The sequence below is a fragment of the Endozoicomonas sp. ALB115 genome, from assembly GCF_049310245.1.
Lineage (GTDB): Bacteria > Pseudomonadota > Gammaproteobacteria > Pseudomonadales > Endozoicomonadaceae > Endozoicomonas.
The window spans coordinates 1-46836 of sequence record NZ_JBLYZG010000043.1 but is presented as its reverse complement, the minus strand read 5'-3'; the positions used below and the strand labels follow the sequence as shown (position 1 = coordinate 46836).

Genomic DNA, 46836 nt, shown 5'->3' with positions numbered 1-46836 from the left:
ATAGCTACGGCTATGCTCCCTACGTTGCGCCTTGCATAGCAACTGCCCACTTAGCCAGAAATATACGATTCCATTTGGCCAACTACTTAGACTTCATCTGACCAACCTTCACAGAGCTGACGTTTCCATAGCATCGGCACCTGCCATGGCTGCATCTTTAATCTGGTGTTCCATCAGGACAATTTCATCCATGGAATAAAAGAAGCCACCAGCTACATGGCGAATCAATGCCAACAGTCCGGGACGATCCATGAACGCATGCCTTGCCACATCAACAGAAAGCACGCCTGCTTTTGCATAATGGTTAAATCGCATAAATTAAAAATCACTCAAAGATTATTTGCAAAATTATATAACGATTCGCAGAAAAACCATTTATTAACCACAAGATAAAAACCATAGTACTAATTAAAAACAACCTGACAAGAAATATAACAACTACTGCTTTATATATATTGATTATGAAAACCCCCTTATATGAAAAAAAAACATTTATCTATTTTTTTATATAGCCATACCATTTTGCGGAAATAAAATATTACTCTAGAATCCCTTTTAGTATCTCTCCATGCAGTAAGCGAGTTCCATTACCGAGCTTAAATTAATAAACAGTCATGAAATATTTCAAAAAAATATATTTAAAGCTAGGAATAATAAGGCTCGCTTACTGTCCAACCGTTCGGTTCTGATCTTTATTTAGAGAGAACCGTTTTTCTTAATTAAAAACAGCCATCCGGATAAGGGGTTAGCATGTTTAGAGGAAAGTGTTTATTCATCGTTTTATTGTTATCAATCACATCGGCAACATGGGGAGCCCCTTCCGATACCAGAGTCGGGGTTGAGGATGGGTATTCAGGCGGGAGTTCTTTGTCAGCCATTCTCAGTAGCGGTACTTTCTCTTTCCTTGAACTGGCTGCTCATGCGACCATTCTTATAGGTGGCGGAAACTATGCTCCGGAAAGCCCCTTTACAAAAGTATTGTCATACATCCCGCAAAAGGTTTATGACTTCGGTGCTACCAACGTTCTTTCCAACCGTGTTGCCCACAACGTCTTCCTGAGCCAGCTATTAAGATTACTGCCCGTTGCCAACGACTACGTCTGTGGCATGATGACACTGACGACCGAGGATGGCTATTATATCGACAGCGTTCTGGTAAATCAGGGATCAATACAGAACGACTCACAATTTGAGCATATTGGCGACAATCTTTTTGTGCCAAAAAACAGAGGTATCACCAACCTGTTATTAGTTAAGCAGATGACCGGGTGGTCAACGGCAGGAAGCGCATACATCACTGAAAACCCAATTGACTTATTCGTCACTGTTTCTGATGGTCGACAAACGTCTACTATCAATGTCCAGAAAAGCTCATGCACATTGTACAGTTATGGAAAAGCTCAAGCCTCTATCATAAAGGGTGATGATGTATCTTTCTGTCTGACAAATTCTGGAACCGACTCAAAAGTATCAACGATTACTGCACTAACATCTGCCTACGGCAAACCAGCTCTTATGCGTATTCCCGGGGAAGCCTGCGAAAGCTATTAGTCCGCGATATTCTAAATGATTAATGTTAATCTCTGACAATATTCAAACAGCACCACCCTCTGAGTAAAACAGGGTGGTTTTTACCTGAACAAATTATACCGGATAATAGCGACTGTCCGTTGCAATACCAGACATGTCTATATCCCAATGTTCTACAGGGATCGATTCAACTTTCTGACACTCATGGGCCAGACCAATAAGTATCGGCTTTTTCGCAGTCCGGGTAAAAGCAAACGTTCTGTCATAGAAGCCTCCTCCCATGCCTAGCCTTCTGCCAGCTTCATCAAAACCGGTTAAAGGTACAAGGACAACATCCAGCTTTTCCGGTGAAATCGGTTCTACCTCCTGCAAGGAAGGCTCAGGGATTCCAAAACGATTCAAAACCAGATGAGTGTTGGGCAGGTATTCAATAAACAGAAGGTTGTTATTGCTCCCAATCACTGGCAGATAACATTGTTTGCCAGAACTCCAGAGAAAATCACGGAGAACGTCCGGATTTATTTCGCCATCACTGGCTATATAAATTGCAATGTGCTGGCTATCTGCAAGCTCAGGCCGGGCACTGAGAATATCACACAACATTACACCAGCGCTGACCTGCTGGTCAGCGCTTAATGCCCGGCGGCGTTCGCGGAGAGAGGTTCTTAACTCAGAACGGGATATCATCATCAAAATCGTCAAAACCACCAGCGGGCTGTGGCTGGGGAGTTGATTGCGGTTGCTGCGACTGCGCTGGTTGATGCTGTTGCTGTTGTTGTGGTGGTGATCCGTATTGCTGAGGCTGCTGCGGAGCATAAGACTGCTGCTGTTGCGGTGCCTGCTGCTGGTAGCCACCTCCCATCGGAGCACCCATAGCGCCTTCCTGGCGGCCATCCAGCATCTGCAGCTGGCCACTGAATCCATCAACAACAATCTCGGTAGTATACCGATCCTGACCGTCCTGACCCTGCCACTTGCGTGTCTGCAGCTTACCTTCGATATAGACTTTTGATCCCTTACGAAGGTACTGCTGGGCGATCTCAGCCAGCTTGCCGAAAATAACCACCCGGTGCCACTCCGTTTTCTCCTGTTGCTGACCGGTATTACGATCTTTCCAGGACTCACTGGTTGCCAGACTCAGGTTGGCAACGGCACTGCCATTGGGAGTAAAACGTACATCCGGATCGTTACCCAGATTACCAATCAGTATTACTTTATTAACGCCTCGAGCCATTTAGCTTCTCCGCCATATTCACTCAAACTCAAACAGCCTCCAAGAACAGAGTCCATTCATTGAAGACACCATGGAGTGACCTTACAGGACCACTCCATATTAAAAATTCTCTATTAAAACAAAGGCCCTGTATCTGGTTCCCCGTTTTTATTCTGTATCAACCCGCAGGTTTAATATCTGAACCTAGGAGGCTGACCGAGAATAGACTGCCCTACTGCGGTGGCAGCAAATTGGTCTAAAAAGTCGGAAATTTTTAGCAAATAGAACCACTATTCACTAAAAATTTCCGACTTTTTATCCTCAATTTTCTGCCATCCTCGCTACGGGCGCTATTCTTGGTCAGCCTCCTAGCACTGCCCAAACTGCCTTAACTCGGACCAGTTCAGTACCTGCTTATCAACTTTCAGATAAGCTGTTTTCTCAGCGGCAAGCACAGTCACTTCCTGAACACCGTCAATACCAGCAAGCCGCTCTCCCACCGAACTGACATCACCAAGCTCAGGATTCAGGGCCATTACCATAGTACTCACATAAGGTGGTTGCTTCATAGTAACAGACAACCAGCACCACAGGGCAGTGGGAATTGTACAAAGCATTATGACAGCGGGAACACCGCCATACTCCATGGCAACGCCCCCAAGGCTGCCGCCCAGGGCAGCCCCCAGAAACTGACTGGTTGAGTAGCCTCCCATGACAGTGCCACGGGTTCCCACAGGTGCGAGTTTGCTGACCAGGGATGGCAGCGTGGCTTCCAGAAAATTAAAACCAAAAAAGAAAATCAATAAGCCAGCCAACAACATCGTGGCACTGAGCATGCCTTGATAAAGCAGCGCAAAAGCCACGAACAGAATGACAATGCTGAAGCTGTAGCACTGCTTGAGCAGTCGCTGACGCTCACTGAAAATAATAAGGGGGATCATCATAACAAATGACAGGCCCAGGACGGCCAGATAAATACCGCCATGGGCAGAGCGATCAAAATCTTTGCTCAACAGCTCGGGAATAAAAATAAATAAAGCCATCAGCACAAAATGGAGAGTAAAAATGCCAATGATGTGCCTCAGCAGCTCCGGGTTAGTGAAGACCTGATGCAACACCTGACGATCAACAGAACTGTTTAAGTCCCGCCGTTTAATGACCGGCGTTGGCACCAGCAGGATAATCACCAGCATCGCTGCCACCGCCATCAGGGCATTAGCGATAAAGAGTCCGGACATCCCCCAGATATCACTGACCACCGGCCCCAGTACCATGGCAATGGCAAAGGCAAGGCCAATGCCCATGCCAATCATGGCCATGGCCTTGGTTCGATGCTGATCCCGGGTAAGGTCAGCCATCAACGCTGTCACCGCACCGGCAATGGCACCACACCCCTGTAAAATACGCCCGGCAATCACCCCCTCAATGGTGGTAGCCTGTGCCGCCAGCAGGCTTCCCAACAGAAAAATAAACAGTCCCAGCAGAATAACGGGCTTCCTGCCCCAGCGATCAGAAAGCCAGCCAAACGGAATCTGTAATATGGCCTGGCTGAACCCATAGGCACCAATGGCCACCCCGATCAAACTGGGCGAAGCTCCCTGAAGATCGTCAGCAAAAAGAGCCAGAACAGGCAGTACCATAAACAGTCCAAGCATCCGAAAGACAAAGACCAGGGTAAGGGATACAGCCGCTTTTAATTCAACAAATGACATGGGATAACAGCAAAGTCCTGAATTTTTTTGGTGGTTATAACTGATAAAATTACTGATAAACAGTGTCGCCGCAAGTCTATCAGGATTCAGATCCCGGATGCTATGCAGAAAGCATGCTCACGGATTATAGCCCAGGGGTAATCATCATCAGTGATGATGAGACCCGTTGATGCTTTACCCGGCACTCAGGCAATCGTCGCCAGGTCAGGTGGTCAGGCAAAAACACTCTCTTGCGTCTGCGACAAAATGTCACTGTTGCTACCTTAACATGCTGACTATAAATACAAGTCAAAGCCTCTTGAAAATTCGTTGTGTGCCTATCAAAATCATCAAAAACAACAGCCGAGCACACGTATCAGGATCTGGTTTACCGCTGGCGGCAGCAGCCTGACATCGAAACTATCAGGAATAAGTACGCTATCCTCACGTGAGTAGATTAATTAATGAGTGATATTTTAAAAAAAAACATCTTTCTTATATTGGTCATTTGTTTTCCCTTACTTGCTGCAACTACAGCATTTCCTGCTGATACATCAGTTTCAGAACCCCCTATTTCGGCACATTACAAAAAGCAAAATAGTGATGGCACAGAAACCAGCTGCATTGTGACCGGGAATGAAACTCAAGAAGAACGAGAAAGACTGCACAAAGCTGGCTGTACTCTGGAAACACTTCGAAATAACCCTGATATTGATGTTGAGGTCACATTAAAAACAAACACTGGTCCCAGATCGATCCTGATGACATCCAAATACTATTTAATGTGGTTAAACAGCGGCCTCCATGCCGTCAATATCTCTCGCACCTTACCTTTTGCTGTCCTCAATCTGGTGGTTTTTCATCCTGGTGAAGCACTGAAATACCTGGGTTTTTCGGCACTATATAATGTAGGCTTGTCCCGTAATGCCAACCAGACACTCTACCCATTCCTTGGTAAACACCTCTCATCTTACTTTTATCCTGATGGCCGGGATAACCGTAATAACGATGAACCTGAAAGCCTTGGCCTTGGAGGCCACATCCTGGTCATCAGCGCAGATCTTATTATGTGGTGGCTGGAGGCCCCTAACTTTGGCTTTAACATAAACAGTCTGATGCTCGGTCTGGATTTATTTCACTTTGCCCTTGATATGGCAATTTAAACCGGACAAGGCATTTTCTATAAGTAGTTGGCCAAATGGAATCGTATATTTCTGGCTAAGTGGACAGTTACTATGCAAGGCACAACGCAGGGAGCATAGCCGTAGCTATGTGACCGGAGTTGTAACGCCGCAGAGTGACTGTCCACTTAGTCAGAAAATATGATTTCATTTGGTTAACTACTTAAAGTGCCTGACTGACGCAGGAGCCTGCAAAATCAAATAAATTAATCTTTTGGTTGGTACCCTTTTAGAACGCTATTCAAAACCAGCACGTTGGTTGGAGAGTAAACCAGAGGGATAAACGTTATCCATGTCAAAAAGCACCTACACCGTTGCCAAGAATAATAAAACTATCAAAATAACACGGCATTTGTTTAATTTTTGGTTTCAATGCATCCCGGCCATGCTGCTTACCATTTCTCTCCCATGTCTGTCCGACACTATCAAAGAAGAAACCACAGGCTTCTCGATGTCAGCCAGCTACATGACAATTAATGAACACGGAAAAGAAACCCTTTGCACAATCTCAAGTATCGACCACATTGAAAAATTGCAAGCGTTGAAAAGCACAGACTGTAAGCTCCCCATGTCAAATGCCCCTAATGATCAGTCAGTCATTCTGATCTCCCATAGCCCCTACCATGAAACCAGGCAGATATTACTCACTACCCGCAACCTGCTGATGTGGTCCTATATGGCAGTGCACGTCTACAAACTCCTGGACTCGGGAAATATCCTCTGGACTCAGCAGGAAGCCTGCCCCTGCAGCGGGAAATTAATGGATATCAGCAATAAACCGGACAGGTTAATGACCAAAGGTTTCTTTTTTACCTACTACCTCCTGAGCCTCGGATATCATGGCTGGCGTTATATTCAATCCTATATAAATCCTGGTGCCGCAGCCCCTGACAACAAAACATCTGAGTTCAAGAATGATGAAACTGCATGGTCCGACACACTGAACAACGTCATATCCAGAGTTTCAGAGTACCCTTATGCCGGTCAAATTCTGACCTTGGCTCTGGATTCAGCCGCACTGAAATGGGACTGTCGATGCCCCGGCTATTTTACCAACAGCAAAGGTGGCCTTTACTTCAACGGCCACCTCTGGATGCTTTTGCTGAATGTCGCAATTTTTACTACAGACTTGGCGATCGACTACTTATAATACTCCGTTTGCTCTCAGAGCCTGTTGGTGACCTTTTTCAGCTTGCAGAAAGGCCACCAACAGGCTCTCTCACTGGCACGGAGAAAAGGCTGTGGAAAAGATTACCGTACAGGGCGCACGTACACACAATCTGAAAAACATCAACCTGGAGATGCCCCGTGACAGCCTGATAGTAATCACCGGCCTATCGGGTTCCGGTAAATCTTCCCTGGCCTTTGACACGCTGTATGCAGAAGGCCAGCGTCGTTATGTTGAGTCCCTGTCAGCCTATGCCCGCCAGTTTCTATCCATGATGGAAAAGCCCGATGTAGACCATATCGAAGGACTCTCGCCGGCTATCTCCATTGAGCAGAAATCCACCAGCCATAACCCGCGCTCCACCGTCGGTACGATCACAGAAATCTATGACTATCTCCGGTTACTGTTTGCCCGCGTCGGCATTCCACACTGCCCGACACACCACCTGCACCTGGAAGCTCAAACCGTCAGTCAGATGGTAGACCAGGTTCTGGCACTGCCCGAAGGCACCAAACTGATGCTGCTGGCCCCGGTGGTCAGGGGGCGCAAGGGTGAACACCTCCATGTATTCAACGAACTGAGAAGCAACGGTTTTATCCGTGCCAGAATCAACGGGATTGTTACGGATCTTGATACACCACCAAAACTGGATAAAAAGAAGAAGCACACCATCGAAGTGGTCATAGACCGCTTCAAGGTGCGTGATGATTTACAACTGCGCCTCTCCGAGTCGTTTGAAACGGCCCTTGAGTTGACCGATGGCCTTGCTACTGTCAGCTACATGGATGATGACGCTAAAGACGACATTGTCTTCTCTTCCCGTTTCGCCTGCCCGGAATGCGGTTACAGCCTCAATGAGCTGGAACCACGGCTTTTTTCCTTTAACAATCCGGCCGGAGCATGCGCCACTTGTGATGGGCTGGGTGTTAAACAGTTCTTCGACCAGGATCGTATAGTACAGCATCCTGAATTAACATTGGCAGAAGGCGCAATCCGTGGTTGGGACCGGCGCAGCGTTTACTACTTTCACTTGCTGAAATCACTGGCCGCTCACTACGGCTTCAGCATTGACACCCCGTTTGATGACTTAAGCCCGGAACAGCAGACCATTATTCTTCATGGGTCCGGTGATGAAGAGGTCAATTTCAGTTACGTCAATGACCGGGGGGATGTCTATAAAAAACGACATATTTTTGAAGGCATTATTCCCAACTTTGAGCGACGTTTCAGGGACACCGACTCCCAGTCCGTCCGGGAAGAGCTGGCCAAATACCTCAGTACCCAGCCATGCCCATCCTGTAAAGGCACCCGTTTACGCAAAGAAGCCCGGAATGTATTTGTCCAGAATGAAACCCTGCCGGACCTGGTTAAATTACCCGTTGAAAAAGCGCTGGTCTATTTTCAGGATCTTGACCTGCCCGGTCGCCGTGGCGAGATTGCCAGAAAAGTACTTAAGGAAATCTGCGATCGACTGAGCTTTCTGGTCAATGTCGGCCTGAACTATCTTACCCTGGAGCGCAGTGCGGATACCCTTTCCGGTGGTGAGGCCCAGAGAATACGACTGGCCAGCCAGATTGGCGCAGGTCTTGTGGGGGTTATGTATATTCTTGATGAACCCAGTATCGGGCTGCATCAACGGGACAATGAACGCCTTCTGAATACGCTGACCCGTTTGCGAGACCTGGGTAATACGGTGATCGTCGTGGAACATGATGAAGATGCCATTCGCAGCGCTGACCATGTTATCGATATTGGCCCCGGTGCCGGTGTTCATGGTGGTGCCATCGTCGCCCAGGGAACCCCCGGACAGATCATGGACTCGCCGGATTCTTTAACGGGTCAATACCTCTCAGGCATTCGCAAGATCCATGTGCCATCCAACAGAACACCCGCAGACCCGAAGAAAACCCTGAAACTCAGTGGTTGCAGCGGCAATAACCTGAAACATGTCACACTGGAAATTCCAGTGGGTTTAATGACCTGTGTCACCGGCGTTTCGGGCTCCGGCAAGTCCACCTTAATCAATGGCACACTGTATCCGCTGGCCGCCACAGCGCTCAATAAAGCAACGACATTAACCGCTGCGCCCTATAAAAAGCTGACTGGCATTCAACACTTTGATAAATGCATTGATATTGACCAGAGTCCCATTGGCCGGACACCACGCTCTAACCCGGCCACCTACACCGGGATTTTTACCGCCATTCGTGAACTCTTCGCCGGCACTCAGGAGGCTCGTTCACGGGGCTATAAACCCGGCCGATTCAGCTTCAATGTCAAGGGTGGCCGATGCGAGGCCTGCCAGGGAGACGGTGTTATCAAAGTAGAAATGCACTTTCTGCCAGATATCTACGTTGCCTGCGATGTCTGTAAGGGCAAACGTTATAACCGCGAAACACTGGAAGTAAAATACAAAGGCAAGAACATCCACGAAGTACTTGAAATGACCGTGGAAGAAGCACTGCAATATTTCGATCCAATACCCGCGATCAAGCGCAAACTGCAAACCCTGATGGATGTAGGGCTTTCCTATATTCATCTCGGGCAGAACGCTACCACCTTGTCGGGTGGTGAAGCCCAGCGGGTGAAACTGGCGAAAGAGCTGTCCAAACGGGATACCGGTAAAACACTCTATATACTGGACGAGCCCACCACCGGGCTCCATTTTCATGACATTGAACAGCTACTCACTGTCCTTCATCGTTTGCGGGATCATGGCAACAGCGTGGTCGTCATTGAGCACAATCTGGATGTGATTAAAACGGCAGACTGGATTATTGACCTGGGCCCGGAGGGTGGTGATGGCGGCGGGCAGATTATTGCCACTGGCACCCCGGAAGCCGTATCGGATGTTCCAGAGTCTCATACCGGCCGCTTCCTGAAACCAATGCTTGCTTGACACGCGACTATCTTAAGGTGCAGAAAAGAAGCCAAATCTGCACCTATTGAGAAGAGCATCCCTATCTACTTCATTCTGGTCGATCTGGTACGTCATCCCCGGCTGCTTGTCGCTCACACGCATCCAACAAAGTACAGACTCGCTCGAAAATAAAGCCACCAGGCCGCATACATACCTGTTCGGCAATTTTCGTAACAATCACAATCACAGGAGATATACAAATTGCCTCTAGAACAGTTACCACCTTCATCGCAGTGTCTGATTCACGTGCTATTAACCGACGTCCTAGCTCGGTACTGGACAACAGGTAATGATGTCCGATACAACCTACACAAAAAGGTACTGCCGCAGTAATAATGGCAACGCATCGGCCAAAATCTCTTGCTTTTTTCCTTATATGGCGTGAAACACCAGCCGATGGCAGATTGTCAACTGCATCGTGGGCACCTTGTTGAACCTGGTTTACACCTGAAGCCTGCATAGTAACAACCTCTTGGAATGAGCAATTAAACGAATTGCATGATAGAAGGAACCCATCAATTACATTGAAACCGTGTCAGAAAGGAACTTTTATAAGAAAGAGTAATCTCTAGCTGTAAGTCAGTAATAATACAATTCAATGAATCACCTTAATAACATACCTTCATTCGATTCTTATTTTACCGGCCTTTATTGCGGCTCGTTAGATTTGCCAGAGCAAACGTATAAATTCAGTGTCAGTGGACAACAGTCTGAATACCAGGGCATGTCTGTTCAGACACTGAACGCTCCTTTTCCGGTTTACCATAATCCGTCAGATACACATAAAAATTTTGCTGGTTCTATTAATTCATTGAATAAATATACTATTAATTCTTCAACCCTTGCCGCTTCAGCAAACACTTTCGCAAATGATATTCCCGAGATACCTCAATCAGCTCTTGACCAATATGTACCCTGGAATTCTGATGACCAACAGTTTCATTATACGTTGCCATCGACATCAGATATTCCCTTTATTCAGCAATTATGCTTATCGGGAAGCGAGCCTGAGATCAGGGAACCAGCATCAGTAAGCTATTTGAATCCAGATAATAAGTTAACTCATTTTCCTGTCATACCCGACAATCCAGAGGATTTACAACCAACTGCTGTAGCTAACCCACTCAGCCTGAACCAAACAACCCGGGCACAAGGAATAGTTGATGGTAACTCTTCAATCGTTAAGCACAAGAAGGCGCTTCAAAATAATCCTGCTTGCCCGGGGAACCAAAGGGGGCTCCAAAGGAAGTGCCACAAGAATGATTCTTCATACGCAGAGCGCCAAAGGATGCGCCAAAGGGTGTACAAAAAGAAGCGTTACATGAATGATCCCGATTTCGCAGAGCGCCTGAAGAAGTATCAAAGGGAGTATCAAAGGGAGCGTCGCAAAGATCCTGCTTACCTGGAGTACCTCAAACTGCGCCAAAGGGAGCTCCGTAAAGACCCCGCATTCTCTGAGCGCGAAAGGGCGCTTGGCAGACAACGTTACAAAAATCCTGATTACGCAAACTGCCAAAAGGCTCTCAGCCGTGAGTGGCAGAGGAATCGTCGCCAGGATCCTGCTTACCTGGAGCGAGAAAAAGGAGACTCGTTATGGATCGCAGGAAAAGATCCCAATTACTCAAAGCGCAAAAAGAGTGCAGTACAAATTCGTTAGCAAAAATAAAGCCCTGTGCTGCCTCAGACAACACAGGGCTTCAATAAGTATGGAAAAAGATACCGCGCTCAGTGATGCGTTAATCAAATATGCTGCACTTCATCGATCTCATATTCAACACCGCCAGAAGGCGTGTTAACCACAACCACATCCCCTTCTTCCTTGCCGATCAGGGCCCGGGCAATGGGTGAGTTGACAGAGATCTTGTTCACTTTGATATCCGCTTCATCATCACCCACAATCTTGTAGGTGACTTTCCGGTCATCATCCAGGTTGATCAGTACAATCGTGGTACCGAACAGCACCTTGCCGGTCTTGGTGATGGTGGTAATATCAATTACCTGGGCATTGGAGAGCTTGGCTTCAATCTCGTTGATGCGACCTTCGGCAAAGCTCTGCTGCTCACGGGCGGCATGGTATTCAGCATTCTCCTTAAGGTCTCCGAGCTCACGTGCTTCAGCAATAGCCGCAGAAATACGAGGACGTTCCACCCCCTTCAAATGAGCCAGTTCCTCACGGAGGGCTTTTTCACCCTCCACCGTCATGGGAATTCTTTTCATCCAACGTTACCTTCGTGTAGATCCTGAAGCCGTCTGACCAATCTTTCAGATCCAAAGGCGATCGAACGTGCAATCGCTTCTGCTCCCGCCATGGTGGTTGTATATAGCACCTTATTGGTCAATGCAGAGCGACGGATCAGGTAAGAATCAGCAATTGCCTGACGACCTTCAGTCGTATTGATGACGAAGGCTATATCACCATTGACGATCATGTCCACCAAATGCGGTCTTCCCTGATGCACTTTGTTGATAGTGATGACCGGCAAACCGGCTTCTTCAATCACTTTCGCCGTGCCGGATGTGGCCAGCAACTCAAAGCCGATATCCATCAGCAGACGAGCCACCATTGGCACTTCCGGTTTGTCAAAGTCCCGGACAGAGAGAATGACCTTACCCCCCTGTGGCAGCTGCATGTTCTCAGCCAGCTGCGCCTTGTGGAAGGCTTCCGGGAAGGTAGCCCCAACGCCCATCACTTCGCCGGTGGATTTCATCTCCGGGCCAAGAATCGGATCCACGCCGGGGAACTTATTGAATGGGAAAACCGCCTCTTTGACACTGTAGTATGGGGGCACAATCTCAGCAGTAAAGTTCAGCTCATCCAGGGTTTTGCCCATCATCACCCGTGCTGCAATCTTGGCCAGGGAGTGGCCAATGCACTTGGAGACAAATGGCACGGTACGGGAAGCCCTGGGGTTCACCTCAATCACGTAGATCTGGTCATCCTGAATGGCCAGCTGCACGTTCATCAGACCCACAACACCCAATTCCAGCGCCATGGCACGAACCTGCTCACGGATTTCATCCTGATGACGACGGTTCAGGCTGTAAGGCGGCAGCGAGCAGCTGGAGTCACCGGAGTGAATACCCGCCTGCTCGATGTGCTGCATGATCGCGCCAATCACCACACGCTCACCATCACACACCGCATCGACGTCCACTTCTACCGCACGGTTCAGGAAGTAGTCCAATAGCACCGGGCTGTCGTTCGATACCTGAACAGCGTCTTTCATATAACGCACCAGCTCATCTTCGCCGGCGACAATTTCCATGGCACGGCCACCCAGAACATAGGAGGGACGAACCACCAGTGGATAGCCAATCTCCGCCGCTTTGGCCACCGCTTCCTGCTCACTGCGAACCGTGGCATTAGCGGGCTGCAACAGACCCAGTTTCTGGATCATCTGCTGGAAGCGCTCACGGTCTTCGGCACGGTCAATGGCTTCAGGGCTGGTACCGATAATCGGCACACCTTCGGCTTCAAGGGCACGGGCCAGTTTCAGCGGCGTCTGGCCACCGTACTGAACAATAACCCCGGTGGGTTTCTCAACATCGATGATGGCCAGCACGTCCTCCAGGGTTACCGGCTCAAAGTAGAGTCGGTCAGAGGTGTCGTAATCGGTAGAAACGGTCTCCGGATTACAGTTAACCATAATGGTTTCGTAACCATCTTCCCGCGCCGCCAGTGCCGCATGGACACAGCAGTAGTCAAACTCGATCCCCTGACCGATACGGTTTGGCCCACCGCCAATCACCATGATTTTTTCACGGCCAGAAGGCTCGGCTTCACACTCCTCGTCATAGGAAGAGTACATGTACGCTGTCGTAGACCGGAATTCAGCTGCACAGGTATCCACGCGCTTGTAGACGGGCTTGACCTGTTGTTTACGACGATAGTTGCGTACTTCGGCTTCTTGAATACCCAGCAGCTCAGCCATACGGGCATCGCTGAAGCCTTTCTGCTTCAGACGGAACAGGCGCTCTTTCGACAGAGAGGTCAGACCTTTGTCATTAACCGCGTCATTAGCCAGTAACGCTTCCTCATTCACCAGATCCTGGATCTGCACCAGGAACCATGGATCAATCATGCACTCAGCAAAGATCGCTTCCAGGGTCATACCGGCACGGAAGGCATCAGCAACGTAGTAGATACGGTCAGCTTTCGGTGTCACCAGTTCACGACGGATTCTGGCCAGTGCATCTTCACGTTCTGCATCAGAGCAGGCATCCAGTTTGATATCAAACATGGAGTTAAAGCCCGTGGCACCGGTTTCCAGGCCACGCAGTGCTTTCTGCACAGACTCCTGGAATGAACGACCAATGGCCATTACCTCACCCACCGATTTCATCTGAGTGGTCAGACGGTCATCTGCCTGAGGGAACTTCTCAAAGGCAAAGCGGGGGATTTTGGTCACCACGTAATCAATGGATGGTTCAAAAGAGGCGGGAACCACACCACCGGTGATCTCATTGCTCAACTCATCCAGGGTGTAACCCACCGCCAGCTTGGCAGCAACACGGGCAATGGGGAAACCGGTGGCCTTGGAAGCCAGGGCAGAAGAACGGGATACCCGGGGGTTCATCTCAATGACCACCATACGACCGGTGTCCGGGCAGATACCAAACTGCACGTTGGAACCGCCGGTTTCCACACCAATCTCACGCAGTACCGCAATGGAGGCGTTACGCATGATCTGGTATTCCTTATCGGTCAGCGTCTGGGCTGGCGCGACGGTAATGGAATCTCCGGTGTGAACCCCCATGGGATCAAAGTTTTCGATGGCGCAGACAATGATGCAGTTATCATTGCGGTCACGAACCACTTCCATCTCGTACTCTTTCCAGCCAATCAGCGACTCATCAATCAGCAGCTCATTGGTGGGCGAAAGGTCGAGGCCACGGAAGCAGATCTCTTCAAACTCAGCTTTGTTATAGGCAATACCCCCCCCGGTGCCGCCCATGGTAAACGACGGACGAATAATACAGGGGAAGCCAACCTGATCGAGAACGGCACGGGCTTCTTCCATGGTATGGGCAATACCGGAGCGCGGCGTTGCCAGACCGATATTTTTCATGGCCTGGTCAAACAGCTGGCGATCTTCGGCTTTGTCGATGGCCTGCTGGTTGGCACCAATCATGGCCACGCCGTACTTTTCCAGCACACCTTTATGGAACAGATCCAGGGCACAGTTCAGCGCGGTCTGACCGCCCATGGTGGGAAGAATCGCATCCGGGCGCTCTTTTTCGATAATCTTCTCGACGGTCTCCCAGCGGATTGGCTCAATATAGGTTGAGTCCGCCATGGCCGGGTCGGTCATAATGGTCGCCGGGTTGGAGTTGACCAGGATGACCCGAAACCCCTCTTCCTTCAGCGCCTTACAGGCCTGCGCTCCGGAATAGTCAAACTCACAGGCCTGGCCGATAATAATTGGACCAGCCCCGAGTATCAGAATACTTTCAATATCAGTACGTTTTGGCATCTTGTTCTCACATCAAAACGGGGTTGGTTACTTTGCTGCCTTCAGCATCTCAACAAAACGGTCAAACAGCCCGGCCACATCGTGTGGGCCAGGGCTTGCTTCAGGGTGCCCCTGAAAGCTGAAAGCAGGACGATCAGTCCGCTCAATACCCTGGAGGCTGCCATCAAACAGTGACTTATGGGTTGCCTGCAGGTGCTCTGGCAACGAGTCTTCCGCTACTGCAAAACCATGGTTCTGGCTGGTGATCATGACCTGTCCGGTCTTGAGATCCTGAACCGGGTGATTGCCACCGTGGTGACCAAACTTCATCTTCTCGGTCCTGGCACCACTGGCCAGAGCCAGCAGCTGATGTCCCAGACAGATACCAAACACCGGCAGAGAAGTGTCCAGAATTTCCTTAATGGCGGCGATGGCGTAATCACAGGGCTCAGGATCACCGGGGCCGTTAGAGAGGAAAATACCATCCGGATTCATGGCCAGAACCTCTTCGGCCAGTGTTTTGGCTGGCACAACGGTAAGACGACAGCCTCGCTGAGCCAGCATGCGCAGAATGTTTCTTTTAACACCAAAATCGTAAGCCACGACGTGAAACGGCAGGTCCGTCACGTCGGCATGACTGTCGGTCTCCAGATTCCAGACGCCTTCTGTCCAGGTGTAGGGCTGGTCAGTGGTGACTTCTTTTGCCAGGTCCATCCCTTTCAGGCCCGGAAATTCACGGGCCTTGGCCAGTGCTTTGGCTTCAGCCGCTTTTCCGGTCAGGGCGTCTCCCGCCAGGATACAGCCGTTCTGCGCACCTTTTTCCCGGAGAATTCGAGTCAGGCGGCGGGTATCAATACCAGCGATGGCGACAATATTGCGGGATTTCAGATAATCATCCAGAGACATTTTGCTGCGCCAGTTGCTGGCCAGCAGTGGCAGGTCCTTGATGATCAGACCGGCGGCCTGGATTTGTGGGGATTCTTCGTCTTCCGGAGTAATACCGGTATTACCAATATGGGGATAGGTGAGCGTAACGATTTGGCGGGAATAGGAAGGGTCGGTGAGAATTTCCTGATAACCGGTCATTGCCGTGTTAAAAACCACCTCACCACTGGTCTCACCATCAATACCGATGGCAATTCCCCGGAAAATACTGCCATCTTCCAGAGCTAAAACAGCCGTCTTAGTCAAAGGATCCTCCCGAACTTGAACCTGAGCGCCTTAAGCCCGAACGCTATGATGCTTTAAGTCCTCCAGTTTGAAGACCCAAAAAAAGCGAGATGTTTTAAAAAACTATCTCGCTTTTGATCTTGCACCCTGTCGCAAACACCATAAATTCAAGGCAAATTTCAGCTATTAGGCTATAAATCAGCTAACTTGTCCACTACTTTTTTGGTCGCCAGGTGATTTTTGATTCAGAGCATCAAGAGGCAGCAACTCAACCCAGTCTTGTTTATTCATATATTCTTTAACCGCTCTTCCCGCCCCTCCGGCCAACCCTGCACAATTGGACATCTCCCGAATCGCCTGATTATACACACACGCCCTAAACTTCTTCTGCAACTCCTCCTGCTTAAGTTCAAGCGTCAGTTGTTGAATCTCTATTTCCAATTTAATCAGTTTTCTTGAAGATTCATCGTGTAAAAGTACCTTGAATGCATACTCCATAGGATGCATTAAATTACCCAGACTGCGTCTGCAGAAACCTAGATTTTCCAAAACTCTCTTCGCCTTGTTTTCTTTGCTTTTCAGCTCACTCTTTTTTTTCTGTGTTTCGATCAAGAGCTGTAATCTGTTTTTTTTGATGATTCCCTCCATCCGATGCTCAAAGCATATCCTGAATAAATCAGAGTTACGGCTCTCCCTGTGGTTATTTGCTGACCCGGGCGCGTTGTTTTTACTCAAAGTGGGTAGCTCATTTCTTGCTAATTTCTGAGACACCACTTCAAGGTCCGTGCATGCAGGCAACGGCCTTTTCATCGATTTACCCATGCTTCCCGCTGGAACAGAGCCATTATAAGGCGCAATATGACGGGAACAAAGGCTGTGGGCAGTTCTGTCGCAAGCTGTATTACTGCCCGGAAGCATTTTTTTCTGTCCTTCAGCTGTCCTCGGGAAACCTTCAATGCCATCAAGAATGGCATCAAGACTCTCATTCGCCAACCAATCCCCCCACCCCTGAGGGGTAACAACGCCGGATACTATCATCACTATCAACCTCCTTTTTCACCCATTTTCCGCATTATCAGCGCACCGGGCAGTGATTTAAGCTCTCTTCAGTAATCAACCATGCAGCCAGACAGTTGATCTCAGGTTCATCACTTCCCGTTTAATCAGTTACTACAACGCCATCTGTGCAAAAACGAAGGGTATTGTTATACCCCAGGGAATTGTAATGATGATGACAGGTCAAGCATGAGAGCCCCTTGAACTGCAATCATTCATTGAAATCCAGTGGATTCAGGTTTTCAGCCCCAAAACATCCTGCATATCGAACAGGCCGGACTTTTTATCAGAAATAAATCGAACCGCCCGCAATGAGCCCCGGGCATAGATCAACCGGCTGCTGGCTTTATGGGTTACCTCCACGCGCTCACCTTCACAGGCAAACAGCACCGTATGGTCACCAACCACATCTCCGGCTCGAACAGTGGCAAAGCCAATGGTTTCCCGATCTCTTGGCCCGGTATACCCTTCGCGACCGTAAACAGCGCATTTTTGCAGATCACGCCCCAGGGTATCTGCCACCACTTCACCCATTTTCAGCGCCGTTCCGGAGGGTGAGTCCACCTTATGACGATGGTGCGCCTCAATAACTTCAATATCTGCATCATCACCCAGTACCCTGGCAGCCATCTCCAGCAGCTTGAACACCAGATTGACCCCGATACTCATATTAGGCGCAAAAACGATGGCGGTATCCTCTGCCGCTTTGGCGAGCTCTGCCTTCTGATCATTGCTTAAGCCAGTGGTGCCAATCACAATGCCTTTACCATACTGCTGGCACAGGGCAACATTCTGCATGGTCAATTCCGGGGTGGTAAAATCAATCAAAACATCAAAGTCATTAACAGCTGCCAACAGGCTATCTGTTAATGGCACACTCAGTGAGCCAACCCCTGCCAGGTCTCCTGCATCCACCCCCAACAGACTGTCGCCAGGCTTGATAATTGCTGCTCCCAGCTGGCACTGCTGATCAGCGGCAACGGCCTCCACCAGCATTCGCCCCATTCTTCCAGCGGCACCTACAATGGCAACTCTGGTCACGTCACACTCCCTCTGGCATTTTAATCGGTTGCAAAAATCCCTCGTAGTCTATCGGACTACCCACAAACAGCAAGCAGGGCAGGAAAAACAGCAATCCGGCTTTTATTTTTTAAGGAAAAAACGATAACCTGCCCCCACTTCGTGAAAGTTACAGGTGCAATGATGATCAGACAGTTTGTGCAAGACGTTCGGGAGATGCATTGGGCTCCAAGGCTGTTTATGGCCATGGTCATTGTGAAAACCCTCTCTGTGATGATTCGGGAAGCACAGATACTTTAAAACTGAACTTTTTAACCTTACGGATATTCTAAGTTCTGATTCCTGAAAATGGATTCACTCCAAATCCATTAAATTTAATTCATAAAACTTTGGAAATAATGATTATGAATACGGGTCAGATTACAAATTTTTCTTGAAAAGTATTTGCCCGAACTGGTCAAATCGCCAGAATTCGTTGTAGCAACCAATCAGAGAAAAGAGAAAGTAGCCTACTGGGACACATCGGTTAGTCACGTCCCAACGGAAAAACCTGTTTGAATCGATAATCCGGCATCAATGATGCCATTATCCTACTCCTTTGGGCACGCCATCTATACGAAGAGACAATAAAGCTCGCAATAGGTTATATTACTCCGCTAATGATGCTGATTCTCATCCAAGGTAGTCATGAGCAAGAAAGTAGCAGTTATAGAAGGTGAAGAACTTGCGGCCATCGCTGAACGCTGCGAGAAGCTGGTAAACAGCCATCAAACGTTAACGCTTTCCACACTTTCTCCACAAGGGAGACCGGAAATCAGCTACACTCCCTACCTGCGGGGGGAAGACGGTACTTTTTATATATTCGTCAGCGAGCTGACTCACCACACTCCCAATCTGCTGGCTAACCCTGTGTGCTCAATCCTGTTTGCAGCCCCTGAGTCAGAAACCAAAAACCTGTTTGCCCGCGAGCGCGCCTTTTTCCACTGCCAGGCCGATGAGCTGGCAAGAGGCACCGAACGCTGTGACCACTGGCTGGACCTGATTCAGGAAAAATTTGGCAATACGGTGGAAGTCTTGCGCAATCTGCCGGACTTTCACCTCTTTGCCCTGACGCCTGAAAATGGCCAGTATACCGTTGGTTTTGGCAAAGCTTTCAAAATCAATGCGGATGGCTCTTTCAGCCATATTGTTATCGATAAGAAAAAGTAATAACCGAGGTTCCAATGACCCAAGAAGCGATAGACAGTGGCTTTATGGCTAAGGCTATCGAGCTGGCTCGCTCAGGTTGGTATACAACCATGCCCAACCCGAGAGTTGGCTGTTTAATTGTAGACGTCAACGGTCATATTGTTGGAGAAGGCTGGCACGAAAAGGCAGGAGAACCTCACGCCGAAGTGCATGCACTACGCATGGCTGGCACAAAGGCCAAAGGTGCCACAGCCTATGTAACCCTGGAGCCTTGCAGCCATTTTGGCAAAACACCGCCCTGTGCAGAAGCCCTCAAGGCTGCCGGTGTCGCACGGGTGGTTGCGGCAATAAAGGATGACAACCCGGCCGTATCCGGTAAAGGCATGGCCCTGCTTCAGCAAGCAGGGATAGAAATCCAATCCGGTGTTCTTGCCGATGATGCCCGGGCCCTGAATGAAGGTTTTCTCAAGCGTATGTCTACGGGCATGCCACTGGTCAGAGCAAAACTGGCCATGAGCCTGGATGGCAGAACCGCCATGGCCAGCGGTGAATCCCAATGGATTACCGGCCCCAAGGCACGCAGTGAAGTGCAAAAACTCAGGGCACAGAGTTGTGCAATTATCACCGGGGTAGGTTCGATCCTTCACGACGACTCGTCACTGACGGTTCGCCCCGATGAACTGGGTTTGGCCAATGCCGAAGCGATCTGCAAACGTCAGCCTCTGCGGGTGGTTCTGGACTCCACACTGCAAACGCCCGTTGATGCCAAAGTTATTTCAGGCCCCGGGCATTGCCTGATCGTTACCACCTCACCATGCTGCCCTGAGAAAAAAGCCCAGCTGGAGCAAGCGGGTGCAGAAGTGCTGGTTTTAGATAATGCCGAAGACCAAACGGCTGGCAGAGTAAACCTCCCGGCAGTGTTAGCAGAACTGGGACGCAGGGAGTGTAACGAGGTGCTACTGGAAACCGGCGCTCAACTGGCTGGCAGTATGATGGCTGAAAACCTGATTGATGAGCTGGTGGTATTCATGGCTCCGATTCTGATGGGCTCAGCAGCAAGACCCCTATTGAACATACCACTGCAAAGCATGTCTGAAAAAAAAGAGCTGGTCATCAAGGATATCCGGGCAATAGGTAATGACTGGAAAATCACAGCGCGACCATTGTCTTGATGAGCTGCTCCCAACAAAAGATGAAAAGCAAGCCTGCCGTCACAACACAGCTATCTCTCGCCTGTCATGTAGTGCTTGCCTTCTTCATCGTACACAAATAATTCTGCCTCAGGGTATTGCCCCATGACTTCAGACAATGTTTTTTTTGGATACTCTTCAAGCTCACCTTTAGAGCCAAGAACGTTGATTACCGTTTCATCAAGATCGCAAACAATGATCCTGCAATTTTGTGTACACGCCATCAGACGAAGATCAATCTGTTCGGCATAATTATAAGACTCCTTTAAATTTTCAATTTGTTTTTTAAATAAAGAAGTGAGTGCCGGGTGAAACTCCAGCTTACCATTACCATCCAGGCACCTTTTTCCCTCATCGTAGGATTTTTGTCTTAATTCCGTGATGCTGGCATCACGTCTAATTTTGGACATACCATCATAAAAACAATTGCCATCGCGAACCGTCTTAACAAACTTCCGGTGGTATTTCTCGAGTATGGCTGCCGCCTTTCGCTCTTTCCGGATAGCTTTTGCTCGTCGAACGGCGTCCGATTCTTTACTTGAAGCGAGACCCTGCGTCATAGCGGGATCACTTTCAGTAATCTTTGAAGTGCCTGAGTCCAGGCTACGCTGAATAGCCTTTGCCACATCTGCTCGCTCTCTGTCACTACGCATTTGCTCATCCTGTATCTGCGACTTTCTGCTGAGCGCTAACGCCCGGGCCAAAGCGGGATCATTCTCATCAGTTGCAGTAGCCAGGCTACGACGTATAGCTTCTGACAGCTCACTGGCCTCCCGGTCTCGGTCAGCACGTCTCAACTGATCCGTGACCTCAGTCACCATGCTCTGCTCTATTGCTTGCTGGAGATCATCATTAAATACGTCAGCATGGTTATGGCTCACAGGGCTCTCAGAATAACCTTCATCCTGCGCTTCATCAGGAAGCCTATATACACGCTCCGTGTCATCTACATCCAATGGGTCAGGAATGTCACTCAGATTACTGGCCGTTTCATAACCTGAATCATCGCCTGACTCTGTCGATCCGGTTGTCTGACGATTTGCATTCTGGCCACCCTCGATTGCTGGCAATGATTGCTGATATGGTATGTGACTCACAAAGGGCACCCCCCCCTTGTTAACCCCTGCAACATACCGCTCCTTTATGCTTTTCTCTATGGTGGGTGCCTGGAGCGCTTCCTCCATGGTTTTCCTGTAATGGGGTGCGAGGAGGAAACATTTGACATGATTGACCAGATAAGAAAAAAAACCTTCCTTGACCTCCAGCTTATAAACCAGTCGTCCATCTGACGTATTCACCTTTTGCATATCCAGGGATCGCCAGCGGCTGTGGTTACCTTCACTGTTCCAATTTTCAAGAACGTCAGCAGAAGACTTTAATACATCCGATGCATTTCCAAACATTATAATTAGTCCCTTTATCATTCCATTGAATAGTGACCAGCCAGATAAACAGCAATAATACGTCCAGAAACATCACAGGCAAATCACAACAAAGCACAGATTCCCCACAAACCGCTTTTAACCCCTGACGAAAAGAGTAAAATAGCCGCCACACATTTTTTCGCTTATAGCTGATAAGAAATCGTACCGGAAACCACCGGTTATCAGAGGGACATTATGCAGCTGAACTCCATCGAAGAACTTCTAGAGGACATTCGCCTCGGTAAGCCGGTCATACTGATGGATGATGAAGACCGTGAAAACGAAGGTGATCTGATCATCGCTGCGGAGAAAATCACCCCGGAAATTGTTAACTTTATGACCCGTGAGGCCAGGGGGCTGCTGTGCCTGACACTGACCGGCGATCGTTGTGATTTCCTTGGCCTTCCACCAATGGTGGGGGTTTCGGACAACCAGTCTGGCTATGGCACACCATTCACCGTATCCATTGAAGCGGCAGAAGGGGTGACCACGGGTATTTCCGCTCAGGACCGGGCCAGAACCATTTTAACGGCGGTTGACCCACTTTCACGCCCGGCCGACATTGTCCAGCCAGGTCATATTTTCCCACTTCGTGCCAGACCCGGCGGGGTATTGAGCCGCGCTGGCCACACCGAAGCCGGTTGTGATCTTGCCCGTCTGGCAGGACTGACACCGGCAGCCGCCATTATTGAGATCATGAATGAAGATGGCTCAATGGCCCGTCGCCCTGACCTGGAAGCGTTTGCAGAAAAGCACGACCTGAGAATCGGTACTATTGCCGACCTGATCCACTACCGGATTGTCCATGAAAAAACCGTAGAAAAGGTTGAGCAACGGGTCATTAATACCGACTTTGGCCAGTTTGATCTTTCGGTTTACCAGGACAGCATCAGCGACTGCAAACACCTGGCGCTCAGCAAAGGCTATATCACGCCGGACTCACCAACCATGGTTCGTGTTCATGCCATGGAACCGTTCCGTGACCTGCTGGCAGCCCACAGTGACGCTACCCGCACCAGCTGGTCTCTGCATAAAGCCATGGCCAGGGTCGCCGAAGAAGGCTGCGGGGTTGTGGTACTGCTGGATTCCGGCAGCCACCAGGACTTGGGAATGGCCTTGGAGCGCTTTGTTGATGCCAATGAGCGTTCGTCTTCCGATGGGATGTCCAGAGCCTACCAGGCCATTGGCACCGGCTCACAGATTTTGCGCGACCTGGGCGTTGGCAAGATGCGCCTGTTAAGCTCGCCCATCCGCTTTGCGGCTCTTTCCGGGTTTGACCTGGAAGTTGTGGAGTATCTGCCATTTGGTGAGTAACTCATCCGAAGGAAATAGCCCCTCAATAGCGTAAAAAAATCACAATGAACGTTACCCGATCATGTAAACTGATCGGATATCGTTCATCTGTATTTAGGGCCTGTTGACGTTTCGTTGCGTGCTCAGCGTATCAGGGCGCTCCTATGACGAGGCGCGGCATTGCAGGAAGGCTGGTTGCCTTTCAAAATGCCGCAACGAAGTCATAGGGGCGCCCTGATACGCCCGAAGGGTGGCTCAGAAAGGCGCCATCTGCTTTGTCAGACTTGCTTGGCGTAGGATAACTACGCGCTGCACAAGTCTTTCGCGCATCTGACGCCTTTCTGAGCCACTGAGCACGCAACGAAACGTCAACAGGCCCTAATACAGAAGTTGCCTTTGCTATTACTATTTGGTTGGTTCACCTTCTGGTGGTACACCGCACTTTGATTGCGTTGCTAACGAATGTGTTTAAAAGCCGTCTCAGGTTAATCTGGAAGATGAAGTGCTTCCCCTTGATGCTCTGACGGTAACAAACCTGGTGGCCGACAAAATCTGGCAGCAAGGGCGGAAAGGCCTGTGCCTTTCAAATGATATCCCTTTTATAGAATCTGGAGGCTTGAGGTGAGCACCTCGCCAATGAATAACCCACAAGGCAACCCCGTTCAAAAGAAGAGCGCAGACCGGCTTAACCCGTCGGCTCGCAGAAGAGCACGACAGCTGGCCCTTCAGGCACTGTATCAGTGGCAAATTGCCAAATCACCACTGAACCAGATTGAAGCGCAATTCCGCACGGACAACGATTTCAGCAAAGTGGATGCCGACTATTTCAGTGCCATCATTCATGGTGTGCCCAATCAAACCAACCAGCTTGATGAAGCGATGACCGCCGTACTGGACCGCCCATTGAGCCAGCTTGACCCGGTGGAGCTGTCAGCCCTGCGCATCGGCTGCTTTGAACTGATCAACCGGAAGGATGTTCCTTACCGGGTGGTGATCAATGAAGCCATTGAACTGGTCAAGCGCTTTGGTGCCCAGGACTCCCATCGCTATATTAACGGCATCCTCGACAAGCTGGCACCACGCCTGCGTTCTGAGGAAGTGCAAGCCTACCGGAAAAAATAGGCTGATTATAAGCTGCTTACGCCGTGACGGATGTCAGGCACAGAAGACGACTTGACCATGTAACGGGGATTTATGGCCACTGGTGTAATGGGTGAATTCGAGCTGATCAAACGCTATTTTGCTCGCCCTGAGATCGCACAGATTCAAGGGCAATATACCAGCAGCATTCTTGGCATTGGTGATGACTGTGCGCTCTTTGACATCCCCCCGGATATGCAGCTTGCCCAGTCACTGGACACTCTGGTGGAAGGGGTTCACTTTCCCGGTGAGTGCGATCCTTTCGCCCTTGGTTACCGTGCCCTGGCCGTCAGCCTCAGTGATCTTGCCGCCATGGGGGCAGATCCGCACAGTTTTACCCTCGGCCTGACCCTGCCCAGAGTTTCCGAGCTCTGGCTGAAAGAGTTCTCTGAAGGTCTTGCCCAGCTTGCCCAGCGATTTAAAATCCCGCTGATTGGTGGAGATACCACAAAAGGACCACTGACCCTCTCGCTACAGGTCCAGGGGCTGGTCCCCAAAGGACAGGCCCTGTTACGCAGTGGTGCCCGGCCCGGTGATCTTATCTGTATTACCGGCACCCTGGGTGATGCAGCCGGGGCTCTGCCTTCTGTGTTGAGCGGCGAGACACCGGAAACCTGCGGTGATGAAAGCCTTAAATACCTGTTACATCGCTATTGGTACCCCTCCCCCCGCCTATTCGCCGGCCAATGGCTGCGCCAGGCAGGTGCTACCTCGGCCCTGGATATTTCCGATGGGCTGCTGGGTGATCTTGGCCATATCCTCGAAGCCAGTAACGTAGGCGCAGAAATCGAGCCCGATCTGGTTCCCAGGTCTGCTGCCCTTGGCCGTTGCCATGACCAGGATACCGCCCTCACCCTGGCCATGACCGGTGGTGACGATTACGAACTCTGTTTCACGATTCCCCGCCACCTGGCTCAGACGCTGCCAGCGAAACTCTCAGATGGCTGCCGCATTACCTGTATTGGCCAGATTAATGATGAGTCTGGAATAATCAGAGACCCACAGGGCAACCTGCTCAGCAAAAAAGCCTACACTCATTTTTGATTTCTGAAAGAATATAAAGCCCATGACGCTCTCTACCAGACAAGCCATAGCACCAAGAGAAACCTGCTGGAAAAATCCTGTCCACTTTCTCGCCTTTGGCTGCGGCAGTGGGCTGGCTCCTAAAGCGCCCGGTACCTTCGGCACCATTGCCGCCGTGTTCTTTTACCTGCTCCTGCAGGGATTAAGTCTCTGGACATACCTTGGGGTTATAGTTGTCGCTTCCGTGGTGGGTTTCTGGCTCTGCGGGCGGACCGCAAAAGATCTGGGGGTGCATGACCATCCAGCGATCGTCTGGGATGAATTCTGCGGCTTCTGGATAACCATGATTGCTGCCCCGGCAGGGTGGCCATGGATTCTTCTGGGCTTTATCCTGTTCAGGCTGTTTGATATCTGGAAGCCCTGGCCGATCAGCTGGCTGGATAAAAAAGTTCACGGCGGTATTGGCATTATGGTTGATGACCTGGTGGCAGGTGTCTTTGCATTTTTATGCCTGCAGGCCATTCACTATGTCTATCTGAAGGAAGTTCTCACATAACCCTACATAGAGATTGTTAACCTGGCTTAAGCCTCTGATATCATCAAAAGCAATAAGTATAAGAAAAGAATACATCATGAGACTGTCAACCTTTCTTCTGGCCCTGGCCATAAGCACCCAAAGCTATGCCAGCAATATCAACGTTGTTGGTCTGTTTTCCAATAAAGCACTGGTTATCATCGACGGTCAGCGGCATTTACTGGCTACAGATGGAAAATCGGTGGCAGGCGTAAAACTGCTGAAAGCGACCAGCACCAGTGCCACCCTGGAAGTCAATGGCAAAGCTGCAACCTACCAGATGAGCCGGGATATGAACGGTGGCATTCAACAGCCTGAGCAAGCCATCATCAAAATATCCCGAAATAACCGGGGACAATACATCACCCGGGGACGGATTAATGACCGCGCCATTGATGTTCTGGTGGACACTGGTGCTAATGTTTTAGCCATTAACTCACTGGACGCCAAACGTCTGGGCATCGATTATCAGGCAGGAAACCCAATTAAAGTAGCAACCGCCAGCGATCTTGTTGATGGTTACCAGGTAAATTTATCGAGCGTGATTCTAGGCAACATTCGGGTAAATCACGTAGAAGCAACCGTTATCGAAGGCTCCTACCCTGACATCGTATTATTAGGCATGAGCTTTCTGAAACACGTCAAACTGTCAGAGCATCGTGGAGTCATGCAGATTGAGGCAAATTACTAACCCATTGTTCCGGGTCAGCCGGTAGTTCTCTCTATTTTTCTGCCTTATTACCATACTCGCCTGACGCCTCACAGACTGATACAATCCGGTCACGAACTACATAAGGAGCAGTGAGTGTCTGTTAGTTTTGTTGCAGAGTCTCGCTTACCCACGCCCTATGGCGAATTCATCATGTATGGCTTCGAAGACAGTGGTACGGGCAAGGAGCATCTGGCATTAACCATGGGGAATGTCAGTCAGGGGGGGCCGGTACTTGCCAGGGTTCATTCCGAATGTCTGACGGGTGATGCACTGTTCAGCATGCGCTGCGACTGCGGCCCTCAGCTTCAGGCGGCCCTGGAGCGTATTGCTGAAGAAGGTCGGGGAGTATTGCTTTATCTCCGCCAGGAAGGCCGTGGCATTGGTCTGCTGAACAAGGTTCGCGCCTATCACCTTCAGGACAGCGGCATGGATACGGTTCAGGCAAACGAAGAACTGGGTTTTGAGCCGGATATGCGCAAGTATGATATGTGCAAAACCATGCTGGATCATCTTGGCGTTTCCAGCCTGAAACTGATGACCAACAATCCTCGCAAAGTTGAATCTCTTACCAACCTGGGCATTCAGGTTGCCGAAAGAATCCCGCACCAGACTGGTCAAAACCCTCATAACGAGCGTTATCTGGCCACCAAAGTGTGGAAGCTGGGGCACATGTACAACATGGCCTGAACAAATCCAATAACATCAAAAAGGGAGCCAGCTGGCTCCCTTTTTTCATCTCGACGTTGTCGTGTGAAGGACAGTTGTTCAGGGCAAACTCCCTAAGCCGGAGTAGCCGTTTTGCCAAGATGAAAGGACTTCCTCTCTATCCGCTCCATCCGGTCACGAACCGAACGAATAATGCCCTCCTGATCCAGCCCGCACTGAGCCAACTGCTCCTTATGGCTCGCCGCTTCAATGTAGGTATCAGGAATACCAAGGTTCAGCACCAGCACAGTAATTTCCTGCTTCTGCAGATATTCCATCACGCCTGAGCCCGCACCACCGGCAATACACCCTTCTTCCAGGGTCACCAACAACTCATGGTTAGCAGCAAGCTCTTTGACCAGCGCTTCATCCAGAGGTTTAACAAACCGCATATTGGCAACCGTGGCATCCAGTGATTCAGCAGCTGCCAGGGCATTCCCCAGCAAGGTGCCAAATACCAGCAGCGCTACCCGGCTTCCTTTACGACGAATTTCCCCCTTACCAACAGGCAAAGGCGCAAGATCAAGGCAAATCTCAGCACCTGGTCCTGTTCCCCGGGGATAACGAACCGATGCCGGCCCTTTATAAAGAAAACCTGTAGACAACAGCTGTCTGGTTTCATTTTCATCACCCGGCGTCATCACCAGCATATCGGGGATACAACGCAGATAGGCGATGTCGTAGCAGCCACCGTGGGTTGGGCCATCTTCCCCCACCATGCCGGCACGGTCGATGGCAAACAGCACATCCAGATTCTGCACTGCGACATCATGAATCAGCTGATCATAAGCACGCTGCAGGAATGTCGAATAGATCGCAACAACGGGCTTGAGGCCTTCACAGGCCATGCCTGCCGCCAGGGTGACACAGTGCTGTTCAGCAATCGCCGCATCAAAGTAACGCTCCGGAAAGTGATCCGCAAAACGAATCAGGTCAGAGCCTTCTTTCATTGCCGGCGTAATACCCATCAACCGCTCATCCGCTGCGGCCATATCATACAACCACTGTCCAAAAACATTGGCGTATTTGGGCTTTCTGGGGGCAACCGTCTTCAGATTCTCTGTTGCCTGTGGCTCCAGCTTGGTAATGGCATGGTATCCGATCGGATCCTGCTCGGCCGGATTAAACCCTTTCCCCTTCTGAGTCACCACATGCAAAAACTGAGGGCCTTCCAGGTCTCTCATATTTCTCAGGGTATGAACCAGCATGGGCAGGTCATGGCCATCAATAGGGCCGATATAGTTGAACCCCATCTCTTCAAACAACGTTCCGGGAACCACCATTCCCTTGACGTGCTCTTCGGTTCGTCTTGCCAGCTCCCAGGCACGGGGAATAACATTCAGAACCTTTTTACTGCCTTCACGAATATGGTGGTAAGTCCGGCTGGCAAGTATTTTGGCCAGATAGTTGGAGAGCCCGCCAACACTTCTGGAAATGGACATATCGTTATCATTAAGAATCACCAGCATATTGGCCTTTACATCCGCTGCGTGATTCATGGCTTCATAGGCCATACCCGCCGTCATGGAGCCATCGCCAATCACCGCAACAGCGCGCCTCTTTTCACCTTTAGCCCGGGCGGCAATGGCCATGCCAAGCGCCGCACTGATAGACGTACTGGAATGCCCGACACCAAACGTATCGAACTCACTTTCGTCTCTTTTCGGGAAAGCGGCAAGGCCATCCTTTTGTCTCAGGGATGACATTCTGTCCCTGCGCCCCGTCAGAATTTTATGCGGATAAGCCTGGTGACCCACATCCCAGACCAAACGGTCTTCCGGAGTGTTAAACATATAGTGCAGCGCAATGGTCAGCTCCACTACACCAAGTCCGGCACCAAAATGCCCCCCTGTCCGCCCAACGGAATACAATAAAAACTCCCGCAGCTCCCGGGCCAGTTGTGGCAGACGGGATTCTTCAAGTGCGCGGAGTTGTTCCGGATTATTTACCTGGTCCAGCAAAGGAGTATCAGGCAGTGTCTTGGGTATCTCGTGAAACATGTGCTCGTAATAACGTCTGGGATGATCCGCTGGCTGGCATTGTACACCCAACCTGACTGGAATAGCATCGCACAATCTTGTTGTGCAGCCTAGCCCGTAGAATTGACAAATCAGATAGGTTGGATTCCTGAAGCCACCTACAACACTAATAGCTTCTTCGAATGATGTAATCGGCAATCTGGCGAAGTAAATCAGCACGATGGTCGAATCCGGAAAGGGCGCTGATCGCAGTATGGTGAAGCTCTCTGGCATAATCTTTCGCTGCCTCCAGCCCCATCAGGGAAACATAAGTTGGTTTGTCCAGAGCCATATCCGCTCCCTGAAGCTTGCCCAGCGTTTCCGTATCAGCAATAACGTCCAGAATATCGTCCCGAACCTGGAAGGCAAGACCGATGGCTCTTGCATAATGATCCAGTGACTGCAACTCCTCACCCTGCAACGGCCTGGCACACAATGCTCCCATACGGACACCGGCCCGAATCAGAGCACCGGTTTTATGGGTATGCATCAACTCAAGCTGCTGCTGGTTCAGCTCCGTCCCTGCGGCGCACTGGTCCATCGCCTGACCACCGGCCATGCCAGCCAGTCCCGACGCCTGGCTGAGGATCGTCACCAGCTGCAATCGAACACTGTCAGTCAGGGTTGAATCAGGACATAAACGGGCATTGCCCAACACCTCAAAGGCCTGACTCTGCAGCGTATCGCCTACCAGAATCGCAGTTGCCTCATCGTATGCCTTGTGACAGGTTGGCTTGCCCCTGCGCAGGTCATCATCATCCATTGCCGGCAAATCATCATGAACCAGTGAGTAGGCATGGATTAATTCCACAGCACAGGCGGCAGGGTTGGCCTGCTTAACATCCCCACCCAAAGCATGACAGGCAGCATAGACCAGCGTTGGTCGCACTCTTTTGCCACCATTAAAAACACTGTATCGCATCGCTTCCAGCAGCAGGGGGCTGACCTTACTGTCATCAGGCAGGACTGTAGTGAGCGCTTGATCCACCTGTAAACGACACTGCTCGATAAATTTTGAAAGCGGCACAGGGCTTGCCATCTTCACAGCCCTCTATCTGCTGAAGGCTCTGCACCGTCAGCAGCAAATGGCTCTGTGGTCAGTTCACCATTTTGCACAAGCAGCTGTTGAACTTTTTGCTCAGCATCGGTCAATGCTTTCTGGCAGCCACGGGTCAGTTTAATGCCCTGTTCAAAGGCTTTCAGAGATTCTTCCAGGCTCAAATCGCCGGACTCCATTTTCTGGACCAATGTCTCCAGCTCCGCCAAAGACTGCTCAAAGGCAAAGCTCTCAGTATCCACCGTATTTTTTGACATGAATGAGCCTGTTGAAGAAAACATTCATGGCACGCTATCAACGTTCCATGACGAGAATAGTTGGCGAAAACGATTTTCACACTGGTTTGACCAACCGCTTTCGACCATCCGCAATGATCAAACCATTATCCCGTTGGCCGATATTGAAAGCAATGCCCCGGCAAGATCATGGACTTTAATGATGGAAGAACAAAAACGGCAGGCAGTTTATCACAACTCAAGACTGGGCCAGATCCTGATAAAAAAAGGATATATCTCTCCAGAGCAGCTTGATGCCGCCATTCACCAGTCAGCAAGCCATGAGCAGCTGCTTGGAGAGTATCTGATAGAACAGCGCATGCTGTCACGATGGCAACTGCGCAGGGCACTTTCCAGCCAGAGCCAGCTGCGTTTATCCGCCTCCCTGTCAATGGCTCTGCTCACTCCGGTTTATCCACTGCTTGCGAAAGAACATGCTGAGCCGGTTGATAGCACGCTGGAAACACTGCTCAAGCCTCTCCTGATAGCAGGCTCCGCTGACACACTTGAATTCAACCCTGATTTGTCAACGATTGAATTCAGGCACAATGGCCTGATTCGACTGCGGATCCCAAGCACGCTTGGTGAGCTGAACTTTGACGGCCTGCGATTGATAACCGATGGCAGCAAAAACCACCTGGCGTTGTCCCTTGCAGATCTTGAGCTTACAGATGCCCGGTTATTTATCCGAACCATCCACAACCGGCTTGATCCAGCCCTGCCTTGAAACGTTTCAGGGCTGGATCAAGCCGGTCATGAGTGGAACTTTTTTCAGACTCCGGGCTCATAGAAAAAAAGGTGAACAAGGATCTATATTATGTTTCCAGCCCCTGCTGTATCACCCCGAGTACAGTCGTACATTCTTGATCCCCAAACCCCTGACTCGTCAATTCCATTTGCGTTTTTTGGTATCAGAACCGTAAAAGAAGTACATTGCCAACCTGATAGCTGTTATTTGAACAAACTTCCTGATGAACTACTGGTTCTCATTGCCAGTAATTTATCTTTTTTTGATTTTGTTCATTTCAGTGCGACTCATACACGTCATGTGTCGTGCCTTCGATCAGACTATGTTATTAAAAAAATGTTGGTCAGCGATAAAAGCATGTCATTGTTGCTTTTTGAAAGAGCGGACAACAAAGCGAAATGTTACCTGAGGGGCCTGCTATGGAATGACCTTCAGCTCACACCAGATGAAGTGGTTAATGCTTTCCCGGACAGGCCGGAAAGCAAACTGGGGATAGCGCGCTTCAAAGCGAATTGTTGCATCAGGGGCATGCCGCTGAATGGCCAGAAGGTCTCAACGGAAGCTGTGGTCGAGGCGTTCCCGGATAGCACGGAAGGCAAAGAGAGGTTAGCGTTCTTCAAAGCGCGTTGTTGCCTGAAAAAAATGCCGCTGCATGGCCAGAAGGTCTCAACGGAAGCTGTGGTCGAAGCTTTCCCGAATACTCCGAAAGGCAGACTTGAGATGGCGCTCTTCAAAGCTCAATGTTGCCTGAAGGAACTGCTGCTGCATGGCCGACAGGTTTCACCGGAAGCTGTGATCGAGGCTTTCCCGGATAGTCCGGAAGGCAAACTTGAGATGGCCATCTTCAAGGCACAGTGTTACCTGAGGGAACCGCCGCCTCACGGCCGGCGGATCTCACTGAAAGAGGTGCTTGAGACTTTCCCGGATAGCCCGGAAGGCAAACTGGAGATAGCGTTCTTTAAGCAAGGATGTTGCTTAAGAGGCCTGCCATTGGGTAATCCGGTCTTACCACACATGGTGACCAGGGCTTTCCAGAATAGTCCGGGAAGCCAACTGGAGATAGCGCGCTTCATAGGGCAATGTTGCCTGAGGCGTATGCCGTTCAGAGGCCAACAGCTCAGAACGGGCGATGTGCTTAGTGCTTTTCCGAATAGCGCGAGAGGCAAACTTGAGATGGCGCACTTCAAAGCGGCATGTTGCCTGAGGCAACCGCCGTTGACTGGCCAAGAGATCACACCGGATGATGTGGTCAAGGATTATACGGCAGCGAAAGCAATGCTGGCGCTGGTGCGTTTCAAAGCGGAATGCTGCCTGAACGGACTGCCATTAAATCGCCAGGCGATCTGTGCAGATGAGGTTGGCAGGGACTTTGAACGTGGCGGCTGGTTGGCTGAAAGAGACGATTTTTATATTCGACTGAAGTGGAAGAAAAGTCAGTTGAACAACAATCATCTTGCATAATTTTATGAAGCGACAGTTTTCAACTTTTGCCGTGTCTCCCCCACAATCAGGATCGTTCAGTCTTGATCCTGAAATTTTGAACCTGATAATCATTTGAAGGTCAAACGAAGGTCAAACGGCGGTATTTAGGAATTGTCTTTTAATAAGTTCCCGATTTCCGTTCACCTTGAGTGCTAAAATTGTCGAAGTATCGAAGGGTCGTGCCACCGAACTTCGACAAGCTTGCACTCAGTCCGAACGGAGTCAGGCAATGAAAATAGGGAAGTTATTTCCAGACAACTCCTTAGGATAAAAAAAGGCCACTGAAAAAGTGGCCTTCACTGATTTCAGCCAAGTCAGAATTAAACGTCTGGTGCCGCAGTGCGTTTAACTTTTGCCTTCTCAGAGTTTTCAACCGGACCTGAGCTGTGCTCGGTCCATACGTCTGCGTCCATGGTTTTATCAAGGAATGGGAACTTGCGACGATTGAATACCGGTGTCACACCGGATGCCACCTGATCATCGAAGTCCTTCAGAACCTGAACAACAATACCAGAAAGCATCAGAATAGCCGTCAGGTTAATCAGTGCCATGATCCCCATGGAAGCATCAGCAAAAGCCCACACTGTTGGCAGGCTGCTGCTTGCCCCCCAGATCACCATACCCAGTACAGCAATACGGTAAACGTTTACCAGCCAATTCTTGTCCATGATAAAGCGCAGGTTTGATTCACCATAGTAGTAATTGGCAATGATCGAACTGAAAGCAAACAACAGAATAGCCGCAGCTACCATGTGCTTACCGACCGGCCCCACCTGGCTTTCCAGAGCCAGCTGCGTCAACTCGATACCTGTTACACCAGAACCGTCCATTACGCCGGACATCAGGATAATAGAAGCGGTCGCAGTACAGACAATGATCGTATCCATAAATACACCCAGCATCCCCATCATGCCCTGGTTGGCAGGATGATTCGAGTGTGCGGTTGCCGCTGCGTTAGGGGCACTACCCATACCCGCTTCATTGGAGAACAAACCACGCTTGATGCCCTGCTGCATCGCCTGGGATACCGCGTAACCCGCTCCACCACCGACAGCACTATCAAGACCAAAAGCGCTCTTGATAATCAGGCTGAAGACCGCCGGCAGCTCTGTGATATTCATAAATACCACCACCAGGGCCACACCCAGATAGCCAAAAGCCATGATCGGGACGACCATCTCTGCCACTTTGGCAATGGAGCGAATACCACCGAAGATGACCAGGGCACTCACCATTGCCAGCCCCATACCAATAGCTTCCGTTGGAATTTCGTAGCCACTGAATGCTGCTGCAATGGAGTTAGACTGCACACTGTTAAAGGCAAAGCCAAACGCAATAATCAGGGAGATGGAGAAGATAATACCCAGCCAGCGCTGCCCAAGGGCTTTCTCAATGTAATAAGCCGGGCCACCTCGATAAGTACCATCACCGTTATTGGTCTTATAAAGCTGGGCAAGAATATTCTCGGCAAGACTGGTGGACATACCCAGAACCGCAATCAGCCACATCCAGAAAACAGCACCAGGCCCACCCATAGTGATGGCAACCGCGACACCCGCTATGTTGCCAGTACCTATCCGTGCAGCAAGACTTGTACAAAACGCCTGAAACGGAGAGACATGAGTAGAACAATCAGTCGCACGGCTGCCCAGCATGGTTTTCATTGCCAGAGTAAACCGACGAATTTGAACAAAGCGGGTTTTTACCGTGAAAAGCAGACCTGCCCCCATAAGCAGGTACATAAGAATGCTGCCCCAAAGCAGACCATTGATGGAGTCTATTAAGTTATTCATAAAATTTCCGGCGCATTGTGTATTCTCGATTTTTATTTCAAATTAAGATTTATAACATTAGGGAATAAACCTTGAATGATAAGTATAAACACCTACCAATCAAACAATGGAAATCCTTTAAAAACTTCCTGGAACCCTTTAACAACAACACATCCTATGTCCAATTCAGGCCAAATAACAAACCACAAAAATACGCATAAAACGATCACCAACACGTACAAATAACAACTGATGCAATTGAAAGCCTGAACAAAAATTTAGAATACCCTTACGGTAAAATAAAACATTTCTTAAACAATCAGGAAGCCCCACCATTTCAAAATAGCAAACTACAAAACAGGCTTTTTCATCAGGAAACAAATAATGAACACACCAATTATCAATTAAATGACACTATTGATAATAATCTTTCATTGTTTAATTTCAGATAACACGAGGCAATGTAAAAGACTACCTTGTCAACAACATTCCTCAAATAAGCAATACCTGATAAAGATCAACCAACATCAACGTTTCAACTTTTGCTAACAGGACTTCGTCTCCTGAAAATTGGCATTACCAATGCGTTCGAGTGAGTCCTCAGATTCAGGTTTATGAACCCAGACATCCTTATCAATCGTTCGATCCAGAAAAGGAAAACGAATGCGGTTAAACTCAGGGGATCGGCCGGATCCTGACTGTAAATCGTAATCCCTCAATACCCGCATAACCGGGCCACTGAGCAACAGGATGATCACAAGATTAATCAGTGCCATCAGCCCCATGGCAAGGTCAGCAACCATCCATACCATCTCGAGGGATGCGATTGAACCAAGAAAGACCAGAAATACGACAACAGATCGATAAACCTGCAATAAACGGGGACTGTTACGGATAAACAGAAGATTTGACTCACCATAGTAATAATTGGCAATCACCGATGTAAAACCAAAAAAGATGACAGCAATGGAAATAAACCACTGCCCCCAGCCACCGACAATACCAGCGAGCGCAGCCTGAGTCAGCTGGATACCATTGAAGGTACCGCCTGATCCCAGCTGGTCGGATAGCAGCACAATGGCTGCGGTCGCTGTACAGATCACAATGGTATCGATAAACACGCTGATCATCGACACAATGCCCTGAGCCGCCGGATGGTTTGGTTTGGGTGTCGCAGTTGCAGCAGCATTGGGACCACTGCCCATACCAGCCTCATTGGAAAACAGGCCTCGCTTGATTCCTTGCATCATGGCCTGTGCTACGGAATAACCAATAGCACCACCTGCGGCTGAATGCAGACCAAATGCACTGTCAAAAATCAACGTGATAACGGCAGGCATTTCATTCAAATGAAAAGCGACAACACCAAAAGCAATCAGCAGATAAGCCATTGCCATTACCGGAACCACTAACTCTGCAAAATGAACAATCGAGTGGATCCCTCTGAAAATAATCACAGCGGTCACACCGGCAATGACCAGGCCGACCAATACCGGACTTATCGCCATATGACCGGAAACCGCCTGGGATACCGAGTTAGCATGGACCGCATTGAAGACAAACCCGAAGGTCGTTAACAAGAGAACTGAAAATAAAATACCCAGCCAGCGCAGGCCAAGTGCCTTCTCTATATAGTAAGCAGGGCCACCACGAAAAGTTCCATCTTTATTGTTGGTTTTATAGAGCTGCGCCAGCGTGTTCTCTACAAAACTGGAGGCCATTCCCAGCAGGGCAACGATCCACATCCAGAACACCGCACCGGGGCCACCGATAAAGATAGCAATGGCAACCCCGGCCAGGTTACCAGTACCCACGTGTGCAGCCAGGCTGGTACAAAGGGCCTGAAAAGAAGAGATTTCATTACCTGATGTCTTTCGAGACCCCAGCGTCAGCTTCCATGCGTGAAAAAAATAACGAAACTGGACAAATCGGCTTCTGACAGTGAAGTAAACACCAGCACTCAGCAGCAGATAGATCAGTAAATATTCCCAAATGAAGGTCGTAATTTCTAAAAAGATCGTACTCATTTGAGCCCCAATGATTTTTCACACCAAACAAGAATAGCAGAGGATTTTTGACACAAAGGGGGATTTTGCAGGGTAAAAACTGCCCAAAAAGACAAAAAATAAACAATGCCTTTGTTTATCAATGGCCAGTGGGCTGCCCGGGCAATAGAGGTCGAAGCAGAGCCTGAAGGTGGGCCAGCCACTCAAAACGGTTAATAATTAACGGTTTGAGACGAATGTAGTAATATCGCCCTAAAATATTAGAAACCGTTATGTTCAGGGAGTGAACACAAATGTCTCAGTTAATCCGGGAATTCAAAAGTGAACACGTGCAAATCAGTGACCTGCTTTTACAAGCACGTGAAGTGGGTGTTGACAACCAGCAAGGTCGAAATTTGATACTTTCCGCAAAAAAAATGCTGCTGGCCCACTTAAACAAAGAAGATAAGTACCTGTATCCGGTATTGCGGGAAGCCGCTGAGAACGATGACAGCCTGAAGTCTACCCTGACTGACTATGCGCTGGATATGGATAAGATTTCTGCCGACGTGATGGTTTTTTTCGCCCTGTATGAAAATGGTGATAATACCAACGAAAACTTTCAGCAGGACTGCAACAACATCATCAAGGCATTGAGCAAGCGAATCACCAAGGAAGAAGCGATTCTCTACAAGACTTACGATAGAATCAAAGGTGTCTGAAACCGGCAGTTAAATGATCGGCTGGTTCTCAGCCGATCATTATTCCCTTCTAGAAGAATACAAACCCAAGCAGCACCACACCCAGAACCATCCGATAGATAACAAATGGCATAAGCCCGATACGGTTGATAAATGCCAGGAAGAAATGCACACAGAGCCAGGCACTGACAGCCGACACCAGGGTTCCAAGGGACAGTGTCGGCCAGTCCACCGGCACCGTGCTTTCTGCCAGATCCAGCATCAACAGGCTACCCGCCCCCAGAATCACAGGAATGGACAGCAGGAACGAGAATCGGGCAGCCGCATCACGGGTAAAGCCCATCATTAACGCGGCCGTCATGGTAATACCAGAACGGGATGTGCCCGGGATCAGCGCCAGTGCCTGGGCAAGGCCAATCAGCATCGCCTGCCTGAAAGACATCTGCTCCAGGGGTTGAATACGTTTGCCTTGCAGATCTGCCCAACCCAGCAGGGCACCAAAAATCAGGGTGGTACCGGCAATAACCGCAACGGTCCGCATCGCCTCATCCAGACCCATTTTTTTCAGGACCAGACCAAATACCACGGCGGGCAATGTGGCAAAAATCAGATACCAGCCAAGACGGCTGTTAACGGTAGCGCCCTTCCCCACCAGAGAGCCCAGCCAGTCACGGGCAATGGCAAAGAGGTCTTTCCAGAAATAGGCAATGACGGCAGCCAGCGTACCAATGTGCACAGCGACATCAAATGCCAGCCCCTGGTCCGTCCAGCCAAGCAGCTGGGCGGGCAAAATCAGGTGACCCGAGCTGGAGATTGGAAGAAATTCGGTAATGCCCTGGATCAGCGCCAGGATAATGGTCTGTAGAGTGTCCATAACGATCCGTCCTTGTCTTAACGTTCTGATTTTTTCAGAGCTACCTTATCCCGAAGGTAAACCGGCATGGCCTGCTCCGCAGGCAGCCCTTTACCCCGTTTAAAGTCGGCAGCAGCCAGCAGGGCTATATCATGGGCCCTGGGCCAGGCTTCAATCTGACAATCAACCACGGTGGCCGACAGTCGATGTCTGAATGCCCAGCCAGTGCCCATCCCGAACCAGTACCCATCCATAACCGGTACTACAACGTTTTCTGGCAGGGTCACTATTTCCGCAGCAACCGGCACCATTAAGCCATCCGACTCGGAAAACGCACCCCAGTATACCTCATCCATTCTGGCATCAATGGCACTCAACACTTTTGCTGCCTTGTGCTCCCTGAGCCCCTGCTGAGCCAGAGCAGCCAGCGTCGAGACCGGAACCACCGGCAGATCAACCGCAAACGCCAACCCCTGAACCATGGCGGTCGCCACCCTGAGGCCGGTAAATGCCCCAGGCCCCCGGCCAAAGGCCAGGGCATCCAGCTGCTTAAGGCTTAAGCCGGCCTGAGCCAGAACGTCTTCAACCATTGGCAGCAGATCACGGCTGTGTCGGCGGGGAGTCAGCTCAAATCGTTCAATCACTTCGCCATCAAGGTTAAGGGCAACAGAACAGGCTTCCGTTGCGGTATCAAGAGCAAGCAGTTTCATGGGGAGTCTTTACTGTTTTGGTGAGCGTCAGCAACATGGCCAGCCGACTATTTTGATAAGACCGGCAGTTCATTACAACCGTATTTTCAGTCATTACAAAAAAGCCGGTGGCGCTTTCTCACACCCCCGACTTTTGTTTTGATCAACAGTTATTGCCCGGGCAACAACATCAGGCAACTATCTCACTCAGGCGAGAACAGGCTTCAGCGCGTCCAGCACCTGCTGTTTGATTTCATCAACAGAACCGACACCTTCAATGCGGCTGTAACGGGTATCGCCACCCACTTGCTGATAGAACTCAACCAATGGCGCAGTCTGATCATGGTAGACCCCCAGACGCTTGCGTACCGTCTCTTCTTCATCGTCTGCGCGCTGCACCAGGGCTTCACCGGTCACATCATCCTTACCCTCTTCTCTGGGTGGATTAAAGACCACATGATAAGTACGACCACTTTCCGGGTGCACGCGACGGCCACTCATGCGCTTGACGATTTCTTCATCATCAACCGCGATTTCCACAACGTGGTCAATGGCAACACCGGCATCACGCAGGGCTTCTGCCTGGGGAATGGTGCGTGGGAAGCCATCAAACAGGAAACCGTTGGCGCAATCACTCTCAGCAATACGCTCTTTGACCAGGGCAATGATGATGTCGTCAGAAACCAGCGCCCCGGAATCCATGACGGCCTTGACCCTGTTGCCCAGCTCAGTGCCGTTCTTGATCGCAGCCCGCAGCATATCCCCGGTAGAGATCTGGGGAATACCATACTCTTCCATGATAAATTGAGCCTGAGTCCCTTTACCGGCGCCCGGTGCACCCAGCAGAATAACGCGCATGAAAAGCTCCTGTTGCCAGCCATCCGTTCTCTGCGGCAAGAGATCGTATTATAGAGACATCGTCTGGCTTGGAATGTGACAAATTTATTGACGTATTCAATAAAAAGCGGACAAGCATATACAGCCGGAAGCCCGGTGACAAGTTTGGACTTATCACCTGGGCCTGGTACATGGTTGAAGTGAGTTTGACGTGTAAAATCTCCGTTCACCCTGAGCGGAGTCGAAGGGTGCTTGGCACGATCTATCAAAGTCCGGAGTTTCCGCCTTTAGGCCCTATGGGTCCTTCGACAAGCTCAGGACGAACGGAGTACGGAGGCACGACAGCCCGTCAAACTCATTGTAACCATGTCCCAGGAACCAATATGAAAATTACTGCTTTTCAACCACCACACTACCGATGGAGTAACCTGCCCCGAAAGAGCAAATGACACCTTTATCCCCCGATGTCAGATCCAGCGAGTGTTTATGAAAGGCAATGATCGAACCGGCTGAACTGGTATTAGCGTACTCATTAAGAATCACCGGCGCTTCCCGGGGCTTCGGCTCACGGCCCAGCAGCTTGCGCGCCACCAGTTGGTTCATATTCAAGTTTGCCTGATGCAGCCATAGACGGCTCAAATCACCGGGGGTCAGTGCAAGAGACTCAAGGTGATCAGAAATATGCTTCACCACCTGGGGGCAAACTTCTTTAAAGACTTTCCGGCCATTTTGGACAAACAGTTTGTCGGGCTTGCCGACACCGGTTTCATCCGCACGATTCAGAAAGCCAAAGTTGTTACGGATATTATTGGAGAACTGAGTCCACAGGTGACAACCGAGTACCCGGTAGCCATCTTTCCGCCTGGCAATGTCTTCACTCTCCAGCAATACGGCAGTACAGGCATCACCAAAAATAAAGTGACTGTCCCGGTCACGGAAGTTCAGATGACCTGAACAAATTTCCGGGTTCACCATCAATACCCGTTTTGCAGACCCGCTGCGAATAGCGTCGACGCCAGCCTGGATACCAAAGGTAGCCGAAGAACAGGCGACATTCATGTCATAACCATAACCACCGCCACCGAGAAACTGCTGGATCTCAACGGCAATGGCCGGGTAAGGGCGCTGCATATTGGAACAGGCGACAATAATCATATCCACGCCGGATGGCTCTACCCGGGCCTGGGCAAGAGCCCCTCTGGCAGCATGGAGTGCCATTTCGCACTGGACAGAGATATCCTCATTGCCACGCTCGGGAATTCGTGGAACCATTCTCTGCGGATCAAGAACACCTTCCCGGTTAACCACGTAGCGGCTAACAATTCCGGAGGCTTTTTCAATAAACTCACTACTGCTTCGGGCCAGCGGTTCCAATTCACCGGCGGCTATGGCCTCTTTGTTGTTTTCATTCTGCTGGTCGACCCAGGCATTGAATGCATTGACCAGCTCATCATTACTGATGGCCCCCGGTGGGGTATATAACCCGGTACCACTGATCACGACTTCCGGCACAATCACTCCATCACATGCTTATTGTCTTTTATTTTTCGCATCTTATAGCAGGGTAATTACCAAGGGAACCAATAAGTAACCAACCTTATGAAATTATCGTTTCTGGCGTCAGGGCTTGCCGGTTCCCCGCTTTTGTCTTGATGCCTCCAGCTCCGGGCTATTCCCCCCAAGACTCCAGTTTCCGGGCTCCTCCTCTTCAATGACCACCCAGACCGCCTGCTGAAAACGATCTTCACCACCTGCTGCAACCTCCACCAGCAGTTTAGAGATTCCATCCATCACTTCCTGCTTCTGGATTTCATTAAACAGCCCCTTGACCGTTTTCACAGAGACAAACGGCATAAGCACTCACCTCACAATAAATACCAACCCTCACAGATTAGCTCATTTTCACCACAGGCACTGAAAGCACCAAAGGTAATAAATGCGTGGTCATCCTCCATTCCCAGCTGACGCACCTGGTACAGTAATAACAGAGCCTGAAGGCCGTAACCAAAGCGCCCCCATAACTTGATAAAAAAGATCAGGTAAAAAGGTTTGGGTAGATTAAGGATATTAAATTGCGACATAACAGCTCCGGACTAGGAGGCTTAGTCCGAGAATAGCGCCCGTCTAGGCGACCCCGTAGCGAGGATGGCAGAAAATTGAGGATAAAAATTCCGTTTTGTGAGGTGAATAGCGGGGCTATTTGCCGAACAAAACGGAATTTTTAGACCAATTTGCTGCCACCGCACGACTGCATGGATGCAGGAGCTAGAGCAACGCAGGAGCAGTTGCCGCGTAGGGCATTCTAATCTCGGACAGGCTTCTAGGTTCAGGAAGCACACTTCGCCAAATGTACCGATGGGACAGGCTGAAAAAGGAATAGAGGAACTATTTGATAGTTATTAAATCCAACAATAATGAATAAACAGAAATTAATAATCACCTTATGACTATATCTTCAGTTAATCAGACTCCTGCGCCCGGTTCTCGCCCGGCAGATGATATTGTCAGCTTATTCAAGGATGGCAGATTAATGGTTCGGGCTGTTGATGCACGCAAGGGCAAATGGCTCGGCTGGGAAACAAAGCCGGTTACCCGGTTAAGTCCCCAATGCAACAACCCCTTAACTAAACATGGTGAAGAGCAGGTATTCAGTGGGGAATCATGGGTAGTGACCATGTTGGGACCAATAGAGAGGAATGAGGTTGAGCTGGCATGGGCCTATAAACATGATGCCTTTACCGATGCTCAAGGAGATTTTCAGCCGAACAAAACACATTCCAAACCGATAAAAAAAATCACGGATTACGTAACGCTGAACATCAAGATGGAAGAAAAATATTGGCAGAGCAAAACCATCTTCCCTGATACCAAAACCTCCGGGCGTATTGACAGCACAGGTTACCTGCTGCATCAGTTATCCAGCAGGCAAAACATCGAAAAAACCTACCCGGAAATTATTTGCCGCATTAATCTGGGTCTGATGCACTGCGGATATCTTCTCGACTTTAACCGGGAAGCTGCGTTTGACCGGGTCGCAGATATGATGCAAAACATTTTACTGCTGGAACTGGGAGATGACGCCAGTGCCGCTGGGGAATTTCGCCAACCTTTACGGCTGTCGGTATACGATAGCGAGCGGGGTGTGCTATTCCCGCCGCTCAAACTGCAGCGCCATGAAATAGAGGCGATTTCGGCAAACGCCAGAACATTCTCGAAATATGCTCAAACCATGGGGCAGGCTATCACGCTGTTCAAGGTGCTGGTGCAGTCCGGTGTTGATCGTTTTTTGCAGCTACTGATCAATATTCCGGAAAGTATCAAACCCGTAGCAGAGGCAGAAAAAAATCTGGACCTGATAAAAATATTATCTACCGGGGACATATTATGTAGCTTACCCGAATTACTGGAAGCGATAGAAAATGCCCGGTTACTTAATGTCAATCTACCTGTGCAGTTATTGGAAAAATTGATTAGTACGTCCTTTTTCCCTGCAAGTGATTTAAGAGACTTCAAAGACCGGGGAAACTGCATTTTCCTGGATATGGATTTATACGGAGATCGTTGGCAGGAGACAAAATCGAAGCTTGGCAAGCAAGCGCAGACTTGCAGGAAGGCATTGCTTAACAGGTTATTTGTCCCAATATTGTTGCAAGGTCATTGTGATCATTACTCCAATCGTAACCCATTAGTCGTCTGTCTTCTGATTGTCCATGGAACCAGGGTCGACTTTCAAAAAAAGCATCTTTCTAACGTGACCGGTAGCCTATGGCTGTTACTGGCAGCCAGGTATTTCTGCCAGGAGAGTTTGTTGACCCGGGATGAATTCAGGATTATCCGCCACGAGATCCTGTGGCAGATTAGCTGCAACAAGATGGTTTATACGGAACGCTTCTATACAGAGGTAAAGCCGGGGCAAATGGCACCCCCTGAGGGAATCCCGAATACTCTGGCTACGTTTATAGACAATCTGAAAAAAGTTTTGGCCCGTCAATCGGTATCCACCGGAGCCGACTGGGTTGAAAATCTGTGCCGGGAACTGATCGGCGAAAAAATATACCACCAGTTTTATCTGAACAAAAATGCTGACGGGCAAAAATTGCTGGATTACCTGCAAAATGGCTTATCGCCGCAGCGGTTTAACGATGAGCAGTTAATCGAGCATTTTCGCTACATGACCACTATCCCACTGTCAAACAATCCATTATTCAGCTGCTTAAAGATTTTTCACCAAGAACCCAAGGTAAATAATTTCTGCGTTATCCGGTTGCCTGATAAGGAAACCGGCCAGAGCGAATGGCTCGACAAATTTCTGACCGCCCCACCGAACTTTGTGCAAAGTGAGCTTGACCGTATTGACCACTATCCTGCCATCACCCGGGTAGCGGGTTGGCATTATTACCAGAACCTCCATCCCACCGTAGCAAAAGTCATACTGGAAGGGGGCAAACCCCGCTCCCGCAAAGTTCACGGCCTGGATCACGCCCTGCGAACCCAGCTGGCGACCGAGTTTCTTGTGGAGGTATTGCCTGACATTCATGCGCCATTTAAGGAACTGCTGAAAAACCAGCCCCTGCTGCAGGAATTACTGCCCATTGCCGAGCTATACCACGACGCAGTTGCTGAAGATGAGCATAAAGATGTGGAAGAGCGTCGTACCGCTGAACTGTTCCAGCGTGATATGCAGAGTTTGCATCACTACCCGGATGAACTGATCGGGTTAGTATCCAGTGCCCTGAAAAATAAAAACAGCAACCAGATGCAGCCGGTCAGGGCTCCTTTCACCAGTGACCAGCAATGCTCCGCAGACGAATTACTGCTTCGTCAGGTGCTGCGCTTTGGTGATATCGTCGATATCGTCCGGGTCATCCCCTGCCGGGAGGATTTTCCCGCGATCCGACTGACGCCGGGTTTTGCAGAGCCCGGAGAGAACCGCTACTTTAACCCGGAAGCCATTGAGCTACTGCGCGTGGTCAATAAACCAGAGTTTACCCGGCTGATCCGGGCAGCACTGGTGAGCTTCAGGCATCTGGCCTGCATTACCGGGGGCTGGCACCACAAAGACGCCAACCCGTTCACCACGAAATACCGATTGCCGGTGGATAACACCAAACGGCGATTGATGATTGAACAGGCATCTGATCCGCAGCAGTGCATGCGCGACAGCCTGGATGATCTGGTTCGGCTGGTGATGGCAGCGAAAGCGGGCATCAAACCCTGCCTGACCGATCACCCCAAACGCTCGGACAACCTGCCTCTCCCCGATTGCTGGGACCCGAAAACCGGCTCAGCCGGTGCCTACCGAAAGCTGCACAATGAGCAGGAACTGAGACAGATTGAATTACCTGAAAATATGACCCTGACAGAAAAAATTATCGTGGCAGCGGATGAACTGAACCACACAATGTCCTTGCTATCACCTGCCACCCGCCACGGCATGCAATCAGAGATTGAGCGGTTACAACAGAAGGGTATCCTGCCCGCAATCGGTACGCCGCCGCAGTCCGAGCTTGAAAAAATATTTCGGCAGCCGGACTGCGCCGGTGCCCGGATACTGAATGAACGAGGACTAAAGGTGGTGTCTGATGAATATGACGGAAGGGTCGTCTATCGGATGAAGCCGAACGACCAGCAGCAACAAAAAAAGGCGGCACGGTGAGTTTAACCATGACGCCTGCTACCACGATAACGACCCAGCTGCCGCTAAGGAACAGTCCTGAAATAACTTCGAGATTTCAGTAAGCGCTGCCCGCAAGAGACAGGCCGCCTGTGCTTTTGTAGTTAGCGGCTAGTACATGGTTTAAATGAGTTTGACGTGTACAATCTCCGTTCACCCTGAGCGGAGTCGAAGGGTGCTTGGCACGATCTATCAGAGTCCGGAGTTTCCGCCTTTAGGCCCTATGGGTCCTTCGACAGCCTCAGGACGAACGGAGTGCGGAGGCACGACAACTCGTCAAATTCATTGAAACCATGTACTAGCGACCTTAACAAGTCCTCAGTCAAAGGCGGTATTTATTCCGAGACAATTCCTTAATATGACTGCGGCACACTCTCAATTAGCCAGTATTCCGCATACCTGCCGCAATACCGGCAATGGTGATCATCAATGCCTGTTCCAGCTCCTCGCCCACTTCCGCATCCTCTCCCGCCACCTTTTCATGGGAGCGAACCCGCTGCAGCAACTCAGCCTGAAGGAAGTTCAGAGGATCCGTGTAAGGGTTACGCAGGCCAATGGCTTCTTTGTTCTGCGGGTGTGATGACATCAGCTCATCCCCCTCTTTAAGATCCAGCAGCACTTCGATGGCAGACGACAGCATACGTCTGAGTTTTTCGCCCAGGTAGCGCAGATGATCAGGCACCAGCTGATCTTCATAATACCGGGCCAGCTGGGCATCGGTCTTGGTGAAGACCATCTCCAGCATTTCCAGACGTGCCTTAAAGAACGGCCAGTCGGTCATCATTGCTTCCAGCACATCCCGGTTGCCATTGTTGACCGCATTCTCCAGCGCTCCGCCACAGCCCAGCCAGGTTGGCAGCATCAGGCGAATCTGTGTCCAGGCAAAAATCCATGGAATAGCCCGCAGACTTTCCACGCCACCATTGGGTTTCCTCTTGGCGGGACGGGAGCCAAGCGGCAATTTACCCAGCTCCATTTCCGGCGTTACGGCCCGGAAGTAAGGTAACGTGAATTCGACGTAAAAAAGACAAGGAGCCTCCGGACTGCTTAGCTATCTTTCAGATACCAAACCATAGACAGCTAACCGGAGGCCC

Annotated in this window: 39 protein-coding genes and 1 pseudogene; 17 read left to right on the top strand and 23 right to left on the bottom strand. The window is 49.9% G+C overall.

Annotation, left to right across the window (positions count from 1 at the left end; all coding sequences use genetic code 11):
• Window positions 1-108: 108 nt before the first annotated feature.
• A complete protein-coding gene (locus tag ACO6VE_RS17225) occupies window positions 109-315 on the bottom strand; it encodes a hypothetical protein (RefSeq protein WP_422462512.1) in 207 nt (68 codons plus the stop codon).
• A gap of 435 nt (window positions 316-750) precedes the next feature.
• On the opposite strand from ACO6VE_RS17225, the gene ACO6VE_RS17220 reads away from it, so the two are divergent.
• Window positions 751-1551 (top strand): hypothetical protein, encoded by an 801-nt coding sequence (locus ACO6VE_RS17220; protein WP_269675406.1) that lies wholly within the window; start codon window positions 751-753, stop codon window positions 1549-1551.
• 93 nt (window positions 1552-1644) lie between these two features.
• Here ACO6VE_RS17220 and ACO6VE_RS17215 read toward each other — a convergent pair whose 3' ends face one another.
• The 3 genes from ACO6VE_RS17215 to ACO6VE_RS17205 form a co-directional block, all read right to left on the bottom strand.
• Window positions 1645-2220, bottom strand: coding sequence for a 5-formyltetrahydrofolate cyclo-ligase (locus ACO6VE_RS17215; RefSeq protein ID WP_422462510.1), 576 nt, complete (start codon window positions 2218-2220; stop codon window positions 1645-1647).
• On the bottom strand, window positions 2201-2764 hold the full coding sequence (gene ssb, locus ACO6VE_RS17210) for a single-stranded DNA-binding protein (protein WP_422450203.1): 564 nt from the start codon (window positions 2762-2764) through the stop codon (window positions 2201-2203). Before ssb ends, ACO6VE_RS17215 begins: the two co-directional genes overlap by 20 nt.
• A gap of 347 nt (window positions 2765-3111) precedes the next feature.
• Window positions 3112-4455 (bottom strand): MFS transporter, encoded by a 1344-nt coding sequence (locus ACO6VE_RS17205; RefSeq protein ID WP_422462508.1) that lies wholly within the window; start codon window positions 4453-4455, stop codon window positions 3112-3114.
• A gap of 605 nt (window positions 4456-5060) precedes the next feature.
• Here ACO6VE_RS17205 and ACO6VE_RS17200 point away from each other — a divergent pair.
• The 3 genes from ACO6VE_RS17200 to uvrA all read left to right on the top strand — a co-directional run bounded on the left by ACO6VE_RS17200 (window position 5061) and on the right by uvrA (window position 9682).
• A complete protein-coding gene (locus ACO6VE_RS17200; protein WP_422462506.1) occupies window positions 5061-5597 on the top strand; it encodes a hypothetical protein in 537 nt (178 codons plus the stop codon).
• A gap of 586 nt (window positions 5598-6183) precedes the next feature.
• Window positions 6184-6765, top strand: coding sequence for a hypothetical protein (locus ACO6VE_RS17195; protein WP_422450200.1), 582 nt, complete (start codon window positions 6184-6186; stop codon window positions 6763-6765).
• Between the two features lie 91 nt (window positions 6766-6856).
• Entirely contained in the window at window positions 6857-9682 is a 2826-nt protein-coding gene (uvrA, locus tag ACO6VE_RS17190; protein WP_422462504.1) for an excinuclease ABC subunit UvrA, read from the top strand.
• Between the two features lie 70 nt (window positions 9683-9752).
• Here uvrA and ACO6VE_RS17185 read toward each other — a convergent pair whose 3' ends face one another.
• Window positions 9753-10163 carry a hypothetical protein gene (locus ACO6VE_RS17185; RefSeq protein ID WP_422450198.1) on the bottom strand — a complete coding sequence of 137 codons (411 nt, stop codon included), beginning with the start codon at window positions 10161-10163 and terminating at the stop codon, window positions 9753-9755.
• Window positions 10164-11024: 861 nt separating this feature from the next.
• On the opposite strand from ACO6VE_RS17185, the gene ACO6VE_RS17180 reads away from it, so the two are divergent.
• Window positions 11025-11360 carry a hypothetical protein gene (locus ACO6VE_RS17180; protein WP_422462502.1) on the top strand — a complete coding sequence of 112 codons (336 nt, stop codon included), beginning with the start codon at window positions 11025-11027 and terminating at the stop codon, window positions 11358-11360.
• Between the two features lie 83 nt (window positions 11361-11443).
• Here ACO6VE_RS17180 and greA read toward each other — a convergent pair whose 3' ends face one another.
• The 5 genes from greA to dapB all read right to left on the bottom strand — a co-directional run bounded on the left by greA (window position 11444) and on the right by dapB (window position 18423).
• Window positions 11444-11920 (bottom strand): transcription elongation factor GreA, encoded by a 477-nt coding sequence (gene greA / locus ACO6VE_RS17175; protein ID WP_422450196.1) that lies wholly within the window; start codon window positions 11918-11920, stop codon window positions 11444-11446.
• Window positions 11917-15177 carry a carbamoyl-phosphate synthase large subunit gene (carB, locus tag ACO6VE_RS17170; protein ID WP_422462500.1) on the bottom strand — a complete coding sequence of 1087 codons (3261 nt, stop codon included), beginning with the start codon at window positions 15175-15177 and terminating at the stop codon, window positions 11917-11919. The genes greA and carB overlap by 4 nt, the downstream gene beginning before the upstream one ends.
• A 27-nt stretch (window positions 15178-15204) precedes the next feature.
• A complete protein-coding gene (gene carA / locus ACO6VE_RS17165; protein WP_422462498.1) occupies window positions 15205-16347 on the bottom strand; it encodes a glutamine-hydrolyzing carbamoyl-phosphate synthase small subunit in 1143 nt (380 codons plus the stop codon).
• 177 nt (window positions 16348-16524) lie between these two features.
• The gene (locus ACO6VE_RS17160) at window positions 16525-17367 is read right to left on the bottom strand and encodes a hypothetical protein (protein WP_422450193.1); all 843 of its coding nucleotides are present in this window, start codon (window positions 17365-17367) and stop codon (window positions 16525-16527) included.
• A 249-nt stretch (window positions 17368-17616) separates the two neighbouring features.
• Window positions 17617-18423 carry a 4-hydroxy-tetrahydrodipicolinate reductase gene (dapB, locus tag ACO6VE_RS17155; RefSeq protein WP_422450192.1) on the bottom strand — a complete coding sequence of 269 codons (807 nt, stop codon included), beginning with the start codon at window positions 18421-18423 and terminating at the stop codon, window positions 17617-17619.
• A gap of 666 nt (window positions 18424-19089) precedes the next feature.
• Here dapB and ACO6VE_RS17150 point away from each other — a divergent pair.
• Window positions 19090-19611 carry a HugZ family protein gene (locus tag ACO6VE_RS17150; RefSeq protein ID WP_422450191.1) on the top strand — a complete coding sequence of 174 codons (522 nt, stop codon included), beginning with the start codon at window positions 19090-19092 and terminating at the stop codon, window positions 19609-19611.
• Between the two features lie 14 nt (window positions 19612-19625).
• On the top strand, window positions 19626-20762 hold the full coding sequence (ribD, locus tag ACO6VE_RS17145) for a bifunctional diaminohydroxyphosphoribosylaminopyrimidine deaminase/5-amino-6-(5-phosphoribosylamino)uracil reductase RibD (protein ID WP_422462496.1): 1137 nt from the start codon (window positions 19626-19628) through the stop codon (window positions 20760-20762).
• 50 nt (window positions 20763-20812) lie between these two features.
• On the opposite strand, the gene ACO6VE_RS17140 is transcribed toward ribD, so the two are convergent.
• A complete protein-coding gene (locus ACO6VE_RS17140; protein ID WP_422462494.1) occupies window positions 20813-22183 on the bottom strand; it encodes a hypothetical protein in 1371 nt (456 codons plus the stop codon).
• A 216-nt stretch (window positions 22184-22399) separates the two neighbouring features.
• Between ACO6VE_RS17140 and ribBA the strand changes: the two genes are divergently transcribed.
• The 6 genes from ribBA (at window position 22400) to ribA (ending at window position 27633) form a co-directional block, all read left to right on the top strand.
• The gene (gene ribBA / locus ACO6VE_RS17135; RefSeq protein WP_422450188.1) at window positions 22400-23518 is read left to right on the top strand and encodes a bifunctional 3,4-dihydroxy-2-butanone-4-phosphate synthase/GTP cyclohydrolase II; all 1119 of its coding nucleotides are present in this window, start codon (window positions 22400-22402) and stop codon (window positions 23516-23518) included.
• Window positions 23519-24133: 615 nt separating this feature from the next.
• Window positions 24134-24619, top strand: coding sequence for a transcription antitermination factor NusB (gene nusB / locus ACO6VE_RS17130; protein ID WP_422450560.1), 486 nt, complete (start codon window positions 24134-24136; stop codon window positions 24617-24619).
• A 72-nt stretch (window positions 24620-24691) separates the two neighbouring features.
• Window positions 24692-25681, top strand: coding sequence for a thiamine-phosphate kinase (gene thiL, locus ACO6VE_RS17125; RefSeq protein WP_422450187.1), 990 nt, complete (start codon window positions 24692-24694; stop codon window positions 25679-25681).
• Window positions 25682-25703: 22 nt separating this feature from the next.
• Window positions 25704-26216, top strand: coding sequence for a phosphatidylglycerophosphatase A (locus ACO6VE_RS17120; RefSeq protein WP_422462492.1), 513 nt, complete (start codon window positions 25704-25706; stop codon window positions 26214-26216).
• Between the two features lie 76 nt (window positions 26217-26292).
• Window positions 26293-26925, top strand: a complete 633-nt coding sequence (locus ACO6VE_RS17115; RefSeq protein WP_422462490.1) for a retropepsin-like aspartic protease family protein — start codon at window positions 26293-26295, stop codon at window positions 26923-26925.
• A 114-nt stretch (window positions 26926-27039) separates the two neighbouring features.
• On the top strand, window positions 27040-27633 hold the full coding sequence (gene ribA, locus ACO6VE_RS17110) for a GTP cyclohydrolase II (RefSeq protein WP_101748396.1): 594 nt from the start codon (window positions 27040-27042) through the stop codon (window positions 27631-27633).
• A 92-nt stretch (window positions 27634-27725) separates the two neighbouring features.
• Here ribA and dxs read toward each other — a convergent pair whose 3' ends face one another.
• The 3 genes from dxs to ACO6VE_RS17095 all read right to left on the bottom strand — a co-directional run bounded on the left by dxs (window position 27726) and on the right by ACO6VE_RS17095 (window position 30983).
• Window positions 27726-29651, bottom strand: coding sequence for a 1-deoxy-D-xylulose-5-phosphate synthase (gene dxs, locus ACO6VE_RS17105; RefSeq protein WP_422462514.1), 1926 nt, complete (start codon window positions 29649-29651; stop codon window positions 27726-27728).
• A gap of 145 nt (window positions 29652-29796) precedes the next feature.
• Window positions 29797-30708 carry a polyprenyl synthetase family protein gene (locus ACO6VE_RS17100; RefSeq protein WP_422462489.1) on the bottom strand — a complete coding sequence of 304 codons (912 nt, stop codon included), beginning with the start codon at window positions 30706-30708 and terminating at the stop codon, window positions 29797-29799.
• A 2-nt stretch (window positions 30709-30710) separates the two neighbouring features.
• Window positions 30711-30983, bottom strand: a complete 273-nt coding sequence (locus ACO6VE_RS17095) for an exodeoxyribonuclease VII small subunit (protein ID WP_269675428.1) — start codon at window positions 30981-30983, stop codon at window positions 30711-30713.
• Between ACO6VE_RS17095 and ACO6VE_RS17090 the strand changes: the two genes are divergently transcribed.
• On the top strand, window positions 30982-31728 hold the full coding sequence (locus ACO6VE_RS17090; protein ID WP_422462487.1) for a hypothetical protein: 747 nt from the start codon (window positions 30982-30984) through the stop codon (window positions 31726-31728). The genes ACO6VE_RS17095 and ACO6VE_RS17090 overlap by 2 nt on opposite strands.
• A 378-nt stretch (window positions 31729-32106) precedes the next feature.
• A complete protein-coding gene (locus tag ACO6VE_RS17085) occupies window positions 32107-33210 on the top strand; it encodes a hypothetical protein (RefSeq protein WP_422450181.1) in 1104 nt (367 codons plus the stop codon).
• Window positions 33211-33551: 341 nt separating this feature from the next.
• Here ACO6VE_RS17085 and ACO6VE_RS17080 read toward each other — a convergent pair whose 3' ends face one another.
• Together ACO6VE_RS17080 and ACO6VE_RS17075 are read right to left on the bottom strand one after the other, a co-directional pair.
• Window positions 33552-35024, bottom strand: coding sequence for an alanine/glycine:cation symporter family protein (locus ACO6VE_RS17080; protein ID WP_422450180.1), 1473 nt, complete (start codon window positions 35022-35024; stop codon window positions 33552-33554).
• 524 nt (window positions 35025-35548) lie between these two features.
• Window positions 35549-37030, bottom strand: coding sequence for an alanine/glycine:cation symporter family protein (locus ACO6VE_RS17075; protein WP_422462485.1), 1482 nt, complete (start codon window positions 37028-37030; stop codon window positions 35549-35551).
• 272 nt (window positions 37031-37302) lie between these two features.
• On the opposite strand from ACO6VE_RS17075, the gene ACO6VE_RS17070 reads away from it, so the two are divergent.
• Complete coding sequence (locus ACO6VE_RS17070) at window positions 37303-37710, top strand: hemerythrin domain-containing protein (RefSeq protein ID WP_422450178.1); 408 nt, start codon at window positions 37303-37305, stop codon at window positions 37708-37710.
• Between the two features lie 49 nt (window positions 37711-37759).
• Here the strand turns inward: ACO6VE_RS17070 and ACO6VE_RS17065 are convergent, their stop codons facing one another.
• The 6 genes from ACO6VE_RS17065 to ACO6VE_RS17040 form a co-directional block, all read right to left on the bottom strand.
• Window positions 37760-38563 (bottom strand): undecaprenyl-diphosphate phosphatase, encoded by an 804-nt coding sequence (locus ACO6VE_RS17065; RefSeq protein WP_422450177.1) that lies wholly within the window; start codon window positions 38561-38563, stop codon window positions 37760-37762.
• A 17-nt stretch (window positions 38564-38580) separates the two neighbouring features.
• Window positions 38581-39252 carry a tRNA (adenosine(37)-N6)-threonylcarbamoyltransferase complex dimerization subunit type 1 TsaB gene (gene tsaB, locus ACO6VE_RS17060; RefSeq protein WP_422462483.1) on the bottom strand — a complete coding sequence of 224 codons (672 nt, stop codon included), beginning with the start codon at window positions 39250-39252 and terminating at the stop codon, window positions 38581-38583.
• Window positions 39253-39438: 186 nt separating this feature from the next.
• Complete coding sequence (gene adk, locus ACO6VE_RS17055; protein WP_269675437.1) at window positions 39439-40089, bottom strand: adenylate kinase; 651 nt, start codon at window positions 40087-40089, stop codon at window positions 39439-39441.
• Window positions 40090-40458: 369 nt separating this feature from the next.
• A complete protein-coding gene (locus ACO6VE_RS17050) occupies window positions 40459-41580 on the bottom strand; it encodes a beta-ketoacyl-ACP synthase III (protein WP_422462481.1) in 1122 nt (373 codons plus the stop codon).
• Window positions 41581-41688: 108 nt separating this feature from the next.
• Window positions 41689-41922 carry a tautomerase family protein gene (locus ACO6VE_RS17045; protein WP_163373103.1) on the bottom strand — a complete coding sequence of 78 codons (234 nt, stop codon included), beginning with the start codon at window positions 41920-41922 and terminating at the stop codon, window positions 41689-41691.
• A gap of 11 nt (window positions 41923-41933) precedes the next feature.
• On the bottom strand, window positions 41934-42149 hold the full coding sequence (locus ACO6VE_RS17040) for a hypothetical protein (protein WP_422462479.1): 216 nt from the start codon (window positions 42147-42149) through the stop codon (window positions 41934-41936).
• Between the two features lie 362 nt (window positions 42150-42511).
• Here ACO6VE_RS17040 and ACO6VE_RS17035 point away from each other — a divergent pair, with 362 nt between their 5' ends.
• Window positions 42512-45724, top strand: a complete 3213-nt coding sequence (locus ACO6VE_RS17035; protein WP_422462477.1) for a hypothetical protein — start codon at window positions 42512-42514, stop codon at window positions 45722-45724.
• A gap of 397 nt (window positions 45725-46121) precedes the next feature.
• Here ACO6VE_RS17035 and ACO6VE_RS17030 read toward each other — a convergent pair.
• Window positions 46122-46736 (bottom strand): annotated as a pseudogene (locus ACO6VE_RS17030) (phosphoenolpyruvate carboxylase); the annotation flags it as partial.
• Window positions 46737-46836: the final 100 nt, after the last annotated feature.

What these genes read in the sequence shown, in the direction of transcription:
- ACO6VE_RS17095 (WP_269675428.1), bottom strand. Translation starts at nt 30,983, where the DNA reads ATGTCAAAAAATACGGTGGATACTGAGAGCTTTGCCTTTGAGCAGTCT.
- adk (WP_269675437.1), bottom strand. Translation starts at nt 40,089, where the DNA reads ATGCGCGTTATTCTGCTGGGTGCACCGGGCGCCGGTAAAGGGACTCAG.
- ACO6VE_RS17225 (WP_422462512.1), bottom strand. Translation starts at nt 315, where the DNA reads ATGCGATTTAACCATTATGCAAAAGCAGGCGTGCTTTCTGTTGATGTG.
- ACO6VE_RS17085 (WP_422450181.1), top strand. Translation starts at nt 32,107, where the DNA reads ATGTCATTGTTGCTTTTTGAAAGAGCGGACAACAAAGCGAAATGTTAC.
- ACO6VE_RS17220 (WP_269675406.1), top strand. Translation starts at nt 751, where the DNA reads ATGTTTAGAGGAAAGTGTTTATTCATCGTTTTATTGTTATCAATCACA.
- ssb (WP_422450203.1), bottom strand. Translation starts at nt 2,764, where the DNA reads ATGGCTCGAGGCGTTAATAAAGTAATACTGATTGGTAATCTGGGTAAC.
- thiL (WP_422450187.1), top strand. Translation starts at nt 24,692, where the DNA reads ATGGCCACTGGTGTAATGGGTGAATTCGAGCTGATCAAACGCTATTTT.
- ACO6VE_RS17115 (WP_422462490.1), top strand. Translation starts at nt 26,293, where the DNA reads ATGAGACTGTCAACCTTTCTTCTGGCCCTGGCCATAAGCACCCAAAGC.
- ACO6VE_RS17090 (WP_422462487.1), top strand. Translation starts at nt 30,982, where the DNA reads ATGAATGAGCCTGTTGAAGAAAACATTCATGGCACGCTATCAACGTTC.
- dxs (WP_422462514.1), bottom strand. Translation starts at nt 29,651, where the DNA reads ATGTTTCACGAGATACCCAAGACACTGCCTGATACTCCTTTGCTGGAC.
- ACO6VE_RS17040 (WP_422462479.1), bottom strand. Translation starts at nt 42,149, where the DNA reads ATGTCGCAATTTAATATCCTTAATCTACCCAAACCTTTTTACCTGATC.
- tsaB (WP_422462483.1), bottom strand. Translation starts at nt 39,252, where the DNA reads ATGAAACTGCTTGCTCTTGATACCGCAACGGAAGCCTGTTCTGTTGCC.
- greA (WP_422450196.1), bottom strand. Translation starts at nt 11,920, where the DNA reads ATGAAAAGAATTCCCATGACGGTGGAGGGTGAAAAAGCCCTCCGTGAG.
- ACO6VE_RS17065 (WP_422450177.1), bottom strand. Translation starts at nt 38,563, where the DNA reads ATGGACACTCTACAGACCATTATCCTGGCGCTGATCCAGGGCATTACC.
- ACO6VE_RS17215 (WP_422462510.1), bottom strand. Translation starts at nt 2,220, where the DNA reads ATGATGATATCCCGTTCTGAGTTAAGAACCTCTCTCCGCGAACGCCGC.
- ACO6VE_RS17205 (WP_422462508.1), bottom strand. Translation starts at nt 4,455, where the DNA reads ATGTCATTTGTTGAATTAAAAGCGGCTGTATCCCTTACCCTGGTCTTT.
- nusB (WP_422450560.1), top strand. Translation starts at nt 24,134, where the DNA reads ATGAATAACCCACAAGGCAACCCCGTTCAAAAGAAGAGCGCAGACCGG.
- ribD (WP_422462496.1), top strand. Translation starts at nt 19,626, where the DNA reads ATGACCCAAGAAGCGATAGACAGTGGCTTTATGGCTAAGGCTATCGAG.
- ACO6VE_RS17075 (WP_422462485.1), bottom strand. Translation starts at nt 37,030, where the DNA reads ATGAGTACGATCTTTTTAGAAATTACGACCTTCATTTGGGAATATTTA.
- ACO6VE_RS17035 (WP_422462477.1), top strand. Translation starts at nt 42,512, where the DNA reads ATGACTATATCTTCAGTTAATCAGACTCCTGCGCCCGGTTCTCGCCCG.
- ACO6VE_RS17140 (WP_422462494.1), bottom strand. Translation starts at nt 22,183, where the DNA reads ATGTTTGGAAATGCATCGGATGTATTAAAGTCTTCTGCTGACGTTCTT.
- ACO6VE_RS17150 (WP_422450191.1), top strand. Translation starts at nt 19,090, where the DNA reads ATGAGCAAGAAAGTAGCAGTTATAGAAGGTGAAGAACTTGCGGCCATC.
- ACO6VE_RS17080 (WP_422450180.1), bottom strand. Translation starts at nt 35,024, where the DNA reads ATGAATAACTTAATAGACTCCATCAATGGTCTGCTTTGGGGCAGCATT.
- ACO6VE_RS17180 (WP_422462502.1), top strand. Translation starts at nt 11,025, where the DNA reads ATGAATGATCCCGATTTCGCAGAGCGCCTGAAGAAGTATCAAAGGGAG.
- ribBA (WP_422450188.1), top strand. Translation starts at nt 22,400, where the DNA reads ATGCAGCTGAACTCCATCGAAGAACTTCTAGAGGACATTCGCCTCGGT.
- ACO6VE_RS17185 (WP_422450198.1), bottom strand. Translation starts at nt 10,163, where the DNA reads ATGCAGGCTTCAGGTGTAAACCAGGTTCAACAAGGTGCCCACGATGCA.
- ACO6VE_RS17100 (WP_422462489.1), bottom strand. Translation starts at nt 30,708, where the DNA reads ATGGCAAGCCCTGTGCCGCTTTCAAAATTTATCGAGCAGTGTCGTTTA.
- ACO6VE_RS17195 (WP_422450200.1), top strand. Translation starts at nt 6,184, where the DNA reads ATGTCAAATGCCCCTAATGATCAGTCAGTCATTCTGATCTCCCATAGC.
- carB (WP_422462500.1), bottom strand. Translation starts at nt 15,177, where the DNA reads ATGCCAAAACGTACTGATATTGAAAGTATTCTGATACTCGGGGCTGGT.
- ACO6VE_RS17120 (WP_422462492.1), top strand. Translation starts at nt 25,704, where the DNA reads ATGACGCTCTCTACCAGACAAGCCATAGCACCAAGAGAAACCTGCTGG.
- ACO6VE_RS17070 (WP_422450178.1), top strand. Translation starts at nt 37,303, where the DNA reads ATGTCTCAGTTAATCCGGGAATTCAAAAGTGAACACGTGCAAATCAGT.
- ACO6VE_RS17045 (WP_163373103.1), bottom strand. Translation starts at nt 41,922, where the DNA reads ATGCCGTTTGTCTCTGTGAAAACGGTCAAGGGGCTGTTTAATGAAATC.